The organism is Sedimenticola hydrogenitrophicus (assembly GCF_025175675.1).
GTDB classification, from domain to species: domain Bacteria; phylum Pseudomonadota; class Gammaproteobacteria; order Chromatiales; family Chromatiaceae; genus Sedimenticola; species Sedimenticola hydrogenitrophicus.
This window is the reverse complement of sequence record NZ_JANIOA010000008.1, coordinates 56,068-113,738: the sequence shown is the minus strand read 5'-3', so window position 1 is coordinate 113,738 and position 57,671 is coordinate 56,068. Positions and strand designations below refer to the sequence as shown.

General features: G+C 60.5%; 46 protein-coding genes (2 of these 46 only partly in view). 24 read left to right on the top strand and 22 right to left on the bottom strand.

The window, feature by feature from the left end; translation table 11 throughout:
- From NPX02_RS06660 to NPX02_RS06650, 3 genes are all read left to right on the top strand, one after another.
- Positions 1-437: the 3' portion of a PEP-CTERM sorting domain-containing protein gene (locus NPX02_RS06660; protein WP_260292671.1), read on the top strand. It extends 763 nt beyond the left edge of the window; the window shows 437 of its 1,200 coding nt (coding positions 764-1,200); its start codon lies beyond the left edge, outside the window; the stop codon is at positions 435-437.
- Positions 438-603: 166 nt separating this feature from the next.
- Positions 604-1,002 (top strand): hypothetical protein, encoded by a 399-nt coding sequence (locus tag NPX02_RS06655; RefSeq protein WP_260292670.1) that lies wholly within the window; start codon positions 604-606, stop codon positions 1,000-1,002.
- A 32-nt stretch (positions 1,003-1,034) separates the two neighbouring features.
- Complete coding sequence (locus NPX02_RS06650) at positions 1,035-2,879, top strand: tetratricopeptide repeat protein (protein WP_260292669.1); 1,845 nt, start codon at positions 1,035-1,037, stop codon at positions 2,877-2,879.
- A 203-nt stretch (positions 2,880-3,082) separates the two neighbouring features.
- Here NPX02_RS06650 and NPX02_RS06645 read toward each other — a convergent pair whose 3' ends face one another.
- Both NPX02_RS06645 and NPX02_RS06640 read right to left on the bottom strand, forming a co-directional pair.
- Entirely contained in the window at positions 3,083-4,519 is a 1,437-nt protein-coding gene (locus NPX02_RS06645) for a pyridoxal phosphate-dependent decarboxylase family protein (RefSeq protein WP_260292668.1), read from the bottom strand.
- Positions 4,520-4,646: 127 nt separating this feature from the next.
- Positions 4,647-7,190: an EAL domain-containing protein gene (locus tag NPX02_RS06640; protein WP_260292667.1), complete on the bottom strand. Its 2,544-nt coding sequence runs from the start codon at positions 7,188-7,190 to the stop codon at positions 4,647-4,649.
- A 436-nt stretch (positions 7,191-7,626) separates the two neighbouring features.
- Between NPX02_RS06640 and trhP the strand changes: the two genes are divergently transcribed.
- Together trhP and NPX02_RS06630 are read left to right on the top strand one after the other, a co-directional pair.
- Complete coding sequence (trhP, locus tag NPX02_RS06635) at positions 7,627-8,949, top strand: prephenate-dependent tRNA uridine(34) hydroxylase TrhP (RefSeq protein WP_260292666.1); 1,323 nt, start codon at positions 7,627-7,629, stop codon at positions 8,947-8,949.
- A 164-nt stretch (positions 8,950-9,113) separates the two neighbouring features.
- Entirely contained in the window at positions 9,114-9,299 is a 186-nt protein-coding gene (locus NPX02_RS06630) for a PA3496 family putative envelope integrity protein (RefSeq protein WP_260292665.1), read from the top strand.
- A 103-nt stretch (positions 9,300-9,402) separates the two neighbouring features.
- Here the strand turns inward: NPX02_RS06630 and NPX02_RS06625 are convergent, their stop codons facing one another.
- Together NPX02_RS06625 and NPX02_RS06620 are read right to left on the bottom strand one after the other, a co-directional pair.
- Complete coding sequence (locus NPX02_RS06625; protein WP_260292663.1) at positions 9,403-9,729, bottom strand: hypothetical protein; 327 nt, start codon at positions 9,727-9,729, stop codon at positions 9,403-9,405.
- A gap of 211 nt (positions 9,730-9,940) precedes the next feature.
- On the bottom strand, positions 9,941-10,792 hold the full coding sequence (locus tag NPX02_RS06620; RefSeq protein ID WP_260292662.1) for a LysR family transcriptional regulator: 852 nt from the start codon (positions 10,790-10,792) through the stop codon (positions 9,941-9,943).
- Positions 10,793-10,981: 189 nt separating this feature from the next.
- On the opposite strand from NPX02_RS06620, the gene msrB reads away from it, so the two are divergent.
- Positions 10,982-11,587 (top strand): peptide-methionine (R)-S-oxide reductase MsrB, encoded by a 606-nt coding sequence (gene msrB, locus NPX02_RS06615; RefSeq protein WP_418067320.1) that lies wholly within the window; start codon positions 10,982-10,984, stop codon positions 11,585-11,587.
- A 13-nt stretch (positions 11,588-11,600) separates the two neighbouring features.
- Here msrB and NPX02_RS06610 read toward each other — a convergent pair whose 3' ends face one another.
- The 3 genes from NPX02_RS06610 to NPX02_RS06600 form a co-directional block, all read right to left on the bottom strand.
- Positions 11,601-12,011, bottom strand: a complete 411-nt coding sequence (locus NPX02_RS06610; RefSeq protein ID WP_260292661.1) for a M67 family metallopeptidase — start codon at positions 12,009-12,011, stop codon at positions 11,601-11,603.
- Between the two features lie 281 nt (positions 12,012-12,292).
- Entirely contained in the window at positions 12,293-13,351 is a 1,059-nt protein-coding gene (locus tag NPX02_RS06605) for a DUF3549 family protein (protein WP_260292660.1), read from the bottom strand.
- A 21-nt stretch (positions 13,352-13,372) separates the two neighbouring features.
- Positions 13,373-13,816 (bottom strand): YcgN family cysteine cluster protein, encoded by a 444-nt coding sequence (locus tag NPX02_RS06600; RefSeq protein ID WP_260292659.1) that lies wholly within the window; start codon positions 13,814-13,816, stop codon positions 13,373-13,375.
- Between the two features lie 782 nt (positions 13,817-14,598).
- Here NPX02_RS06600 and NPX02_RS06595 point away from each other — a divergent pair.
- Positions 14,599-15,441: a tetratricopeptide repeat protein gene (locus NPX02_RS06595; RefSeq protein WP_260292658.1), complete on the top strand. Its 843-nt coding sequence runs from the start codon at positions 14,599-14,601 to the stop codon at positions 15,439-15,441.
- 228 nt (positions 15,442-15,669) lie between these two features.
- On the opposite strand, the gene sthA is transcribed toward NPX02_RS06595, so the two are convergent.
- Positions 15,670-17,067 carry a Si-specific NAD(P)(+) transhydrogenase gene (gene sthA, locus NPX02_RS06590; RefSeq protein WP_260292657.1) on the bottom strand — a complete coding sequence of 466 codons (1,398 nt, stop codon included), beginning with the start codon at positions 17,065-17,067 and terminating at the stop codon, positions 15,670-15,672.
- Positions 17,068-17,438: 371 nt separating this feature from the next.
- Between sthA and NPX02_RS06585 the strand changes: the two genes are divergently transcribed.
- On the top strand, positions 17,439-17,588 hold the full coding sequence (locus tag NPX02_RS06585; RefSeq protein WP_260292656.1) for a hypothetical protein: 150 nt from the start codon (positions 17,439-17,441) through the stop codon (positions 17,586-17,588).
- A 73-nt stretch (positions 17,589-17,661) separates the two neighbouring features.
- Here the strand turns inward: NPX02_RS06585 and NPX02_RS06580 are convergent, their stop codons facing one another.
- From NPX02_RS06580 to NPX02_RS06540, 9 genes are all read right to left on the bottom strand, one after another.
- Positions 17,662-18,096: a host attachment protein gene (locus NPX02_RS06580; protein WP_260292655.1), complete on the bottom strand. Its 435-nt coding sequence runs from the start codon at positions 18,094-18,096 to the stop codon at positions 17,662-17,664.
- 87 nt (positions 18,097-18,183) lie between these two features.
- A complete protein-coding gene (locus NPX02_RS06575; RefSeq protein ID WP_260292654.1) occupies positions 18,184-19,569 on the bottom strand; it encodes a sigma-54-dependent transcriptional regulator in 1,386 nt (461 codons plus the stop codon).
- Entirely contained in the window at positions 19,566-22,169 is a 2,604-nt protein-coding gene (locus NPX02_RS06570; protein WP_260292653.1) for a PAS domain S-box protein, read from the bottom strand. The genes NPX02_RS06575 and NPX02_RS06570 overlap by 4 nt, the downstream gene beginning before the upstream one ends.
- Positions 22,160-22,492 (bottom strand): hypothetical protein, encoded by a 333-nt coding sequence (locus tag NPX02_RS06565; RefSeq protein WP_260292652.1) that lies wholly within the window; start codon positions 22,490-22,492, stop codon positions 22,160-22,162. Before NPX02_RS06565 ends, NPX02_RS06570 begins: the two co-directional genes overlap by 10 nt.
- A gap of 225 nt (positions 22,493-22,717) precedes the next feature.
- Complete coding sequence (gene hemG / locus NPX02_RS06560) at positions 22,718-24,142, bottom strand: protoporphyrinogen oxidase (RefSeq protein ID WP_260292651.1); 1,425 nt, start codon at positions 24,140-24,142, stop codon at positions 22,718-22,720.
- Positions 24,143-24,150: 8 nt separating this feature from the next.
- Positions 24,151-26,274: a radical SAM/SPASM domain-containing protein gene (locus NPX02_RS06555; protein WP_260292650.1), complete on the bottom strand. Its 2,124-nt coding sequence runs from the start codon at positions 26,272-26,274 to the stop codon at positions 24,151-24,153.
- 257 nt (positions 26,275-26,531) lie between these two features.
- Complete coding sequence (locus tag NPX02_RS06550; protein ID WP_260292649.1) at positions 26,532-28,778, bottom strand: universal stress protein; 2,247 nt, start codon at positions 28,776-28,778, stop codon at positions 26,532-26,534.
- Positions 28,779-29,007: 229 nt separating this feature from the next.
- Complete coding sequence (locus tag NPX02_RS06545) at positions 29,008-29,751, bottom strand: carboxypeptidase-like regulatory domain-containing protein (RefSeq protein ID WP_260292648.1); 744 nt, start codon at positions 29,749-29,751, stop codon at positions 29,008-29,010.
- Between the two features lie 32 nt (positions 29,752-29,783).
- A complete protein-coding gene (locus tag NPX02_RS06540; RefSeq protein ID WP_260292647.1) occupies positions 29,784-32,324 on the bottom strand; it encodes a HEAT repeat domain-containing protein in 2,541 nt (846 codons plus the stop codon).
- A 498-nt stretch (positions 32,325-32,822) separates the two neighbouring features.
- Between NPX02_RS06540 and NPX02_RS06535 the strand changes: the two genes are divergently transcribed.
- The 11 genes from NPX02_RS06535 to NPX02_RS06485 all read left to right on the top strand — a co-directional run bounded on the left by NPX02_RS06535 (position 32,823) and on the right by NPX02_RS06485 (position 46,647).
- Complete coding sequence (locus NPX02_RS06535; RefSeq protein ID WP_260292646.1) at positions 32,823-32,978, top strand: hypothetical protein; 156 nt, start codon at positions 32,823-32,825, stop codon at positions 32,976-32,978.
- A 19-nt stretch (positions 32,979-32,997) separates the two neighbouring features.
- Positions 32,998-33,144: a hypothetical protein gene (locus NPX02_RS06530; RefSeq protein WP_260292645.1), complete on the top strand. Its 147-nt coding sequence runs from the start codon at positions 32,998-33,000 to the stop codon at positions 33,142-33,144.
- Between the two features lie 20 nt (positions 33,145-33,164).
- A complete protein-coding gene (locus NPX02_RS06525; RefSeq protein ID WP_260292644.1) occupies positions 33,165-35,078 on the top strand; it encodes a cytochrome ubiquinol oxidase subunit I in 1,914 nt (637 codons plus the stop codon).
- Positions 35,075-35,911: a c-type cytochrome gene (locus tag NPX02_RS06520; protein ID WP_260292643.1), complete on the top strand. Its 837-nt coding sequence runs from the start codon at positions 35,075-35,077 to the stop codon at positions 35,909-35,911. Before NPX02_RS06525 ends, NPX02_RS06520 begins: the two co-directional genes overlap by 4 nt.
- Entirely contained in the window at positions 35,908-38,340 is a 2,433-nt protein-coding gene (locus NPX02_RS06515) for a c-type cytochrome (RefSeq protein WP_260292641.1), read from the top strand. Before NPX02_RS06520 ends, NPX02_RS06515 begins: the two co-directional genes overlap by 4 nt.
- A 458-nt stretch (positions 38,341-38,798) precedes the next feature.
- A complete protein-coding gene (locus tag NPX02_RS06510) occupies positions 38,799-39,434 on the top strand; it encodes an SCO family protein (protein WP_260292640.1) in 636 nt (211 codons plus the stop codon).
- Positions 39,435-40,089: 655 nt separating this feature from the next.
- Positions 40,090-41,196 (top strand): cytochrome-c peroxidase, encoded by a 1,107-nt coding sequence (locus NPX02_RS06505; RefSeq protein WP_335342521.1) that lies wholly within the window; start codon positions 40,090-40,092, stop codon positions 41,194-41,196.
- Between the two features lie 15 nt (positions 41,197-41,211).
- Positions 41,212-42,450, top strand: a complete 1,239-nt coding sequence (locus NPX02_RS06500; protein ID WP_335342520.1) for a cytochrome-c peroxidase — start codon at positions 41,212-41,214, stop codon at positions 42,448-42,450.
- Positions 42,450-43,034, top strand: a complete 585-nt coding sequence (locus NPX02_RS06495; RefSeq protein WP_260292639.1) for an arsenate reductase (azurin) small subunit — start codon at positions 42,450-42,452, stop codon at positions 43,032-43,034. Before NPX02_RS06500 ends, NPX02_RS06495 begins: the two co-directional genes overlap by 1 nt.
- A 2-nt stretch (positions 43,035-43,036) precedes the next feature.
- Entirely contained in the window at positions 43,037-45,730 is a 2,694-nt protein-coding gene (locus tag NPX02_RS06490) for an arsenate reductase (azurin) large subunit (RefSeq protein ID WP_260292638.1), read from the top strand.
- 245 nt (positions 45,731-45,975) lie between these two features.
- Positions 45,976-46,647, top strand: coding sequence for a Crp/Fnr family transcriptional regulator (locus NPX02_RS06485; RefSeq protein WP_260292637.1), 672 nt, complete (start codon positions 45,976-45,978; stop codon positions 46,645-46,647).
- A 271-nt stretch (positions 46,648-46,918) separates the two neighbouring features.
- Here NPX02_RS06485 and NPX02_RS06480 read toward each other — a convergent pair whose 3' ends face one another.
- The 4 genes from NPX02_RS06480 to NPX02_RS06465 are packed head-to-tail and all read right to left on the bottom strand — an operon-like array spanning position 46,919 to position 50,265.
- Positions 46,919-47,521 carry a PqiC family protein gene (locus NPX02_RS06480; RefSeq protein WP_260292635.1) on the bottom strand — a complete coding sequence of 201 codons (603 nt, stop codon included), beginning with the start codon at positions 47,519-47,521 and terminating at the stop codon, positions 46,919-46,921.
- A complete protein-coding gene (locus tag NPX02_RS06475; protein ID WP_260292634.1) occupies positions 47,518-49,164 on the bottom strand; it encodes a PqiB family protein in 1,647 nt (548 codons plus the stop codon). Before NPX02_RS06475 ends, NPX02_RS06480 begins: the two co-directional genes overlap by 4 nt.
- Positions 49,157-49,780, bottom strand: a complete 624-nt coding sequence (locus NPX02_RS06470; RefSeq protein ID WP_260292633.1) for a paraquat-inducible protein A — start codon at positions 49,778-49,780, stop codon at positions 49,157-49,159. Before NPX02_RS06470 ends, NPX02_RS06475 begins: the two co-directional genes overlap by 8 nt.
- Entirely contained in the window at positions 49,777-50,265 is a 489-nt protein-coding gene (locus NPX02_RS06465) for a paraquat-inducible protein A (RefSeq protein WP_335342519.1), read from the bottom strand. The genes NPX02_RS06470 and NPX02_RS06465 overlap by 4 nt, the downstream gene beginning before the upstream one ends.
- Positions 50,266-50,502: 237 nt before the next feature.
- Between NPX02_RS06465 and NPX02_RS21590 the strand changes: the two genes are divergently transcribed.
- Complete coding sequence (locus NPX02_RS21590) at positions 50,503-50,814, top strand: thioredoxin family protein (protein ID WP_418067319.1); 312 nt, start codon at positions 50,503-50,505, stop codon at positions 50,812-50,814.
- Between the two features lie 488 nt (positions 50,815-51,302).
- On the opposite strand, the gene NPX02_RS06455 is transcribed toward NPX02_RS21590, so the two are convergent.
- Entirely contained in the window at positions 51,303-51,749 is a 447-nt protein-coding gene (locus tag NPX02_RS06455) for a MerR family transcriptional regulator (RefSeq protein ID WP_260292629.1), read from the bottom strand.
- An 859-nt stretch (positions 51,750-52,608) separates the two neighbouring features.
- Between NPX02_RS06455 and NPX02_RS06450 the strand changes: the two genes are divergently transcribed.
- The 4 genes in view from NPX02_RS06450 to NPX02_RS06435 are tightly spaced (at most 15 nt apart) and all read left to right on the top strand, a layout consistent with a single transcriptional unit that may run on beyond the window.
- Positions 52,609-53,715 (top strand): cytochrome-c peroxidase, encoded by a 1,107-nt coding sequence (locus NPX02_RS06450; protein ID WP_335342518.1) that lies wholly within the window; start codon positions 52,609-52,611, stop codon positions 53,713-53,715.
- Between the two features lie 15 nt (positions 53,716-53,730).
- Entirely contained in the window at positions 53,731-54,936 is a 1,206-nt protein-coding gene (locus tag NPX02_RS06445) for a cytochrome-c peroxidase (RefSeq protein WP_260292628.1), read from the top strand.
- Positions 54,936-55,520: an arsenate reductase (azurin) small subunit gene (locus NPX02_RS06440; RefSeq protein ID WP_260292627.1), complete on the top strand. Its 585-nt coding sequence runs from the start codon at positions 54,936-54,938 to the stop codon at positions 55,518-55,520. Before NPX02_RS06445 ends, NPX02_RS06440 begins: the two co-directional genes overlap by 1 nt.
- Positions 55,521-55,522: 2 nt before the next feature.
- Positions 55,523-57,671, top strand: partial view of an arsenate reductase (azurin) large subunit gene (locus NPX02_RS06435; RefSeq protein WP_260292626.1) — the 5' portion only. The gene runs 545 nt beyond the window's last position; the window shows 2,149 of its 2,694 coding nt (coding positions 1-2,149); it begins with the start codon at positions 55,523-55,525; its stop codon lies beyond the right edge, outside the window.

Sequence of the window (57,671 nt, the reverse complement as noted above, 5' to 3'; positions counted from 1 at the left end):
CCAACCAGGCACCGATGGTGGATGATATGGTGATCAATGCCCTGGTCGGTCCCGGACCCATTCTGCATACCTTCACCGCCACCGACCCGGAAGACGGCGCCCTGCTCGGCCCGCCGGGAACCTGGGATCCGGTGCTGGTGCTCGGCGCGGGCTTCATCAACGCGTTGCCGACCTTTAATACGGCGACTCAACTGCTGAGCTGGGATACCACCGGTTATGCGCCGGGACAGTACCTCATCCAGGCGCGCGCCTTTGATTCCGCCAGTGTGGGTGATTTCGGCCTGTTGACGATCAATCTCTGCAACAGTCTGAGTGATCCGCTCTGTAGCCAGACGCCGCCCCCGCCACCCGGTGTTCCGATTCCCGGTACGCTGTTCCTGTTGGGTATTGGCCTGGCCGGACTGGGTTGGCGATTCAATCAGCGTGGGCGGGATTGATCAGGCTGCATATCCGATGCCTGGTTGAGCAAACCCCGGGGACCCCATTTATGGGGTCCCTTTTTAATATCAGATACAGATGCTTCGCGGAAGCGCGGGATTTGGCTGGTCCAATAAAAATTCCCGACTATAATTTTTACACATGTCTCACAATAATAATAATCCAATGGCAGCTTGGCGTGGCAGTCAGGCGACGGTTTTCATGGCGGGAGCGCTGATCAGCCTGTTCGCCTATCCCGCCCAGCATTCAGCCATTGAGCGGGCGGGCGGGGAACTGGTTGAAAAAACCATAATGCCGGGAAAGATGCATGAAGAGTGTCTCCTGGTGAGAGCAAACCAGCAGTTACACTATGAATTCGATGCCAGCGTGGATGTCGAGTTCAATGTCCACTACCATGACGTGACGCTGGGTAGGATCATTTATCTTTTTGGTCCGTCTCTGGTCGGCAGCACGCCCGACATGAAGGGATACCGGGTCCAGGAGTCCCAGGTGCTCTGCCTGATGTGGAATAACACCCATGCGGAAGCCATTCGCCTGGAATATTCCCTTGGCGTCAGCCAGTAGGGATGAATCGAACCACACAAGAGGACGTCAACATGTTGCGGTTGTTTATGGGCGTAGTACTCATGTTATCCATGGCCCCGGTGAGCCATGCCATCACCATTGAACAATCGTCATCCCTGGAAACCCCCGCAATTGATTCGCTGAGCATCACTAATCCGGCGATTATCCGTGACAGTCAGTTGCAGGAGATTGTGCAGCTGATCCAGGCGGGCAAGCAACAGGAGGCAAATGTTCAGATAGCCAGAATTCTGGCACAACGGCCCAAGGATAAGGATGCCCTTGAGCTGGCGGGTATCTCCCTGATGATGATGAAAAATTTCAAGGCCGCCGAGGAGGCCTTCCGCCGGCTTATGGCACTTCCTCCGGTGAAGGCGGATGTGATCACCAAATATGGTGTAACCAAGATTCTCAACGGGGACGTTAAGATTGGCCGAACACTGTTGCAGCAGGTGGTGCGTGCAACCCCGGACGATAACCTGGCCAACCGCTATCTGGGCTGGTTGGCGCAGCAGTCGGGCGACACGCGGGAGGCCATTTTTTATCTGGAGAAGCTTCCTTCGGCCCAGATCGCCGGGCTGAAGGATTACCATATAGATCTGGCCCGCAACTATAAACAGGTACAGGCCTACCGGGCGATTATCGATCTGTTGTCGCCGGTGTTGTCCCCGGACAAGCTTGCAAACAAACGCTATCCCACTCAGGCGGCCCTGTATCTGACGCTGTCCTACGCGGCTCTGGGCGAAACGAAGAAATCCGCGCAGTGGGACGCGTCGCTGCGGCCGCTGGTTGCGGGCAATCCGTTGAACCTGTTTCAGCTGGAGATGGGTCTGGCGGAAGTGACAAAGGATACACAAGCGGCCCAGGCGGCGGCGCGAGGCTTGATGGAACGCGTACCGGATGCCGAGGCCCATGCCCGGTTCGGACTGGCCAGGGTCTTTTTGTTGGCCGGGCAGGTGATCAAGGCCATGGATGAATATGAGCTGGCGTTGAAAATCGTCGATGAAGCCGACACCGCACGTATCCTCCAGGTCATGATTCCGGTGTTGCTGAACGAACGCATGAATGACTATGCCATTGATGTGTTGGAACGGGCCACACGGAAATATCCGGATAATGATGATTTTTTATACGGGCTGGCTGATCTGCAGGCGTCAAGCGGACGGATCCAGGCGTCGCAGAAGACCCTGGCCGCCTTGATTGATCGACCGCAACCGCATGTGCCGGCCCTATTGCTCGGGGGGGAAGCGGCACGTGCAGAGAAGAACTACGCACTCGCCACTCGCTATCTGCGCCAGTATATCGACATAAATCCCAGCGGTGAAAAAGGTTGGATCGCCCTGGCCGGAGTCCAGTTTGATCAGGGTAAACTTTCCCAGGCCATAGAGATTCTGAAACAGGGTGCCGCAGTGAATCCGACTAAGGCGGTATTGGCCTACGAACTGGGTACGCTGTATCAGGCGGCCGGACAGCTGGATATGGCGAATCGGCAATATGAAGCGGCCCTTGCGTTGAATGCCAATTACCTGGCGGCCATGGATAACCTGGCCAGCAACCTGCTGGATATGAATCAGAATATCCAGAAAGCACGTGATCTGGCGGAGAAGGTGTATGCCGAACTGCCGGATGCCCCGTATATCCAGGACCTTTGGGGTTGGGCGTTGTATCGTAGTGGCGACCTCAAGAGTGCCCAGACCGCATTGAGCAAAGCGGCCGACGGGATAACCGATTCGGGACGCGCCGATTACCATCTGGCGCTGACCCTGCGGGATCTGGGTGATCACGAGAAGGCGAAAAAGCACTTCAGACTGGCCCTGGATAAGGGGCTGTCGGCGACGCTCCAATCGGAAGTTGAAGCGGCCATCAAGGCGACTAATTGAATTGGGACCGTCACACCTCACGGGGTGATTGGCCTGCCTTGTTGGCCGATTCGAGGAGACAAGCCGTCGTGTGAGGCCGGCAAGGCAGGCCAATCACTTATGAGACCGGTGAGTAGTTATTCGGCATCGGCAGCTCTCCTGGCGTAACCGGATAGGAGGACCGGCCACCCAGGTCGGCGCTATGCCACCGGTGCCGCTCGGTTTCAGTCGATCCGCGAGTGGATATCGGTTATCTCATCCAGCAGTGTCCGGATGTCGTTGAGGCTGGTTGCCGGATTCATGAACACCAGGCGCAGCCAGCGACGGCCCTTGTAGAGCGTGGAGGAGATGTAGAAGTCGCCCCGCTCCAGCAGCCGGCGGCGGATCTCCAGTTGGATGTGATCATCCCCGTCGATCCGGAAGCAGAGGATATTGGTCTCGGGGCGGATGGCCAGCTCGAACCCGGGCCGGCCCGTGATCAGTTCGGCCGCCTCCCGGGCACGCTGCACCAGCCCCTCCACATGTCCCGCCAGCCCCTGCTCGCCCATCGCCGCAATAGTCATGAACAGGCGCAGTCCCAGCCCCGCCTTGGTGCACTCCACGGTGCGCGAGATGAAGTCGAAGCCGGGCTGGTCCTTGGCGTGCAACAGGTAGCTCGCCTCCTGTTCGAAGGCGTGGTCCAGGTGGCGGTGATCGCGTACCAGCACGCCGGCGCAGACGGTGGGGGTGCACATCATCTTGTGGGCATCCCAGACCACCGAGTCGGCCTGGTCGATCCCGGCGAGCAGGTGGCGCAGCTTGTCCGACACCAGGGCGCCGCCGCCGTGGGCCGCGTCCACATGCAGCCAGATGGCGTGCCGGCGGCAGATGGCGGCGATCTCCGGCAGCGGATCGTACAGCCCGGCCGCGGTGCCGCAGGCGTTGGCGACGATGGCCATGATGCGCTTGCCCCGGGATTGCAGTTCGCTAATCTGCCGCTCCATCGCCGAGGGCAGCACCCGGCCGTCGGCATCGGCCGGCAGGGTCAGACAGTTGTCCTCGCCCAGGCCGAGGATGGCCACCGCCCGTTTCATCGAATAGTGCGACTGCTCCGGCACCAGCACCAGCAGATTGCCGGGGTTGCCGCTCTTCCAGAACGTCGGCACCCGGGCACTGCGTGCCGCCAGCAAGGCGGTGAGGTTGGCCAGCGATCCGCCATGGGTCAGGACGCCCCCGGCGTGGAGCGACTGCGGGTCGAGCTGGCGGTTGCTGGGCACCCCGCGCCAGCCGATTTTTTCCAGCATCCAGTTGACCATGAAGTATTCGATGCTGGCGGCCGCCGGACCCATCTCGTAAATGGCCATGGCATTGTTGGTGGCGCCGTCGATCAGCGAGCCGAGCGCGCCGGTGGGGTGGGGCACGGCCACCTGATGGGCCAGAAAGCCGGGATGGTGGAGGCGCGTGGTGGCCGCCAGGTAGTCGGTGACGAACCGTTTCAGGGATTCTCCGCTCAGGTCGCCCTGCGCTAGGTGTCGGCGCAGATCGAGTTGATCGATCAAGCGCTCCAGGGACTCCTGGTGGATCACCGGGGCCGCCTGCCCGGCCGACTCACGGATGTAGTCGGCCAGGGCCTGTACCACGATGGCGGCATCATCTGCAAAGGGGGTCTGTCGGCTGCTCATGGATCTGCCCGGTGCTACAAAGGTTGTGGGGTAGTCGTTGTTCTGAATGGGGAGAATACTGTAAACCCGGCGCCGAACAAAGCCGCGGCCCAATAACTTTACGCGCAATCCTAGACCGGAAGTCTGATCACCGATCCAGTGCGAAGGTGCCGGCAATCAGGAGCGGCTCGATGGACTTGGCCGGCAGGGGACGGGTAATGAAGTAGCCCTGCAGTTCGTCGCAGTGGTGCTGTTTGAGGAAATCGATCTGCTGCCGGTTCTCCACCCCCTCGGCGATCACCGACAGCCTCAGTTTGTGGGCCATGGCGATCATCGCCGCCACCAGTTCGGCGTCATCCCGGTTGGTCGGTACATCGCGGATGAACGAGAGATCGATCTTCAGCTTGTCGATCGGCAGCCGTTTCAGGTAGCCGAAGTTGGAGTAGCCGGTGCCGAAGTCGTCGATGGAGATATGGATGCCGTGGCTCTTCAGGGCCGTGAGCATGGGAATGACTTCGTGCGGACGCTCCATCACCGCGCTCTCGGTCAGTTCCAGCTCCAGGTAGCGGGGCTCCACCCGCGCCTGTTGTAGCATGCCGATCAGCCGCTCGCTGAATTCGGGCTGGATCAGCTGGCGTGCCGAGACATTGACCGCGATACGGAACTCCCCCAGGCCCTTGCCGATCCAGTCGCGGCACTGGTTGATGGCGGTCTCCAGCACCCAGTCGCCCAGTTCGGGGATGAGGCCGATATTCTCCGCCAGCGGGATGAACAGGGCGGGTGCGATATAGCCCAGTTCGGCGTGTTGCCAGCGGATCAACGCCTCAACGCCGGTGATCCGGCCGCTCTCCGCCAGCACCTTGGCCTGGTAGTGCAGGGTGAACTCCCGCTCCTTGATCGCCTTGCGCAGGTTGCTCTCCATCGCCAGGTGCTCCAGGGAGGTGGCGTTCATGGTGGCGGTGTAGAGCTGGTAGCTGTTTCTGCCGTCATCCTTGGCACGGTACATGGCGGTATCCGCGTTGCGGATCAGGGTCTCGCTGTTGTTGCCATCGTGGGGGTAGATGCTGATGCCGATACTGGCGGTGATGTAGAGCGTGTTGTTGGCCAGGGTAATCGGCTTGGCGATGGCGCCGATAATCCGATGCACCATGGCCACTGCGGCATCGGCGTCCTCGATCTCCTGCAGCAGCAGGGTGAATTCATCGCCCCCCATGCGGGCGGCGGTGTCGCCCTCGCGCATTTCCCTCTGGATCCGCCGGGCCACCTCCACCAGCAACTGGTCGCCGGCGCCGTGTCCCAGGGTATCGTTGATGCGCTTGAACAGGTCCAGGTCGATGAACACGATCCCCAGCAGGTGGTCGTGGCGGTGGGCGTTGGCGATGGCCACGGTGAGACGGTCATTGAACAGGCGCCGGTTGGGCAGGCCGGTGAGCACATCATAGAAGGCGAGGTTCTTGATCTGCTCCTCGCTCTTCTTGCGGTCGGTGATGTCCGACAGTATGGCCGCCAGCTTGGTGATCTCGCCTTCATGATTGCGGATGACGTTGATGCTCAGCCACTCCGGATAGATCTCGCCATTCTTGCGCCGGTTCCACACCTCGCCGGCCCAGTAGCCATCGCTGTGCACGGCGCTCCACATCTGCTGGTAGAAGGCGGCGTCGTGGCGGCCCGATTTGAGCAACGCCGGGGTGTTGCCGATACTCTCTTCCGCGCTGTAACCGGTGATCCGGGTGAATGCCGGATTGACCGACTGGATGAAGCCCCTGGCGTCGGTCACCATGATGCCGTCGCGGGAGGCCCTGATCACCTGCTGCGCCAGGTGCAGGTTCTCCTGCGAATGCTCCAGGGCAATGCGCCGCTCGCGCAGGGCGTTGCGCAGGTCGTCCACGTGCCGGTGATCGATACCGGTGAGAATCTCGGAAAAGGAGAGAATACCCACCAGTTTGCCCCCCGCGCCGGTAATGCCGAGGTGGCGGAAGCCCTGCTGATCGAAAATGGTTCGTGCCTGCATCAGCGACAGGTGGTCCGGTTGCATCACCAGCGGGCGGCTGGCCACCTCGCCGACACAGGCGCTGGTGCACTGGGTGGCGATGGTCTTGAGGAAATCGCGCTCGGTGAAGATGCCGTAGGGCGCATCGTCGGCATAGAAAACGGCCGCCGCATCGACCCCGACTTCGCGTAGCCTTTTGATCGCCTGGTTGAGTGACAGATGCGCCTCGAGGATGACCAGTGGCCGTTTCAACAGGGTGGAGATGTTGCGCAACAGCAGATCGTGCTCCACGCCCTGGGCGCGGATCAGGTCGCTCTGACTGAGCAGACCCACCGGCTGGGCATCCTGGTCGATGACCAGCAGGTGACGGATCTGTTCCAGTTGCAGCAGCCGTTCGGCCTTCTCCAGCGTGGCGTGCTGTTCAATACTCTTAACCGGTCGGCTCATGACGCTGGAGACCGCTTGATAGACCGCCTGCTGATCCTCCGTCAGGTCCAGCTTCAGAGCGTCCGCCTCGGTCCAGATCCCCAGCGGTAGTTGGTTGTAGGTGATGACAATGGCGCTGCAGCGTGCCTGCCACATCATGGCGGCGGCTTCAATAATCGGCGTCGATGGCGGACAGTTGAGAATCTTCCGGCTGATGATGTCGCCGACCGTGATACTCCTGGTGGATTCAGTGCTGATTTCTTGACTGCAGTTCATGCCATAACGCCGGGGCTGAAAGGGGTACAGGGCATTAGCGGCCGCGGGGGGCGAGACTTTAACCGGCGGTATCGGCTTAGGGTTCGCGAAAAAATAAGTTCCGGTATTCGGTCGCCACTGGACCCCGTCGGCGGCGTTTCGCTTTTTGGCAAGGGAACAGGTTTGTCCATGGATGGACTTATGCCGCGGAGGCCATGAGGAGTGGTACAGGGATGTACCGTTTACGGAGCCGAGGATGCGATGGCCGGGAGCGGCCATTGCCTGCAAAGCGTGCCTTGCCGACATGGCCCAGTGACGTCCTCGGTACTGCGAAATTATTCTTGCGCGAGCCCTTACCTCGTCAAATGCGGGGTCATGTTCCTTTGGTCCTGGGTCCGGCTCTGCGCTATAGTTCGCCCCACCGGCCCCACGAACGATGCTGATATTCCTCTAGCCCATGAAACGACCCGAACTGCTCTCCCCCGCGGGAACCCTGAAGAACATGCGCTACGCCTTCGCCTATGGCGCCGACGCGGTCTATGCCGGGATGCCCCGCTACAGCCTGCGGGTGCGCAATAACGATTTCATGGAGGAGAACCTGGCCATCGGCATCGCCGAGGCCCACGATCAGGACAAGCAGTTCTTCCTGGCCTGCAACCTGATGCCCCACGGCGCGAAACTGAAGACCTTCATGCAGGACATCGAGCCGGTGGTCGCCATGGGACCGGACGCCCTGATCATGTCCGATCCCGGCCTGATCATGCTGGTGCGCGAGCGCTGGCCGGAGCTGCCGGTGCATCTCTCGGTCCAGGAGAACACGGTGAATGCTGCCTCGGTCCGGTTCTGGCAGCAGGTGGGCCTGACCCGGGTGATCCTCTCCCGGGAACTCTCCCTGGATGAGGTGGAGGAGATCCGCCAGGCCTGCCCGGAGATGGAGCTGGAGGTGTTCGTGCATGGCGCGCTCTGCATCGCCTACTCCGGGCGCTGCCTGCTGTCGGGTTATTTCAACCATCGCGACGCCAACCAGGGCAGCTGCACCAACTCCTGCCGCTGGGAGTACAAGGTGGGGCAGACCGCCGCGGGGGAAGAGCTGACCGGGGTGGCGCAGTCGGGCCAGCCGCGCCACCCGGCGGCCGACAGTGTCTATCTGCTGGAAGAGAAGGAGCGGCCCGGGGAGTACATGCCGATCTTCGAGGATGAGCAGGGCACCTATATAATGAACTCCAAGGACCTTCGGGCGGTGGAGCATATTCACCGGCTGGTCCAGATCGGGGTCGACTGCCTGAAGATCGAGGGCCGCACCAAGTCCCACTACTACACCGCCCGTACCACCCAGATCTACCGGCAGGCGATCGATGACGCGGTCGCCGGGCGGCCGTTTCGTCCCGAGCTGATGGGCGAGCTGGAGAATCTCTCCAGTCGCGGCTATACCGACGGTTTCTATCAGCGCCATGAAAGCCAGGAGCTGCAATCCTACCGGGATAACTCCTCCCGTAGCGCCCGCCAGCAGTTCGTGGCCGAGGTGCTGGCCGAGGATGCCGGGGAGGGCAAGGTGTGGCTGGACGTGAAGAACAAGTTTGCCGTGGGTGACCGGCTGGAGTTGCTGACACCGGCCGGTAACCGGCAGTTCATCCTGGATGCGCTGGAGGACCAGCACGGCAATCCCATGACCGAGGCCCCCGGTGGTGGCTATGTGGTCAAGGCCCGGCTGCCCCGGGACGATGTGCGGATGGGGCTCATCACCCGCCTGCTTGAGGAGCAGGGTCACCCCATCGGCTAGATATTGCCCCAGTCATGGGACCTCCCCGGTCGCGGAAAGCAGGCCGCGATGGCGCGGCCATCGATCAATTATTTTCATCCTCACGACAAAAAATATTAACTTTACCTCTCCCGGTCACTGGGAGTAATTACTGTGCCTCTTTTATTTGCGTGAGTTAGGCATGAATGAATACGGTAGATGATGTTCTGGATGATGATGATCTGGAATCCGAGGAGGAGTCCGATCTGGAATATATCTCATCAAAGACGAAGAAGAGTTCGCCGGAGGCAAGGCGCCGGGTGGAGCAGCTAATGGAGCTGCGCCGGCTGCGACAGCTGTTGGGCGATCCCGACTTCAATGGCTTTGATTGACTGTTTTGCCGGCCCAACTGCCGGTCTGGCCGCCCGTCCGGCCTGGAATATAGAGGGTTAATTAGCCGGAGCAGGCCGCCACGTTGAATATGCCATAAAATTTTTAAGTTGTTATTTCGATCCATTTCGCAGTAAAAAATATCACCTGACCATCAATTTCTAGCCAATATTTGTTGGAGATCTGACAGTGAGTAGACGTTCCGATAGGGATGATTATGATGACGACCTCGGCGAATGGTCTGATAAAGTGCATCATAAGAACCGTAAACAGAGTGATGGGGGCAGAAGCAAGCGCTCTACGATGCGTGACAAAGAGGGTGCGCGCAAACCCAGCAGTCCCCGCAGGAATACCGATAAACAGTCGGATTTTTTCTGATTTCGGCGATGCCGGTACGCGCCTCGTCGTACCGGTATCTTCAACCCATCCCATCAGCCTTCCTGATGAGCCAGCCAGGGTCGAATATCGTTTATAAATCCGCGAAACCACACCGGGGTCGGAGTCAAGCCGCGCACCGGCGAAGCGAAATTCTTCTTGTTCGGGCGGCTTGACTCCGACCCCATTCCCTTGATGGGAAATTCTTCTTGCTCCGGGCAGCGTGACTCCGACCCCATTCCCCGGGATGGACCCGCTACCTGGAAAACTAACAGACCCCCGCCGCCTGCAGACAGGCAAGCGCGCTCCTGATCGGTTTGCGGTGTTCGCTCTCGGGGCGTACGACCCGATAAACCTGCCGCTCGATCACCGGTGCGTCCGCGACCCGGAACAGCTGGCCCTGTTCCAGTGCCCCGGCCACCATCTGTTCGGCAAGATAGGCGGTGCCGCCCTGTTGCCGGATCAGGTCATAGGCCAGCCCGCCCGATCCGGTGCGCATCATCGGCACCGCCGCATCGGGAAAGTATTCGGCGTGCAGGCTGGCAAAACTGTTGCCCCAGTCCACCAGGGTGTAGCCGGAGTGTACCGCATCGGCGGCGCAAAGCCCCTGTCGGGAGGAGACCATGACCAGCGGGACCTCCATCACCTTGCTGATGCTCAACTCGGACATCTGCGGCGGTTCAAACATGAACACCAGATCGAGCAGACCGGAGGTGAGTCGCTGCACCAGGGTCTCGCGGGTCAGGATCTCCACCTGCAGCAGCATCTCCGGGGCCTGATGGGCCAGCTGCAGGCATAGCCCCTTCAGCAGAATGTCCCAGAGGTCATTCATGCAGCCGATGGCAATGGAGTCGGAGAGTGAGGACTCCATGGCGATATCCTGGCGCGCCCGCGCCCACCCCTTGACGATGGTCTCGGCATGGCGCTGCAGCCGGTTGCCGGCGAGGGTCAACTGGATGTCGCCGCGTTTGCGGATGAACAGATCTACGCCCAGGGTCGACTCAAGCTGTTTGATGCGCGCGCTGACGGCGGACTGGGTGACGCAGAGCGTCTCCGCCGCCTTGCCGAAATGGCGCACCTTGGCCACCTCCAGAAAAGTTCTGAGCAGTGCGATATCCATGCCTAAGGCTCGGGAATAATGGGATTTTCCGGAGCATGACACTTCGCAGCATCGAATGCAATTCGGCCACCGGCGGTGGGATTCCTGCCGCTCGCAAGGTGAAATGTCACGGTTTTATAACGGCTGAAACAAACCCGGCGCGGCCGGGGTCTGTGTAAGCAGACGACCAATCCGCTAAGGAGCAGAGAGATGAGAGGATATCTGGTGGGCATAGCCCTGGCCGCGGTGGCCACAACCCTTTGGGTGAACGCGGGGAGCGACAGCTTCCCTGGCGACAACGCGGATCGCGACCCTTACCTGGAGAAGAGCCGGGGCGAAGAACCGAAGCGGGATCTGACCGCCGTCGCGGAAGCTGGCCGGCGTTATGCGAAGCCGTCGGATGTCCAGCTGCGCCGGCAGCTGACGCCGCTGCAGTACCGGGTCACCCAGGAGGAGGCCACCGAAAAACCATTCGATAATGCCTACTGGGATGAGAAGCGCGAGGGGATCTATGTCGATGTGGTGACCGGTGAGCCGCTGTTCTCCTCCCGCGACAAGTTCAGGTCGGGAACCGGCTGGCCCAGTTTTACCCGTCCGATCACCCCGGACGCCCTGGTGGAGAAGATCGACTTCAAACTGATCCTGCCGCGTACCGAGGTGCGCAGCCGTTACGGCGACTCCCATCTGGGCCACGTGTTCAACGATGGTCCGGAGCCGACCGGACTCAGATACTGCGTCAACTCGGCGGCCCTGCACTTCATTCCCCGCGAGGAGTTGGTCGCCGCCGGCTACCCGGCCTATCTGGGGGATCGGTAAGCCCAGGTGAAAGTCAGGAGACCAGGTCCTCCTCTTCGAACCGGTTGCTGCTGAGACGCCAGGAACGTAGCTCCGCGATTCCCCCCGGGGTGACGGAGGCGATCAGGTAGGAGTGGCCGGGGGTGACCAGGTGCCGTTCATTCTCTGAGGGGACATGGCTGTGGTCCGGCAGGGCGCGCCAGATGCCGACGATCTCCAGCCCCTGCTGTCGGGTTTTGCGGTCAAGCTGCTGCTGGTTGAGCAGTTCCAGGTGAAAGTCGCCTTCCATCTGGTTCGGGTAGGCCACCTGCTCCACTTTATGCACCGAGATATGTCCCTGTACCTGCTTGCCGAACAGGACGCCACAGGTCTCATGCGGATACGCGAGACTGGCCAGCAGTCCCAGCTGATCGCGCAGGTGTTGGGACAGATAAAGGTGTGACATACCTTAAGCATAGGACATGGTTTCCGCCGCGAAATTATTTTTTGCCAGAACTGACTGATTTAACTGGTTTTTGTTGTGGTTTTAGCCGGCGATTGGTGGCGGTGTGGCGGTGTGGCAGTGTGGCGGTGTGGCGGTGTGGCGGTGTGGCGGTGAGGTTGCGGGTTCCGTCGTTCAGCTAGAGGGTACTCTTTCCCGCCCTGCTGTCCCTACCCTTCAGCCACAGATACCGATGGGCACGCGTGTAGGATGCACTCCGTCCCACTTATGTGGACTTATGTGGGCTAGCCCGGCGTGACACCCTGGAACAGGGCGCCGATCGCGCACGAAAGCGGTGCCGAACGGCCGGGGTCGCGGACCGCGGCCAGGATCGGCTGGCGCATGCCCGGCAGGTAGAGCAGATCGGCCATGCAGAGGTTGAACGCCTCCTGACCGGCACTGTTCTCGGCCAGGCGCTCCAGAAACAGCCGGCGCAGCTCGGCGTCCAGCAGCTGTTCCCAGGCGCGCCCGGAGACGGCGCTCAGGATCTCTATATGGTTGCCGGCCGGGGCGGAGAGAATCCGCTTGATCAGGGTCCGTTGTGGCCCCGGCGCGGCGGAGCGGGCGCTGCCGCGGATGGCGGCCGCCAGCAGGCCGGGTTCGGGGTTGGTCTGCTGCAGCTCCTGCACGACCCGGTCGAGCAGGGCCTCGGTTATTCCCGGGGAGGTGGTCTCATTCTCCAGGCAGTGGCAGAGGGCGACCAGGGGCTGGATCGGCAGCTCGGGAATGGCCTTGACCAGGGCGGTCTCGTTGTCATCCTGATCCAGCCGGGCCGCCAGATCGGCGATGCCCTGATAGCCGACGAAGGACCACTGCTCCCAACCGGGCTGGCCGGAAATGTACTGCTGTGCATACGCATAAAAGCGGGAGGGCGGGGCGTTCAGCAGACGGGAGACCCGGGCATGGAACACCGCCATGCGCTCTTCCTTCGGCTTGAAGCTGTAGGGGTTGTCCTGCAGCGCGGCATCCAGTTGCTGATCTTCATTGTCCGCCTGCACCCTTTCGCCGATCCGCTCGATCAGGCGGTGCATGAAATCGTCGCGGGCCGCCTGCAGCAGTCGGCCCTGTTCGTCCAGCGGCAGGCGCAGGAACCAGATCAGCGGCTCCTGCCGAGCGCTTTTGTCGTGGAACAGCAGGGCAAACCAGGCCTGCCGCTGCAGCGGGTAGGGGTAGGGGATCTCGGTCTTTTCGAACTGCAGGAAGCGATCGCGGGGGAGCTTGTCCACTCGGCGCCCCATGTCAAAAAAGCGCAGTCGGGCGCCGCTGGTTTCCAGGAATTCGGTAATGGTGCTGATCGGTTCCACGGGAGTCTCGCCGCTCTGCGGTTATCTGATCCAGTCGATAATGTGGTGATCCAGGTCGTCGGCCTGCAGCTCACTGATCACCCGTCCGCCCACTGAATTGCCACTGTAGATGACCGTCTCCCCGGTTCCGGAGACCAGCGGATGCCATTCCGGCAGCGGTTTCCCTTCCGCCAGTAACCGGTAGGCGCAGCTCTCGGGGAGCCAGTAGGGGTCCTCCAACACCTCCAGGGTGATGCTGACGCAGTCGGGCACATTGATCGAGCGGTTGGGATAGTCGCTGCAGCGGCAAACGGACTGGTCCAGATAACGGCAGCAGACGTTGGTGAACTGAATCTCCCGGGTCTCTTCATCTTCAAAGCGGTGCAGGCAACATTTGGCGCAGCCGTCGCACAGCGACTCCCACTCTTCGGGGGTCATTTGTGAGAGGGACTTGTGGGCCCAGAATGGGATTGCGGACGGTGACATCCGGCTATTCTACCAGTGATTGGCCAGATGTGGCTTCCCCGGGTGAGGATTTCGTCCCGGGCCGGATCCGGGGAGTGATATTTGTCTGGATTAGTCGCTAAGTCATTGTCCGCTTGAGAGTTTGCTAACACCGTGCCGGATCGCTGAGAATTTTCAGGATGGTTTTCGGTCCGGCCTCCCGGTTGTCGGAGTGTTCGTTATAACTGTTTGATTTTAATATGGATTAAAAATTGTACAAAAACTACCCAAATTAATATTGTAGTTTGACGGACAGGCCGTCCGGGCGGATATCAGCAACTTTTCCACAGTCTTATCCACAGGAATTGTGGATAACTGGTACTCGCGTTCGGATCTTCAGCAACCGGCGGGTAAACGACGGCAATTCCAAGTAAGGCTTTCAATAGCCGTTTCGTTATCCCCGCCCCGGCTAGTGAGGAACCACGGATGGACACGGATTCACACAGATAGGGCTCAGAATTCTGAATCCGTGTTTATCTGTGTGAATCCGTGGTTCTCCAGGGTCCCGCCCATTATGCTCGGTATCAATTAATTTGCCCGCTATGCCTCACCGCTCTGGCGCCCATCAAACCACCGGAGGGGATCGTAGTAAATTTATTCGAGTTTATTTGCGTTCATTCGCGGCTAAAAATGAATCCCTGCCGAAAGATGCTGAGGCTAAGCCTCGGCAAATTTAGAATTGCTGGATAAATGATCCCGGGCGGGAAACGCGCCGCTTTTCGTGGGATACTACGCCGTTTTTTAATCTTCAAGGAGTTTCCGGGATGCTCTCTCCGCGGCGTTCCATATCACGGGATGAGGATGACCCTGCGGTTGTGCGGCAGGATGGACCCTCTTATGAGCAGGGGGTGGCCGCCTATGCGCGGCGCGCCTACGAGGAGGCCTGCCGTTGTTGGTCTCAGCTGGCCGAGGCGGGTGACGCCCAGGCGCAATATGGACTGGCGGTGCTGTTCGACCGGGGCGAAGGGATCGCCCGGGATCTCGCCAAGGCCGTCGCCTGGTATCAGCGGGCCGCCAACCAGGGACTGGCGGACGCCCAGTACAACCTGGCTGTGCTCTACAACGAGGGGATCGGCGTTCAGGGCAACCCCAGCCAGGCTGTGCACTGGTTCCGCAAGGCGGCCGAGCAGGGCGATACCGAGGCCCAGTACCGCCTGGCGCGCTGTTATGATCAGGGGCTGGGACTGGCGAGAAATCAGGCGCAGGCGGCAGAGTGGTACCGCCGGGCGGCCGAGCAGGGGCATGCCGCGGCGCGCAACTGCCTGGGGGATATGTATCGCACCGGTGACGGGGTGGCGCGCGATTATGCCCAGGCGCTGCACTGGCTGACCCTGGCGGCCCGGCAGGGTTACGGCTATGCCCAGGTCAACCTGGGGTATCTGTATGACCAGGGCCTGGGCGTGGAGGCGGATCCGCTGGAGGCGATCAACTGGTACCGCGAGGCGGCCCTGCACGGCGATCCCATGGCCCAGTACAATCTGGCGGAGATGTTCCGCATCGGGCGCGGCGGCCAGCAGGACCCGCGGCAGGCCATCCGCTGGTACCGCAAGGCGGCCGCCCAGGGGCACCCCGGCGCCGTCCGGCGGCTGCGGCGGATCGACGCCTGATCGAGCCGGTGGGGGATTAGAACTCAAGTTTCGGAGTTCAAAAGGCGTCGTTCAGGGCGGGCTACCCCCTTGCCGGGACCATCGGAGGCAGGAGGAGTGGTACAGGGATGTACCGTTTACGGAGCCGAGGATGCCATGCCGACGCCGAGCGTACAGGGACGTATTCACAGCGTGTCCCGGCAAGGGGGTGGCCCACCCGGTGTCTGGAACTGAACTCCGAAACTTGAGTTAGAAGATGCGGTTCAGGCCGTTCAGTGCCGCCACCCGATAGGCCTCGGCCATGGTCGGGTAGTTGAAGGTGGTCTCGGTAAAGTAGAGCAGGCTGTTGGCGCTCCCCTTCTGGGACATGATGGCCTGGCCGATGTGGATGATCTCCGCGGCGGTCTCGCCGAAACAGTGAATACCGAGGATCTCGAAGGTCTCGCGGTGAAACAGGATCTTCAGCATGCCCACGGTATGCCCGGTGATCTGTGCCCGGGCGATGCTCTTGAACATGGCGTGCCCCACCTCGTAGGGCACCTGCTGTTCCGTTAGTTCCCGCTCGCTTTTTCCCAGGGAGCTGATCTCCGGGTTGGTGTAGATGCCGGTGGGGAACTGTTCGATCAGGCTCCAATCGCACTTTCCGGCACTGATCTGGGCGCCGACGAAACGACCCTGGTCGTAACTGGCGCTGGCCAGTCCCGGCGGTCCCGCCACGTCGCCGGCGGCGAAGATATGTGCCTGGTCGGTCTGGTATTTTTCATTGACCTCGATCTGCCCCCGGTGGTTGATGCGGACGCCGATCTCCTCCAGTCCCATGCCGCTGGTGTTGCCGGAGCGGCCGTTGGCCCAGAGTAGGATGTCCGTCTTAAACTTTTTTCCGGATTTGCAGTGCAGCACCACGCCGTCGTCTAGCGCTTCCACCCGGGTGTACTCCTCGTTGTTGCGGATTACCACCCCCTGGTTGCGCAGATGGTAGCTGAGGGCGTCGGTGATCTCGTCATCCAGGAACGAGAGCAGGCGGTCGCGGGTGTCCACCAGGTTCACCTTGACGTCCAGATTGCAGAAGATGGAGGCGTATTCGCAGCCGATCACCCCCGCCCCATACACGGTCAGGGATTTCGGGGTGTGCTTCAGTGACAGGATGGTGTCGCTGTCATGCACCCGGGGGTGGGAGAAATCGACATCCTCCGGGTGATAGGGGGAGGAGCCGGTGGCGATCACGAAATGATCTGCCGTCACCCGTTCGGCGGAGCCGTCGAAGTGCAGGATGTTCAGGGTGTGCTCGTCAACAAATGTCGCGATTCCGTAGAAGATATCCACGTTGTTGCGGGAGTAGTAGCGATAGCGAGTGCTCACCTGCTCCTGGATGACCGAGTCCGCCACCCGCAGCATGCGCGGGTAGTCCACGTTAACTTGTTCCACGGTGTGCTGAAACAGCGGGTTGCGCTTGTAATCCACCATCATGGAGATGTTGTGGCGCAGCGCCTTGCTGGGGATGGTGCCCCAGTGGGTGCAGCCACCGCCGACCTTGTCGTGTTTCTCGACAATGGCGATCTTCTGGCCCGACTTGGTCAGTTTCATGGCGGCGCCTTCGCCGCCGGGACCGCTGCCGATAACCAGGGTGTCGTAGTGCTTTTGCGTCATATTGTCCGTTCTTCAGCGAGGCGTCTGGGTTGCCGGGAAGTGTCCGCGGCTGTACCGCATTGACCCGGTCCCGGATCTGTCATCTAATTTTTTAATAGAATCATCAGTATACTCTGTCGATACGGATCGAGCCAGATGCAGAACAGTTTTGACCGCAAAAAATAAGACGTTTGTACTATTACTTTTTCTTTTTTGCTTTGCCCTCCTGATGCGGTCCATGCGACTTCGGAGCGGTGCGTGAAACGGAATATTATGGCGCGCACAGGGTCGAAGCGGGGAAGATTGCATTAGGTAGTCCTGATGCACTTAACCGATTATTACCTGGCCCGGTCATTCCCGGGCCGATGGCCCCTTTAGGTAGCGCTACGCCCATGCAACCACCACCACCACTACATGCCACCGCCGGCATCACCCTGATGCGTGGCGCCCCGTTGCTGGTGACGGTGACCGGGGTGGAGGATGACAACCTGGTCAAGCAGGCGGTCGAGGACGCCGGTTTCACCTACGCCGGCGAGGCGTGACTCTTGATGACGGGATAATCGCGAATGGCCGTGGCGGGACAACCGGTGCGCCACGGCCGGTACGTGCGACTGCCTAGAGTCGGTGGGGCAGGTTCTTGCGGATGGTCTCAACGTCGTGGGCGGTGAGGTTCTTGGAGATTTCGGTAGCAACCATTTTCTGCAGCGGTTGCGGTTGCTGCTTTCTCAGCAGGCCGAGGAAGCTGGGTGCGGCGATGACATGGAGCTTGTTGAAATGGCCCTGGGCACGACCGGATTCCAGGGCGGCACAGACCTGGTGGGCGAAGCGTACCGCTTCGTCGTGTTTCGCCTCGTCCGCATCGCCGATGTCATGGCTGCGCGGACCGGAATTGCGATCGCGGCCCGGCTTGTCGGTCACCAGATCGCCGGCATGCAGCCGCGCCTCCGGGTGATCCAGGGTCTGGATCTCGACCAGGGGGCTGAAGGCATTTTCCACGGAGAAGATTCTTGCACGGCTTGTGTCAGCAACTACTACCCAGGCTGCATTCATAATCATTCCTCTCTCAAGTTGATGATCGGGTTGACGACCCCGGGTAATAAAGTATAGAGGATTCCCCGCCGAGAGATACCGGCCGGTTTACTCAAAATCCTCCTCTTCCCGCTCAATCACGATATGTTCCGGAGGGGTCAGTTGGTAGTGCCTTATCATCCTTCGCAAACGTGGACGGGAGATCCCGAGAATCTCACAGGCCCGACCCTTGTGCCATTGGGTTGCCTCCAGGACCCTGGCTATATGGGTTGCCTCCATCTCTTCAAGGCTTTGATCCGCCGGGGCTTTCGCATGGTTATTGTGGTCTTTTCGGGACAGGTTATCCAGCGGCGGAGGCAGCAGGTCGCGGGAAAGCGCATCGCCATGCGAGAGGGCGATACTCTTCATCAGCACATTCTCCAGTTCCCGCACATTGCCCGGCCAGTCATAGCGTTCCAGGCAATCCAGCACCTCTTGGGAAATGTGGGTCACATTCCGATGCAGTTCCTTGTTGATACGCCCAAGCAGCACCTGGATCAGGTCCATCAGGTCCTCTTTTCGTTCCCGCAAGGGTGGCAGATGGATGTTGACCACCTGTAGCCGGTAATAGAGGTCCTCCCTGAACTTACCGGCCTTCACGGCTTCCTCGAGATTGACATTGGTGGCGGTGATGACTCGCGCATCGGTTGTCTGGGCCTGTTTTGCTCCCAATGGGGTGTACTCCTTGTACTGCAGCACCCGCAGCAGCTTGGCCTGCATGGCGGGGGACATCTCACCCACCTCATCGAGAAAGATGGTACCGCCCCTGGCCAGGGAAAATTTACCTTCCTGCCGGCCGACCGCACCGGTAAAGGCCCCCTTCTCGTGGCCAAACATGTCGGATTCGAGCAGGGTTTCCACCAGTGCCGCGCAATTGACAGCGACAAAGGGACCACCCGGGTTCTCTCCCGAACGGTGAATGGCGCGTGCCACCAACTCTTTGCCTGTGCCGGATTCGCCGGTAATAAGTACCGTGGCCGGGCTTTTTGCCACCATGCCGATGGTCTTGAATACCTCTTTCATCCCCCGGCTGCGCCCGACCATGGAGAGGCTGCTGGTATCGCCTATATGAGCGGGCAACAGATTTTCACTCTCCTGGACCGGTACCATCAGCTTGGCGATGGCACTTTCCAGTTCGTCGATATCGATCGGTTTGTGAATATAATCATCCGCCCCGCTCTGCATCGCCTCGATGGTGCTCTCCATATCGTGGAAGGCGGTGATCATGATGATCTTGGCCTGGGGCAGGGCGGTTTTGAAATCGGGAATGCCCTCCAGTCCGGAACGGCCAGGCATGCGGATATCCAGAATGACCAGGTCGGGTTTGGTCTCCGCCGCCGCAAGACCCTGGTCGACACTGTGGGCGATCTCCACGTCATGTCCCTGGTTGCGCAGATGAACCTGCAGTGTCCGGCAGCTGGCTACGTCGTCATCGACAACAAGGATTTTGCTCATGCCGGGCTGTTCTCCGCTGATTGCTCTTCATCATGCTGAATGGAATTCGGTGAAATGGGTAATACCACGCTGACCCGGGTGCCCTGCGGTTCATTGGGCAGGAGTTCAATGGCGGCCTGATGTTGATCGAGGATGCGTTTGACAATGGCCAGACCGAGCCCCGTTCCCTTGGTTCGGGTGGTGAAGAATGGCTCAAACAGCCGTTCCCGTTCCTCGAGATCAATTCCATTGCCGTTGTCACAGATATCCACCCGGATACAGGTGCCGCTTACGCCCAATTCCACCATGACGTCAATGGCCACCCGGGGCCTGTGGATGCCATCGGTCGACTGGGCGGCGTTGGTAATGAGATTGCTGAATACCTGGCGGAGTTTGGTGGCATCACCATAAAGGGTCGGCAGGCCCGGATGATACTGGGTTGAAACCTGGACATCGTACTCCTCGATCTTGCGCTGTGACAGGCCGATCGCCATATCGATCACCCGATCGATGGTGATCCATTCCGGGTTCAGCGCATCGGGTTTTGAATAGGTGAGCATGTCGGAAAGGATCTCCTCCATGTAGCGGATCTGCTCCAGCGAGATCTGGCGCAATTCGTCCGTCTCCGCCAGTGCTTGGTCTCCGTTCTGTTTGCCCAGGATCTGCAGCGTCATCTTCACCGAGGAGAGGGGATTGCGCAGGTCATGGGCGATCATGCTGGCCATGCGCCCCATGGCGGCCAGCGCCTGGTTTTTGGACAGCTCACGATTGCGCTCCTCAACTTCCGCTTCGAGCCGCTTATGTTCGGTAATATCCTCTTTGACGGCAAGAAAGTGGGTGATTTCACCTTCGGGATTTCGAATAGCGGATATAGTGGCACTCTCCCAATAGAGCTCCCCCGATTTCCGGCGATTATGGAATTCGCCCCGCCACTCCTCGCCCCGGTAGACCGTTGCCCAAAGATTTTTATACTCGGCCTTGCTGGTTTCTCCGGACTTCAGAATCCGTGGGTTTCTGCCGACCACCTCTTCCCGGGTATAGCCGGACACCTCGGTAAACTTTGGATTGACATAGTCGATCAGCCCCTGCCTGTTGGTGATCATGACAACACTGGGACTCTGTTCCACCGCACGGTTCAGTTTGCGCAACTCTTCTTCGGAACGACGTTGCTCGGTGATGTCCTCACCTATACCGGTTACGCCGATCACCGCCCCGGCGGGGCTGTAGGAGAGGGTGTTGTTCCAGGCGATCAGCAGCAGACTGCCGTCACGGGCCAGCACCCGGCCCTCATAGCGGGGTGGGAATTGCTCGGGATGGCGCATCCGGTCGATGATGCCCAGCATCTCGGCTTTAAATTCGTCCGGGACAAAGGCCTCTATCCATGTCTTGCCAATGACATCCTTGCGTTTCCAGTCGGTAAGGCGCAGAAAATAGTCATTACAGAAGGTGATCAGGCCCTGGCGATCCAGTGCAACCGCCACCAATTCGATATTTTCAAGGGTATGGCGGAATCGTTGTTCATACTCACGTTGGGCATCGGTGCGCCGGTGGTGGTACTGTGAGTGGGCGAGAAACAACGCGCTGATGATGATCAGCCCGAGCATGCCGAGATAGAGCGCCAGATGCTGCTGGATGAAAAACGGCAGCGTCGCCGACAGTTCACGGGAAGAGACCTGGGCAATGATTTTCCAGTGGCCCGGGGGATTGCTCTGGACCACTGGACTGCCGGATTGGGATGTTTGCCTGGCCACGCTGAGCGGTGAAACGGTGTGGAAGGTAAAGAGTCCCGCGGATGTCTGGAACTGGCCGCTCTCGGATCGCTGGATGATATCCCAGGCGCGTGGCTGTTCGGTGGCGAATGTCTTGTCGCTGCCGAACATAAAGCCCCACTCATCTTTTCGGTTCAGGCTTTTCAGCCAATAGCCCTGCTCATTCACCAGTACGACATGATCGGCAATATTGGCCGCGGCCTGAGTGAAGTTGCCGATCAGCCGGTCACCAAAATAGTTGAGCATGATGGCGCCCTGTTTTACCCCCGCATCGTCAAATACCGGGGTGGCAAAACGGATCATCGGTTTTAACGGGTACTCTATTTTTCCATCTTCGATATTGAGATCCAGTGGCGAGAGGTAGAGTCCGCCGCGTGATTGGCTCATTACATCCCGAATATAGTAGCGGTCCGCCTTGTTCTGGAGCTCATCGCGGGGCACGGTGCGCAGCTGTCCGCCATTGTAGTTGACCCGCACAACCTCCCGGCCCTTCCTGTCCAGATAACGGATCTGATCGAACAGTCCCTTTTCTTCGGCAAAGACGGAGAACTCCAGGGCAACACGTTGTTCCAGGACGTGCCGCGGTGCCTGCAACAGCCCCTGCTGTTCGACATGCCGGGCCAGAAACATCAGATCGCTGGCCACGCTGGAGATATCGCTGACGATCATGCGTCGGGCCAGGTCCACATTGAGGTTTTCGCTGGCTTCACGATTGCTGCGCTCGGTGGTGTAGTAGGTGTAATAGTGCATCGAACCGACTATTCCCAGCATCAGCAAGAGCGACATGAAAATGCCTGCGAACCCTTTCAGCAGGCTCAGGCGTGACTGCGGCATGGGCGGGGTTATCGGCATTGTTGCTCCATATGCCTCTGCAGCCGGTTCAGGTAAGCGGTCAGCGGCTCATCATGGCCCCGTGGGATCAGAAAGGTAAGCCGCGCCGCGATGATGTAGGGTTTGCGGTCCCCTTCCCCCGCCGGTTGCGCCTCGGTCAGCAGCCGGTGTACCCGTTCCAGCACCGTGGCCGGATCCTCGCAATAGCGAGGCAGGGTGACGTTGCGGGAGTACCATTGGGCGGCGCCGGAGATGCCGAGCAGGATCAACAGCACCACCGCCACCAGCCGTAACGGCCGGAAGGGCGGTTGTTGTGCATTGTCTAAAACCTGTGGTGCGGTCATGATTTAAATTAATGTTCCGTCCGAAGCATCCGTGGGTGCGTAGGGAATACATTTTCTCTCGCCAAGACGCCAGGAACGCCAAGGAGAACCAATCATTCTCTGCAAACTTTGCGTGTTTTGCGCTCTTGGCGAGAGATATATCCATCCACGGATTGCGCGGAGGAGCCAAATTAATTGCTGTCGCCTGATTGGCGTCGTCAGTTTCATTATATGCCTGCCGGGTCGCTATGCCGTCAAGGCGTGGGTTGTCTGAATGGCCTGTTGCAGGGTGGCCCGCGGCAGGCTCTCCAGGATCGCCCGGGCCGTTCTGCTCCCCTGAAAAATCCGGTCCCGGACCGAGACGCCATCCAGGTAGTTGGCCGTCAAGTGGAGTCCCGGGTGGTTCGACAGGCGCGCGCGTATGGCCTCCACCCGGGCCTGATGTTGCCCATGATAGAGCGGCAGCCCCCGGGGATGACGGTCGACGCGGATGTAATCCGCTTCACCTTGCAGGTCGATCAGCGGCGACAGCTGGCCGAGCAGCAGGCTGACTATCCGCTCATCGCTCCAGCCGATGCTGTCGGCCTGGCGCGCTCCGCCCAGATAGCTGGTGAGCAGTGTCTTGCCCTCGGGGGCACGGCCGGGAAACAGGCGGCTCATCCACAGATTACCGTTAAAACCCAGTTTTTCCTTCCCCGGGACCAGGAAACCGGTGCCGTCCAGGGGGTGTCCCACCTGGCGTTCATCCATGCCGAGATGCACGATGGAGACCGGGGCATAGTGGATTTGCGACAGCAAGCCGCTCAATGGCCGGTCCAGATCGGATAGCAGCATCGAGGCGCTATCGGCGGGTATGGTGATCACCAGTTGGGAGACCTGGCGGGTGTGCGTGGCCCTGCCCGAACCCATACCCGAGCGGGCGGTGACCCGCCAGCCACGCCCGGCGGGTTCGATCCCGGTTACCCGCGTGTGATAGCGTATGCTGACCCCCGGCGCGCGGCTCAGCCGGTCGGTTAACTCGGACATGCCGCCCTGGAACGAGAAGGTGTCGGCGCTGTTGGTCCGGCGTTTTTTCCTTTTCAGCAGGCTGTTGATCAGCACGCCCAGGGTGATACTGCCGTAGCGTTGTTCCAGGGCGGTCAGGCGGGGCAGCACCGATCGGGCCTCGGCCAATGCCGGATCGGAGGCCAGGGTGCCGGCAATGAAAGGATCGAACGCCGTTTCCAATACCTCGCGGCCCAGGCGCCGGGTGATGAACCGGCTGGCGCTCTCGTCCGGCTGCTCGCCCCGGGGGATGAATCCCTCCGCCAGCAGGCGCAGCTTGGCCTGCCAACTCCACAGCGGTGAGTGGATCAGGCCGGCGATTTGCATCGGCACGGCGGTGAGGCGGCCCCGGTGCACCACATAGCGATTGAGGTCTTCCGGCCGGGTGCGTTTGGACCCGGCAAGACCACACTGATCGACCAGCCGGTCGATCTCCGGGCGGAAGTTGACCAGCAGCCCGGCGGCGCGTTCGGTGAGATAGCCCGCTTCATGGGTGCTGCGGATCTTGCCGCCGGGACGGCCGTCCGCTTCCCAGACTTCAACGGCGATGCCTTGCCGCGCCAGCCACCAGGCGGTCGAGAGTCCGGAGATGCCGGCGCCGATAATCAATACTTGGGGGTTCGCCATGATTTTCCTCAGCGTCTCAGCTCGGCCCGCATCCGCTCCAGCAGATCACGGTCCAGCAGCCCCAGGCCACCGCCATCGGGCGCCTGTTTCGATTCGACATAGGAGCGGATCTGTTGGAAGCGCTTCACGGCCTGTTCATTCCCCTTGAGCCGGGGTACCCGCTCCCGGGCGATGGCGAAGGCGTCAAAGTCGAGGTCGGCCATGCCGAAGCCCTTCATGCGGCGCACCGCGCGCATCATCGCGCGGTTGCGGAACCGGGTCAGATCCTCGGCGGTGATCCGGCTTAGCCCCTCGCGCCGGGCGCCGAACTCGGCCGCCTTCTTGATCCCGCCGCGGACGAAATCCGGTGCCGATTCGACCCGCGCCAGGGCATCCGCGTCCCACTCTACGCCGGCCATGTCGGTGGCGATCACCACGGCCACGTCGGCCTCGTTGACCACGATCGAATCGCGGCGTTTGGCCTCCCGCTCGGCGGCCGCCTCCATACTGGGTCGAACGAACAGCGCCACCTGCGGGGCGCGGCCGGCCAGCACCACCTCCAGCAGTTCCTCCGCCTGATCCTCCCAGAACAGCGTGCGCGCCGGATCGTCTTCCGCTTCCAGGCGCCGCAGCAGGTTGATGTTGACCTCAAGCCGGCCCTCCTGGCGGGCGACATCCTCCGCCACGGCAAACACCCCCTCGCGCAGAAAGGTGGGGGTTTGTTGCAGATACTCCGTCGCCTCGGCGGTCCAGGCCAACCGCCGTAACGGCGACTCCGGGGGGGTCTCCCCTGAGGCCTGATTCCCAGGAGTAGCCTGATCCCCGGAAGCGGTTGGCCGTGCGGGCATGTTGTCGCCAAACCGTTTGGCCGCCAGGGCGCTCATGTGCGCCACCGTGACCTGCGATTCCCCCTGTTCCACGGCATGGGCCTCGGCCCGCTTGCGCACCATCTTGCGCAAAAAACCGGGGACCCGGGCCAGGCGCTGTTCCGCCTCGGGAGACCAGCTTATGGTCGTAGGCCCGCTCTCGTTCAGGGGTTCTATCAACGCCTTGCCGGTCGGGTAGTGCCCGCACCAGGGATCGGCCCGCATCAAGGCCTCGCCATGCCCGAGCTGCTCGGTGGTGAGGAGTTGGTACTCTGTCGCATCGGACGGTAACGCCATCGGTTCCGCCGCGCGGGCGATACCCAGCGGCCGGGCGCGGCAGCCGCCGCAGAGTTTGCGGTATTCGCATTTGCCGCATTTGCCGGTCAGCGCGGGCTGGCGCAGCGATTGCATTTGCGGTGCGTGATCCCAGATCCGCCAGAAACTCTCCTGGCGGATATTGCCCTGCTCATCCGGGATATAGGGGCAGGCGGTCACCGCGCCCTCCGGGGTGATGCGGCAGTAGTGAATGCCGGCCAGACAGCCCCCCCCCTCGTAGCCCTGGGCCCGGGTCAAGGGGGAGTCCGGGTTGTGCTCATAGGCCACGCGCTTGAAATGCGGGGCGCAACGGGCGCGGATCAGCAGTTCGGGGGTGTTGGCCTGGGCCTCGACCAGTTCGTTCAGCACCGCTTCGTAGCGGGCCGGCGAGATATCGGACATGGACTCGCCGCGCCCGGTGCAGACCAGGAAGAAGATGTTCAGCACATGGGCGCCGGCCGCCCGGGTGAAATCGATCATCGACCGCACCTCGTGGGCATTCTGGTCGGTGACCGAGAAATGGACCTGAAACGGCACCTCATGCCGGCGGCAGAAGTCCATGCCAGCCAGGGTCTTTTCCCAACTGCCGTTACAGCCGCGGAAGCGGTCGTGGCTGTCGGGCTCCAGTGAATCGAGACTGATGCCGATGCCCATGACGCCGGCCTGTTTCAGTGATACCACCCGGGATTCGTTCAACAACACCCCATTGGTGCCCACCACCATGGCCAGTCCCAGTCGGCTTCCATAGGTCACCAGCCGTTCCAGGTCGCGTCTTAGCAGCGGTTCGCCGCCGGTCAGCACCACCATGGTCTCGGTGCCGCGCGCGGCAATCTCGTCGAGCAGTTGCGTCACCTCGGCGGTGCCGAGCTCGCCGGCATCGCTGGCGCGGCCATCGGCATTCATATAGCAATGCTCACAGGCCAGGTTGCAACGCCGGGTCAGGTTGATGGCGATCAGGTAAAGATCATGCATGCGCGTTTAACCCAACGTACGCGACAAGGTGCAACTACTCACCCGGCCTGTAAGTGATTGGCCTGGCTTGTTGGCCGATCTTGATGGCGCCTTGAATCCGGCCCCTTTTTCAGATTCAAGCCTGCCCTTGTCTGAGCGAAGCGAGTTTGGGCAGGCGCTGAAAATGGGGCCGGATTCGAGGAGATAAGCCATCACGCGAGGCCGGCAAGTTAGGCCAATCAGCCCGTGAGTAGTTACGATGCGGTTATACAAGATAATCACCCACTGTTGCGCGGGTCGGCCGGGTCGAGATGGAAGGCGCCGCGCTCCTGCCACTGTGCCCTGACCACATCCACTGCCTCCCGATCGATGGTGGTCTTGCCTTGGCGCCCGGCCCAATCCTCGATTTCGCGTACCAGCATGCCGCGTACGAAATCCGGCACCCGGCTGAGGCGCTGTTCGGCCTCCGCGCTCCAGGCCATGCTGGTACCGGCCGATTCCGAGCCGTTCTTGATCGTCTCCAGCACCTGGGAGATGAAGGCGGCATCGATGACCCGCACCCCGTTATGCCGGGCGATGGATTCGGCGGCGTTGACCGACATGTCCCGGCAGAATCCCACCGGTACGCCGCCGAGCATGGCGCGTGCCTCCGCGGTCCACTCCAGGACGTTCGGTTTGGCGGTCTCCGCCGGAGCAGCGGCCTGGCCAGGCTGGGTATTGGCGCCGGCGCCGGCGAAGGGGCAGGTGCTTGGCTTATCCCCCTGTGGTTTCTCCCCATGTGGTCTCTCATCAGCCACGTTCATCTCCATCATCGCGGAACGCGCCTCGGCCAGTCCCGCCTCAGCCACGGCCAGGGTGATCCCATCCGCACCTTGCTGGCGGGCATACGCCTCGATACGCTGCTTCGAGCTGTCGCGCATGAAACCCTCGGGCACGCGCATCAGGCGTGCCAGGGCGGCGGTTTGCCAGGTCAGGTCGCCGGCGGGTGAATGATCCGGGGCGACAACGGCTTCATCCAAGGGGGGCTGGATTGGGTCGTGTGCCGCTCCGGAAACGGGTTGATTCTCAACAAAGTGGCGGATATGGGCGGCCTCGACCTGGCGCGTGCCCTCGCCGCGGGCGCGCTTCTCCGCCCGCATACTGAGATTGCCGCGCAGACTGAGATCCTTGACCGTGAGCAACAGGCGGGTGGCCTCGTCGCTCCAGCGCATGGCCTGTTCCGCGGTCGGATTTTGCTTGAGTTTGCCGCTGTCATAGGCCTCGACAATCTCCTCCATCGCCTGCTCGGCGTGGTTGGGCATCAGTTGCGCGGTGGCCTCTTCGACAATGCTTTCGGTAATGACGGTATGCCCCTGCTCCTGGGCATAACGCAGAATGGCCATCCTCGCCATGGGCCGGACAAAGGAGGGGACCCGCTCCATGCGCTGTTCGGCCTCATGGGTCCAGGAGGTGGTGACCTCGGCCAGCCGGTCGAGCCGGGGTGTGTAGGTCTGCTGGCTGAGCAGTACCGCGCAGGGGGCGTCATTGAGCAGATATTCGGTATTGCCGCCGATGTCCAGTTCGTCGTCGGCATGAATGCCGGTGGTGCCGAGAATCAGCAGCGAGGGGTTGGTCTCCTGCAGATAGCGCAGCATCACCTCGTGGGGTTTGCCATCCAGCAGCACGGTCTCAATCTCCATGCCGTAATCCTTGGCGATACCCTGGGCCACGGCCAGATGACCTTGATAGATTTTGGCCAGGCCGGAGTCGATGATCTCCTCGTGCAGCTTCTCCTGCTCCTGAAAGCGGAATACTTTTCCCGCCTCTTCCGAGAGCACTCCGGCAATGCGGTTAAAGGCGACGTAGTGATAATAGGGGTCAAAAGCGGAAATCACCTTGACCGGAACATGCCAGGTGCCGGCAAGCGAAAGCGCGGTCAACAGGCCGCCATAGGATTTGGGCGAGCCGTCGATGCCCACCACAATGGGACCGTCGCCGAGGGCGCGTTCCGGTTGCTTGACAATCAATGTGTCAATCTGGCTGCGCCGCGTCACCCGCTGGCAGACCGTGCCCAGGCGACTGCCCTTGACCGCACCCAGACCAAGGGCGCCCATCACCAGCAGGTCGTAACGGCCGCTGTTGGTCTCCCGGGACAACTCGCGGTAGTTTTTCCCTTCCAGCGAGCGCCGTTGAATGGTCAGTTGTGAAGCTGCCGCCTGTCGGTCCACCTGATCCAGGTAGGAGTCGGTGATGATGGAGAGTCCCTTGGTGATCAGCGAGTCGTGCACGTCGCGCTGCCGTTCCAGCTCCTGCTCTTCCCGGAACTGGTCCGGGAGACCACCCTCCATCTGCCGAAAGCGCAGGTCATGCAGTTTGGCGGCGTAGACGTGTGCGGAAGTCAGCCGGCTGCCGAACCGGCAGGCCAGATCCACCGCCTCCCGGGTGGCGCGATTACTGTGATCCGATGAGTCCACGGCCAGCAGAATGGCTTTGTAAGCCGTCAGCGGTTGGGTGGCGTCATCACGTGGCTGTGGCTGTGCGTTCATCGGGATCGCTCCGGGATTCAGGTAAGGCGGATTCATGTACTTGCAGGTCCCGCGGACTTTCTCGTTCCCAAGCTCCGCGTGGGAATGCATACCAAACTACAAACTGTGGTTATTGCAGAAGCCAGTAACCGAGGATGACGGCAATCACCAGGGCGTTGATGGCGCCCCCCACCATGGCCAGATAATCCAGCGGGGTGGGCTGCCATTTCTGTTTCCGCGCTGCACTCATTTATTTGAACGTGAAGTCAACGGTCGCGGTGCCATTGGCCGCCACTTCGACGGAGCCTTTCTGGTTTTTCAGCAGGCCGTGCCACGCCTTGATGGTGTATTTACCGGGCGGTACGTTGTCGATGGTGAACGAGCCATCCTCCTGGACCACGGCGAAGTAGGGGTTCTGGGCGACAAACACAAAGCCGTGCATGAAATCATGCGCATCGCACTCGATCTTCATCGCCGGTCCCTTTTTCAGGTCCACCTGCTTGGTTACGGTGTTGGGTTCGGGCTGGCTGACATTGCTCTGGGTCTTTTTCGGGCCGGTGTAGGAGCCGGTGAGCAACTCATAGGTATGGATGTTGTGCAGTACCGGGTCCTTATTCACCGCCGCCAGATTATTTTCGTTACGCATCACCTGAAGAAACGGGCTGAATTCACACCCCTTCTGGGTGACCGTGGCGTCGGCAACCTCCGCCGGGAAGGCCTTACCCTCTTTCACTTTATCCAGGTAGACCACGCTGTCCAACAGATGGCCATCCTTTACCCGCACGAAATCGATTTCGCGGCTGCCGTTGCCGCAGACATCGTTATCCTTGGATATGGTGTAGCTCTTGGCCGACTCATCCTTGCCGGCAAACTTGACCTTGCCGGTGATGCTGCCGCCGCCGCTGACCGCAGCCTCCTTGTAGGCCGCGGACTGGGCCGCCAGCGGGAGTGTGCAGAGGGTGGCGACACTGAGGGAAAGTAATAACTTCTTCATACGGATTCTCCTGATCGTAATGACCGTTAGCGTCAGGCAGCCTGCTGGGGCTGCTGAGGGTTTGTATTCAATAATGTTTCCAGTATTTCGATGTAGACGCTGCGCTTGAGGCTGCTGTCGGCACATTTCAGCTGGCACAGGAGCCGGTCGGCACAAAAATCAAAGTCGAATAGCTGCAGCGCCTGGCCGATGGGCCGCGCCTCCTCGCCGGACCAGTTGGCCACGCTGTCGATTATTTTGGCCGCCGCTGTTTTAGAAAAGGTCTTGTCAGACGCTTTGTCGACAAGCGGTCCCAGCGCGCGTGATGCCGCCACACGAACCGCCATTTCCGGACTGTCCAGTTTTTCCAATAACTTCCTGGCCACGGCGAGGGGTGGAATGTTGCGGATGACCATATGATCCGCCTCGTCCGGGTCGGCTCCATGCACAGCCAGTTGTGCCAAGGCGCCGATCGCCTGAACCTGTACATTGGCATTTTCATCATGCAAGGTTTCGATCAACGGAGCGAGCGCGACGCGGTTGCCCAGGTTTCCCAGGGCACGGGCACAGGTGACCCTTTGTTCCATATCACCGACGGTTAATTGGGTGATCAAGATGCCCACCGCATCCATCAATCCCGGCGTGGCGGGATTGCGTCTGCCGATCAGGCCGATGGCATCGGCCGCTTCGCGTCGCAGCAGACTATCGTCGTCACTCAAAGCCTGTACAAGTGCGGAGACCGCATCGCTGCTATGGCTGTCCGCGAGAATGCGTGCCCCCAGGCGACGTACATCCTGCTCCGGTGTAATGTTCCGCTGTGAGCGAAGGCGTTTCATGGTATTGATGTTTTCATCCACCACCGCCAGAAATTCCTGCGTCTCTTCATCCGCTTCAGTTTCCGTCGCGGGCTCGGATATCCCCAGGGTGACCTCCACATTGTCCATGGCAATGGCATCCAGGGTGGAGATCGCCTGCCTCACTTCCCCGGCCTGGACAATACGGCCAGCCTTTTCCGGCAGCTGCAGATCGACTGTCGGTGGGGGCGGCTGAATATAATCGGCCAGCACTTCAGGGAGCGGCTCCGGTGTTACCTCCTGCGTCACCTCCAGAGCTGCCGAGTCTTCTGTCGAAATTTCGGTTGCATAGGCATCCGGATTGTAATCCGCGGGCACTCGCAGTGGATCGGCGTCCACCGCCTCGTCGTCGTTGTGTGGATTCTCAATGGCGGGGCTGTCGGCATCCGCGGTGGCTGTCTGTTGCAGTTTCTCAAGGATCTCCTGGCGATCCGGAGCGAGCGTGATCTCGCCCCTGACGGCGGAGATGATGATTTCCAGGGGACGGGGATGCGCTTCCGCTTCAGCAGAGGATAATACGCTGTTTTTATCCAGCTCCATCAGGGCGGCGAGCGCCGCCAGCCGAACGGGTTGCTGCCGGTCGCCGATGCACTGGGTGAGGATTTCAACGGTCTCCCCGGTCAGGCATCCCATGCGGCCGAGTGCCAGGGCCGCCTCGCGGCGTACCATCGGATGGCCCGCGCGATTCTGCAATATGACCAGCAGTGTCGGCTCGGCCGCCGTGTCGCCATTGTGTCCCAGCAGTGAAGCGGCCGCGGAGGCCGTCTCCACGCTGCCATCCATCAGGCTGTCGCTGACTGCCTCCAGGTTCCGTGCGGACAACGGATTGACACCGGCCACTGGAATCAATGCGTTCATCAGGGTGCGCCGCACCTGACTGCTGGGATCACGCAGCAGGGGAAGCAGGGCCTCCTGGAGCCCGTCGACGGCGGAGCCCGTTCCACTCAATTGCAAGACTGACCTGATCGCGGCATCCCGGACCCGTTCCTCGGGGTCACGCAGCATCAGCAGCAGTGCCCGCAGGTAGTGGGTAGCATGGAGCGCCGCCAGGGATTCGGCCGCCTCGGCCCTTACCTCAGGTTCACTGTCCTGCAGCGCCCGGCCCAACGCCTTGACCGCCTGATCGGGCTCGGCATATCGCAGTGCCCGGGCGGCGCGATAACGGGATTGTGGGCGGCGTTCGCTGTTCTGCAGGCGGGCGATCAGCGTTTCGACCCCGCGATTTGGGATCTGTGCCAGGGCGCGCAGGATTTCATTCTCGATATCCTGCTCGTTCTCGTCGTCAAGAATTCTTTCCAGGTCATCGACGACGGACTCCGCCCGCAATCTGCCCAGTGCCTTTACCGCTTCCAGTTGCACATTCCACCAGGGATCCCAGTCACTCTCCCACTCCATCCCCTCCGGGCGCTGGTTCATGACTCGATGTAACGCCTGGATGGCAGCTTCTCCACCGATATGGCCGACCGCCTCCGCTATCGACGCACAGATTTCGCCGTCCGTCTCGTTGTTCAGGGCTTCAACCAAGTCGGGAACCGCGACCGCTGAGCCGATCTTGCCCAGGGCGTCCGCCGCATCGACACAGACATCGATATCCTCGTTCCGCAGATAGGGGATGAGCTGCGTGACGGCGCTCTCCGCCTTCAGTGCGCCCAGTGCGCGTATGGCATGGCAGCGGTCTGCTTCATCGCCCGTTTGAATGAGTTCACACAGTGCTTCGACAGTTTGGTTGCATGAAGGCATGGGAATGCAAATGTCCTGGTGTTTGAGTTGCCCAGTGAGAATGCACTAATCGTACCAGTTGAAAAATGTTGATTGATTCCGCGGTCGCGGCCTGTGGTGGGTATTTTCAATCCTTTTCGGGTGGCACGAATTGTTCAATCGCGGCCGGAAATCCGGCATGGCGTGAACAAAGTGTTCACCTGTTCCGCTATCCAAAACACAATAGTCACCATCCCCGCGTGCGGTTGAATAAAAAATGCCATTGAAAAGTGCCGTGTGAATAGTTCGTTCTGTACTCCTGCGCCTGAAACCGGTTGATCCGGTGTTATACCCGTCTGCCGGGCGCTCTTTCCGGTTGCGCGCTAGTTGCAGTGTTATCAAGGGTTAGCCGTGGGATCAGCTGTTTTCTTCGGTTTGGTTGTCTGGCGTCTGTTTTGTTGGCCTGCATTTTGCTCTGGCCTTGGGAGCTTCACATAAACAGATATTCGAAAACACCTTTGTGGTGTGGCTGGGGAAAAAATGAATCGTGCACCTGATGAGCATAGTGAAACCGTCCGGGATCCAGGAAAAAAAGCCTGGGGGCCAAAACTGTTTCTCGCCACGCTGCTGGCCTTGTTGGTTTTCTTCTACTGGCTGCTGATCTACTCCGGCGGTGTGGTTGTTCAGCACGGTTAGGCACAGTTAAGGAGGTTGCGTGGATAAAAATATGCAGAGAGGGATGGTCGTTGCGGCGACTGTCATGGCTTTTGTGGTGGTCCTGGCCGCGTTCTATGGACTTGACCATTTTGTGATGAGTATTCAGGGGCTGCCGCTGAATATGGACTTGAGTCCAGCGCAGTGAAGAGAACCGGGGTTTTTTCAATGATGTATAGAAATGATTTTGCTTCCGGCAGGTCGTGCTGGAAGCCGTCGCTGGTTGCCATGCTGCTGACCCTGTTGCTTGGGTTCTCGCTGAGTGCAATGGTGCAGGCGGCCCAGGACACGGGCGGCGAGAGCGTCGCGCAACGGATCGCTCCGGTGGGTCAGGTGTGGGTCGAGGGCGAGCCCGCGCCGGAAACCGAACCGGTTGCGGAGGTGGCGACCGAGGAGGCGCCGGTCTACGTGGCGCCGCGTCCGACGCGCAAGGATTATCCCGATATCGGCGTCAGCAGTCGCGCCGTGGTGTGGATTCTGGCCCAGATGCATCTCTTCTTCGGTGCCCTGGTGCTGGCGGTGCCGCTGTTTGTGTTGATTATCGAACTGGTGGGGCAGTCCACGGGTGACGAGCGCTATGACGACATGGCGCATGAGTTCATGAAGATCAGCCTTACCGGCTTCTCCATTACCGCGATTTTTGGCGGCACCCTGGCGCTGGCCCTGTTTGTGCTCTATCCCGATTTCATGGGCTACATGATGCGGGTGTTCGGCGCCCAGTGGATCGTCTACGCCGGGCTCTTTTTCCTGGAGAGCTTTTTCCTCTACACCTATTACTACGGCTGGAACGCCATGCGTTATGGCAACCTGAAATGGTTGCACCTGACCCTGGGTCTGCTGCTCAATGGTGCCGGTATGACCATCATGGTGATGGCCAACTCCTGGGCCACCTTTATGATGGCGCCCTCCGGCGTGAATGAAGTGGGGGCGATTGTCGGTAATATCTGGGAGGTGATGAAGGGGCCGTTGTGGAACCCGATCAACCTGCACCGGTTTATCGCCAATATCGCCTTTGGCGGCGCGGTCGTGGGTGCCTACGCGGCCTTCAAATTCCTCAGCACCCGGGATCCGGCAAAACGGGCGCATTATGACTGGATGGGTTATACCTCCAATTTCATTGCCCTGCTGGCTTTCCTGCCGCTGCCGTTTGCCGGCTACTGGCTGATGGCGGAGATCTACGCCTACTCACAGCAGATGGGCATCACCGCCATGGGCGGTATCCTGGCCTGGCTGTTTATCGTTCAGGCGGTGCTGATCGGCACCATCCTGCTGGCGGCCAACTACTACCTCTGGGCCGGTATGTCGCGCACCGAGGGCTCGTCTCGCTATCAGTGGTTGATCAAGTATATCGCCCTGATCCTGGTGGTCTGTTTCCTCATCTGGGTAACGCCCCATACGCTGCTGCTGTCGGCATCGGAGATCGCCGCGCTGGGCGGCAGCCATCATCACTACCTCGGTCCTCTCGGCATCATGCCGGCGAAGAACATCGCGGTGAACCTGATGCTGATCGTCACCTTCCTCTCGTTCCAGCTCTACCGGCGGTCGGATAAGGTGGCGACCGTCTCCTGGGCGCCCGTCGGCAATGCGCTGCTGGTGGCGATCTATGTGGTGGCGATCCTGAATGTCATCTTCCTCGGGATCTATTTCGGTTACTTCACCAATACGGTCTACAAGGTGGGCTCCTCGGTGGCGCAGGTCGCCTCCACACTGGTGGTCATCATCTCCGGTATCGTGATCGACAGCCTGATGTTCCGCGGCGCCAGGACCCTGCCGTCACACTGGGGTCGGATTCCCGATCGCGCCCAGTACGCCCTGTTTGCGCTGCCCATCGCCTTTACCTGGTTGATGGGGCTGATGGGCTATGTGCGCTCCTCGGTCAAGACCCACTGGCATGTCTATACGGTGATGCAGGATAACTCGCCAGATAACTTCATCCCGACCATCGGTTATGCCGGCAATATGATCACCATCGTGACCGTGCTGTTCCTGCTGTTCGTCCTGTTCATGTTCTGGATCGCCAATCTCGGCAGCAGCAGACAGCCGGTGCCTGTTCGCGCGGCGGCGATGGAGGGAGTGGCATGAGTGTATTGATCAAGACAGTGGGTTTCAGCCTTGGGCTGACCCTGGTGTTTACCGGCGTGGCCAATATGCTGCCCCAGGTAGAGGGCGACGCACCGGTGGATGTCAAGGTGGATCTCAGTGCGTTGACCATGGATGACTTTGTCGCCATGGGCGAGGATCTGTTCAACAACAAGGGCACTTGCACACTCTGCCACAAACCGGCACCCCTGGGTCGGGCACCGGATGTGCAGGGCACAAACATGGTCGCCATTACGACGGAACGGCTGGCCGATGAGCGCTACCAGGGCAAGGCGACCGATGCGGCTTCCTATATCCTGGAGTCGATGCTCGAACCAAGCGCCTACGTGGTAGCCGGCTGGGGCAAGAAGGGAAGTGATGACGCCGAGTCGCCCATGCCGGCCGTCGATAAGGCACCGATCCAGCTGAGCGACATCGAGGTGGACGCCATTATCGCCTATCTGCAGGCGAAGGACGGAAACGAGGTCACGGTAGTGCTGCCCTCACCCGATGCGGCGGCGGAAGTGGCGAAAAGTGACGCCGCTCCGGGAGGGGCTGGCGCCGCACCGGCGCCGGCAGCCAGCGGGGAAGAGGCAGTGGCCAAGTATACCTGCACGGCATGCCATGCCCTGGACAATGACGATACCCTGGTGGGGCCGGGTCTGGGCCACGTGGGTGCCCGTCTGAACGAAGGAGAGATCCGGCAGAGTATTATCGATCCCAATGCGGTGATCGCGGAGGGCTTCCCCGCTGCCATGCCGGGTGATTTTGCGGAAAAGATGACGGTCAGGGAGTTGGAGATGATCGTGAAGTTGTTGGCGGAGAAGAAACAGTGAATGCAATCAGAATCCCTGCCTTTTGGCAGGCCGTGCTGGTCATGATCGGCGCCTATCTACTGTTCGATAATATTTTTGTCCTGATCAATCTGCTGACCGGCGAAGCGCACTCGGCACTGATGCCGAAGACGCTGATGGTGCAGTACATGGTGATCACCGTGATTGCCGTGCTGCTCTATTTCGCCTTTGATGACAGTCGCTGGGTTGAATTCAAGGCGCCGATACTTTCCACCTTGCGTGATGACGGCAAGGCGCTGGTGCGCTGGTCGTTGCTGTTGCTGGTCCCGGCCATTGTCGGCTATACCGTATATGGAATGGTGTTGCCCACCAGTGATGCCCCCGTGGAGTTGCGCCAGGTGCATCCGGCGCCGCCGGCGTCGGTCAAGGTGTTCAACAAGACCTTTGACCTGGGGACACTGGAAAACCCGGTGAGGGAAGAGATCCTCCAGACCCTGGCCCGGGATGAAGAGGCGGGATGGGAGAAATATCAGGCGGCGGTCACCGCCGGCCGGGATGTCTATTACCAGAACTGCTTCTACTGTCATGGCGATCTGCTGGATGGCAAGGGACACTATGCGGCCGGATTCAATCCGCAGCCGATCAATTTCCAGGACGCCACCATTATTCCCCAGTTGCAGGAGTCCTTCCTGTTCTGGCGTATCACCACGGGTGGACCGGGCCTGCCGAAAGAGGGTACGCCATGGAACTCGGCCATGCCGGTATGGCATGAGATGCTCAAGGAGCAGGATGTCTGGAACGTCATCACCTTCCTGTTTGATTACAACGGCCAGGTGCCGCGTATCTGGGATCCGGCGGTTTCAAAGACCGTTACCGGGATGAAGGACAAGGTGCTGGCAAAGCGGGCGGGCATAAAGGGCAAGGAGCTCTACCAATTCCGCTGCGAGGTGTGCCATGGCGAGCAGGGCATGGGTGATGGTATCGCGGCGGAGCGTATGTACCCCAAGCCCCGCGACTTCAGTCTGGCCCTGTTCAAGTACAAGACGACGCCCGGCACCACCCTGCCCAGGGATGAGGATCTGTTTGACACGATCAAATACGGCCTGCCCGGAACCGGCATGCCCGGCTGGGGCTCGATGATGACGGATGATCAGATCCGCAGCCTGTTGCCGGTGATCAAGGGCTTTGATTTCACCTCGGCCTGGCCGCCGGAGGGCGCCGATGAAGCAGCGTTCGATGACGAGGGCCGCTATACGAAAAGCGATTTCCGGGTGATCACCGACCAGGAACCGCAGGAGGGACAGATCACCTATTCCGAAGAGTCCCTGGCCAAGGGCAAGGTTGCCTTCGAAAAGTCCTGTTCCGAGTGCCACGGCAATACTGGGCGGGGTAACATCATGTCCGGCAAGCAGTTGCAGGATGACTGGGGCAACCGCATCTGGCCGCGTGACCTGACCAAGCCCTGGACCTGGCGGGCTACCGAGGCACGGGTGAAAGGCGAGAAGTCACGCGAGACCACCATCCGCAATATCTACACCCGGCTCTCCATTGGTATTCCCGGCACCCCGATGCCTGCGCATCGCGCGGTGGAAGAGGGCAACAAGGACCCGGTGAGCCTGGAGGACCGCTGGCATATCGCCAACTATGTCTACAGTCTGCGTGAAACCACGGTACAGCCGAAGGATGGTCCGGTGGTGGCGGGCATGAAGGTGGCAGGTGGCGTGCCGGCCACGCTGGACGATCAGCGCTGGTCGGAGGCGCCGGCGGTCACGCTGCAGCTGGTGCCCAATATCATCAAAGCCGATCGTCTGTTCACCCCACTGAATGATGCGGTGACAGTGCGGGCGCTCTACGACGACAAGGAGATCGCCTTCCTGCTGGAGATGGATGACCGCACCGAGAGCCGTCCGGGTATCGAGTATTTCACCGAGCTGCAGGACGAGAATCTTGAAATGCACCCGGATGCCTTCGCCATCCAGTTCCCCCGTGAGGATGGGTACCTCTCCGCGCCCATGGTGGAGAAACCGCTCTATCGGCACGGCGACGCCAAGCGCAATACCACCATCTGGTACTGGAACGCGGGCAGCGTGGAACCGGCGCGGGATGCCGTGGGCATGCTCCTGGAGGGCAGTGGGCCGGATAAAAAGCTGAAACCGCGTGATGCCGATGGTTCGTTCACGGCGCAAGGTGCCTGGCAGGACGGCAAGTGGCGTGTGCTGATGAAGCGGCCCAGGGATGCGGGGAATGGCGACATGGTATTCCAGGAAGGGCAGTTCATGCCGGTCTCGTTCGCCAACTGGGATGGCAGCAACGGGGAGGTGGGGTCAAAGCACACCCTGAGTACCTGGTACTGGCTGTTCCTGCCGCCGGAGATGGATGTCTACAAGGTTTATGGACTGCCCATCGGTATTGCCCTGTTGATTTTTCTCGCCGGACTTTGGTTGGTATCGGTACAGCGCAAGAAGCGCTGAGAGCCCGCGCGGGGTGGGCACGTTTGTTGTGCCTGACCCGTGACTGGTTACTGTATCCAGATGTAGGATGCCGGTGAGGCACGAACCGCATCAATTTCGATGCCCACAACCGATGCGGTTCGCAAGCTCACCAGCATCCTACGGAACGGAACGGTTTTTGAGCCCAGTTGGTAGGGTGGATAAGCCGGTAGGCGCATCCACCGTAGCACTGATATATCTCGCAGAGACGCCAAGAGCGCAAAGAAAACTCGCTATCAATCTTGGCGCTCTTGGCGTCTCTGCGAGAGTATTCTTTAATAATCCGGGGAACTGATTTTATTCCACGGACGCAGGTCGGATTAGTTGGTGGATGCGCCTACCGGCTTATCCATCCTACATTTGCTGGCTATTGCACCCGTAACGGTCCCGTTGTATCGACACGGCACACGGATGACCGCATCAATGACAGGAGATGAATCATGTGGGGGTTGAATGAACCGCGTGGGCAGAAAAAGCGTGCTCGCCCTACACTGCCGTTGATCGTGCTTTTTATCTCGTTCTGGAGCGCCACGGTAATGGCGGAGGGTTTCCCCTCGGCCCAAGACGCACCGCAGATCAGCGAGGCTCCCGTCGGCGGTGATTTCCAGCTCGACTCCAGTCGCGGACCCATCGCCCTGAAGGATTTCCGCGACCAGGTGGTGCTGCTCTACTTCGGCTACACCAAGTGCCCGGATGTCTGCCCCACCTCGCTCTCTATCATGACCCAGGTGCTGAATGGTCTGGACGAGGCCGAATTGTCCCAGGTGCAGGGACTGTTTGTCAGTGTCGATCCGGAGCGTGACACCTTTGCCGTGCTGGATGAGTATGCCGACTATTTCCATGAGAAAATTACCGGCATCACCGGAAGTCCGGAGGCAGTGGCGCAGGTTGCGGCACAATACGGTGCCCGCTATTACCAGGTGGAGCTGGAGGGCTCATCCTTCGGCTATGCGGTAAACCACTCGTCGGTGATCTATCTGGTCTCCCGGCAGGGCATCCTGCGATTTATCTTTCCCCACGCCACCCCGTCCCCGGTGATCCTCGAAGCGGTCCGTTATCTGCTCGCCAACGAGTGACGCTGTTCGTGCTCCATCCTGAAAACCGATCATAGGGCGCCCCGTGGGCGCCGTCGGCGGGCACGGCCCGCCCTATGGGTGGTACCGGTAACGGGGGAACAGCGCGGCCGCCTCTTTCCGAACCACTGATCCACACGGATGAACACAGATTGTATTAAGGGCTCGCATCGACGCAGCAGGTGGGCACAAAAATTGTGCTGTTCTGTAGGATGCTGGTGAGCTTGCGAACCGCATCGGTCGCAGGCACTGAAATTGATGCGGTTCGTGCCTCACCAGCATCCTACCTCAGCCCCGTGGCCTGGATGAAGCCTTGTAGGGTGGGCGCGGTTTTGTGCCCACGCGGATGACCGCCTCTTCCAGAACACCAGCGCTGTATTCCACGATTCCCGTTGTTTGAACAAAATGAACTTTCCGGTTTTTACATCCCTGCACATGGAACAGTTCATTCAATCCCACACCCAAAAAATATTGATCAGAATCATCGCGTAGCATATAACAACTTGATTAATAACAAAAATAATTACCACAAAAAATGTGGCCTGAAAACTGCAAAACACTAAGCGCGTTTCAGACCGTCGGTTTATTAAAAAGTTCAGGTGCGATGGTTCGCAGCTGAAATAACCGGCAAAGCAATAATTGACCTGGAGGAATTCCAATGGGTGTACGAGTCACGAACGGGCGTGCTCTCCTGGCCGCGGTGATGGGGCTGGGTGTGGCAGTGAGCGCGCAAGCGGGCGAGTATCCGGATATCGGTCCCCTGCCTGCATTGAAAGTGGATGCGGCCAAGGCCGAACTGGGTAAGCGGCTGTTCTTCGACAAGCGGCTTTCCGGTGATGCCGGTATCGCCTGTTCCACCTGCCACGCGCCGGAAAACGGCTTTGGCAGCAAGGAGGCGCTGTCGCCGGGCTATCCCGGTAACGGCAACTTCCGTAACGCGCCGAGCGTGATCAACACGGCCTACAAGAAGGTGTGGCTGCATGACGGCCGCATCGGCACCGACCTGAATGATGTGACCCGTGAGATGATCACCGAGGATTACATCATGAACATGGACATGCGCATCATGCAGGAGCGGTTGAAGCAGGATCCGGTCTATGTGGAGATGTTCAAGGCGGCCGGAAAGAACGAGCCGAGCAACGGCGGCGCCCGCAGCATGATCCCCGAGTACCTGAAGAGCCTGACCTCGCGGAATGCGCCCTTCGACAGCGGCAAGCTGTCCGCTTCCGCCAAGAGTGGCATGGCCCTGTTCAAGGACAAGGCGGGCTGTATCCAGTGCCACAATGGCCCGCTGCTCAGCGACCAGAAACCGCACAACACCGGCGTGCCGGAGAACCTCGACGTGTTCCTGGACCCGATGAACCACCAGGCCTTTGTCGCCTTCACCATGTTCCAGGGCATTCCCAACTATATGGCGCTCAAGCGCGATCCGGGCTACCTCAACATCACCCTGGATCCGAAGGACATGGGCAAGTTCATCACCCCCAGCCTGCGTGAACTGAAGTACACCGCGCCCTACATGCACAACGGCACCCTCAACACCCTGGCCGAGGTGGTGGAGTTTTACAACCAGGGCGGCGGCAAGGACCGCAACAAGAGCCCGCTGCTGAAACCGTTGCAGCTGAGCAAGGCGGAAAAGAAGGACCTGGTGGCCTTCCTGGAGGCCCTCTCCGGCGATCAGCTCACCAGCGACCAGTATGTCTGGAAGGGTGAGTATCCGGCTGAGTATCCGGCCATCGACAACTGGACCCAGGTCCGTAACTGAGTTGAGGAGAGAGTCATGAGAAAGATGAAATTTGCTCCTACCTTGGTGGCCGCCGCTGTATCGACCGTGCTATTGGCCGGTTGTAATGCCCAGGCCAGCAAGCAGGAGGCCGCTACGATGGCGCCGGTGGGCAAGGCGATGCTCGCCAAGAGTGAACAGGCGGCCTTCGCGCCCCTGGCGCCGCTCGGCCCGCCGCCCCAGGCAGCGGATAACCTGACCACGCCGGACAAGGCTGAGTTGGGCAAACTGCTGTTCTTCGATCCCCGGGTGGGCGGTGACGCCTCCACCGGTTGTTCCACCTGTCATGAACCGGAGCAGGGCTGGGCCTGGGCGGAAGACTTCTCCCGCGGCTATCCCGGCACCGTGCACTGGCGCAACAGCCAGACCATTATCAACAGCGCCTACTATCCCCGCCTGTTCTGGGCCGGTTCCGCCAGTTCTCTGGAGAAACAGGCCAAGTCCGCCGCCACTGGTGGCGTGGCCGGCAACGGCGAGAGCGACATCATGGAGGCGCGTCTGGCGTTGATTCCCGAGTACCGCAAACGCTTCAAGGATGTGTTCGGTGACGAATGGCCGCTGATCGAGAACGTCTGGCGGGCCATCGCGGCCTACGAGACCACCCTGGTACAGCGCGACACCCCGCTGGACAAATACCTGCAGGGCGACAAGGCGGCATTGAGCGCGGAGCAGGTGCGTGGCAAGGCGCTGTTCGAGGGCAAAGCGGGTTGTATCCAGTGCCATAACGGTGCCATGGCATCGGATATGGATTATCACAACATCGGCGTGCCGGCCAACAAACGTTGGGAAGAGGATGGGTTGGCGCAGATCACCTTCCGTTACGAGCAGTACGCCAAGGGCCAGACCGAGGAGGGGTACCGCACCGCCAAGTCGGATTGGGGCTTCTACTACCGCAGCAAGAACAAGTGGGACAAGGGCAAGTTCCGTACGCCCTCCCTGCGTTATACCGCCCATACCGCGCCCTACATGCACAACGGTATCCTCTACACGCTGGAGGATGTGGTCGAGTTCTATAACCGGGGCGGCTTCGATGAAGAGGGTCGCACCACCCAGTTCGCCGAGAACAAGTCCAAGTTGATCAAGCCCCTGGGTCTGACCGATCAGGAGAAGGCGGATCTGGTGGCATTCCTGGAGTCCTTCTCGGGTGATCCTATCACCACCGAGAAGCCCGCGCTGCCCGAATACGCGCCACTGTTTACGCGTGCCGAGCTCGAAGCGGCACAGGAGGCAAAGTAATGTCTGAATTAATCAAAAAAGACGAGACAGCCGCCGGGCACGCCCAGTGCATGCTCAACCGCCGTCAGTTTCTGATGTACACCGGCACCACGGCGGCCGCGGTCAGTACCATCTCACTCAACCTGTTTCCGGGCGAGGCCCATGCCAAGGCCCGGGTGGTGGGTTATCCGCGTCAGCACATCGGCAAACTGAGCCAGCTGAAGGAGAACACGCCGCTGGATTTCAACTATCCCGACAAGAACCAGAACTCCCAGTGCTTCGTGGTCAAGATGGATGGGGCCAAAGCGGGCGGCGGTATCGGTCCGCAGCGCGATGTGGTGGCGTTCAGTTATCTCTGTACCCATCAGGGCGGATTCATGAATGGCAAGTATCAGGCGGTCGGTGAGCACCGTGTACTGGGCCAGTGCCCGCTGCACCTCTCCACCTACGACCTGACCCGCCACGGCATCATCGTCTCGGGCCAGGCCTACCAGAGCATTCCCCAGGTACTGCTGGAACTGGATGGCGATGACATCTACGCCGTCGGTGTCATGGGTCTGCTGTTTGGCCGTAATCAAAACCTGATGGAATCCCAGGAGTCATAATCATGTCTAGCAAGTACTATCTTCCCGAGGACAAGACGCCTCTGCCTCCGGTGAACGCGGAGGTGCTGACCACCTGCTGCGACTACTGCATCGTGGCCTGCGGCTACAAGGTCTACCGCTGGCCGGTGGGTACCCCGGATGGCGGTGACCAGGCGCATGAGAACGCCCTGAAGGTGAGCTTCCCGTCCGGCCCGCTGCAGGCCTGGGTAGCCCCCACCCAGCACAACGTGGTGATGCATGACGGTCGTCCGCACAATGTGGTGATCATTCCGGACAAGGATGCCAAGGCGGTCAACCTGGCCGGTGACTCCTCCATTCGCGGCGGTTGCCTGGCCGAGAAGGTCTACAACCCGGATAAACCGACCAAGGATCGGTTGATGTCGCCGATGATTCGCATCAACGGCACCCTGCAGCCGGTCTCCTGGGACATGGCCCTGGATGTGGCCACCGAGGTGATGAAGCATGTGGTGAACAAGCATGGTGTCAATGCCTACGGCATGAAGACCTATTCCTACCAGTACATCGAGAACACCTATGCCATCAAGAAGTTTGCGCTTCGCCACATGAAGACGCCCAACTTCACCTACCACGACACGCCGGCTGATGTAACCTCCACGCCGGGATTCCGTGACGCCGGTTTCGATAACTTCGGTCCCTCCTACCAGGATTGGAGTTCGGCCGAGTCGCTGATGATCTGTGGTACCGATCCCTACGAGACCAAGACCATCCTGTTCACCCAATATATCAAACCGGCGATCGATGCCGGGCAGAAGACGGTCTGGATCAACGTGCGTGAAACCGCCGGCATCGCCTATGCCAAGAGCCGCGGCAACGCCCTGTTCCTGCAGATCGACCCCGGCACCGACGTGCCGGTTATGGGGGCCATCGCCCGGGTCATCCTGGAGAACGGCTGGGAGGACAAGGCGTGGATCGAGAAATGGGTCAACAACAAGTGGGAGTCCGACTCCGGCTTTGGCCAGGGCACCCGCAATACCCCCTGGCAGTGGCGTACGACCTGGGGCAAATTCCAGACCAAGGGCTTCGAGGACTACAAGAAGTGGAACCTGGCGCAGAAAGAGTATGATCCCAAGGTCGCGGCCCAGATCGCCAATATCGATCCCGCCGATATCTACAAGGCGGCGGAGATGTTGGCCAAGCCGAAGGCGGACGGCAGCCGGATGAAGACCTCGTTCGCTATCGAGAAGGGATTCTACTGGTCCAACAATACCGGCAATACCAATGTAGTGAGTTCATTGGCGACCATTTGTGGCGCAGGTGGCCGGCCGGGTCAGGTTGTCGGTCGTCTGGGTGGCCACCAGCGTGGCGGTACCGGCGGTGGTAGCTATCCGCGCAACAAGTCGGCCCAGAAGCGTCCGGGCCGTCGGCGTCAGGCGCTGGACTGTGACCGCTACTTCTACTCCGGTCATACCCGCTTTGCCCATGTCATCGGCACCACCTGGATCCAGTCCATGTGCGGATCGGGCGGTCTCAACGCCAAGTTCGAGGAACTGGTCACCAACAATCCGAACCAGGTCCGATCCTTCGACAAGCAGGAGATCATCGATACCCTGAAGGCGCGTGCCGATTCCGGTGGTACCGTGGTGCTCAACCAGGAGATCTACCTGCGTGATCCGATCGGCTCCCGCTTCGCGGATATCGTGCTGCCGGCGGCCACCTGGGGCGAGTCGGACTTCATCCGCGCCAACGGTGAGCGTCGCCTGCGGCTCTACTCCAAGTTCTACGACGCCCCGGGCGATGCCAAGCCGGACTGGTGGATCATGGCGGAACTCGGCAAACGCATGGGCTTCGACGGTTTTGACTGGAAGGACGCCAATCAGGTGTGCGAGGAGTCTTCCCGTTACAGCCGCGGCAACCGCAAGGCCTACCACATGATCAAGGTGGCCGCCCATGCGGAGGGCAAGACCCTGCATGAGAAGTTGCGTGAGTTGGGCACCACCGGTATCCAGGGACCGACCTTCTACAACTACAAAACCGGCGAGCTGCTGGGTACCAAACGTCTGCACGATACCACTGTGACAGAAGATCAGATGGTAGCCGAGGGGCGGACAACCGGTGCCAACATGGTGAACAAGAAGGGCACGCACTTCAATTCACAGACCGGCAAGGTGAACATCCAGAAACATCCGTGGGATCTGTTCTCCGATTACTGGGAGTGGATGAAACCGAAAGAGGACGAACTTTGGCACACTAATGGCCGCATCAACGAAGTCTGGCAGTCCGGCTTTGATGACGTGGACCGGCGGGCCTATATTGCCCAGCGCTGGCCGGAGAACTGGACCGAGATCCACCCGGATGATGCCGCCGCACGCGGTATCGAGTCGGGCGATCAACTGCTCCTGTTTTCCGACCGGGTGCCGAACTTCCGCCAGACCATCAAGGGCGTGCACGGCGCTGACTTCAACTTCGCCGAGCTGCTGAAAAACGGCTGGATCGAGCTGAACAAAGCGGCGGTAACCGCGGTTGCCATTGTGACGCCGCATGTGAAGAAGGGGACCATGTACTCTTACTTCATCAATACCAGCCAGCCCAGTAATGCGTTGCAGGGTCGCGTGCCTGACCAGATCAGCGGCAACTACAACTACAAGATGGGTGTGGCCCGGGTGAAGAAGATCGGCGAGTCGAAGTACAAGAGCGAGTTCCGCTCCATGTCCTTCGCGCCTCGCAATATCGTCTGATCCGGCGTGTTATCAACCTAGGATACAGGGGCGGCCTTTGGGTCGCCCCTTGTACTCTGTCAAGATGATATTGACATCAATATCATCTTGACAGAGTACCTGTACATGGCGTCGTTGTTCCGCTTGTCATGGTGAAGTCCGCCGTGAAAAGAGGAACCAAAAAGGAGGTGAAACCGATGCTGCCAAGTCCCTGTTTAACCCTGTGCAGGTCAAGTGATGCCGGTTGTGCCGACATCGGAAGCGGTATGATACAGGCGGAATCCTGTCCGCTGAATGCCATCTGTCCCTACGGTGGGCGTGCTTCCGAAGGCGAGGCGCTGCACGTGGTGCGCCAGGGCCTGCAATTTTCTCCCGACACGGTTTATGTGGTTCGCAGCGGCTGTATCCGGATCAGCGAGCGGTCCGGCGATCTGGAGTGGGCCAGCTTCCGCCTGCCTGGCGAGCTGTTCGGTACCCGCAGCCTGTTCAATAACGACATGAAACGCGCACGCGCCATGGCGACGATGGACTGCCAGTTGTGCCGACTGCCCCGCCGCCTGCTGCTTGGCCGCTCGCAGGACAACCTGCAGGCGATCCAATCCATCGGTCAGGCATTTGCCTCCGAGCAGGCGCTGCTCCAGGCGTCGTTATACCGCCACCGGATGCACAGTGACGCCCGGGTGGCCGATTTTCTGCTGGAGATGTGCCGGCGGCTGCCGGAGATGGACAAAGGCGCGGCGCCGCGAGTTGAGCTGAGAATGAGCCGCAGCGATATCGCCTGTCATCTCGGCATGGCCCAGGAGACCCTCAGCCGGGTGTTGAAGCGCCTGATCGATGCGCGGCTGATCGAGGTTAAGGGACGCGGGATAGCCCTGCTGGATATGGCCGAACTGCGCTATCTTGCCGTTTCCGGCAAGGAGTATGTGTCCCGGTTGTGATGTCAGGGACCAGGGAACAGGTTGGAGACAATGCCCCCGGATTCCGCCCCTATGGGTCGGTGCGCTTGCCTGGCTCCCGTGGATCGGGCTCCATCCAGGCGACCAGTTAATCCGACCTGCATCCGAGGAATAAAATCGGTACCCAGGATTAAAGTTCAGGGCTACAAAGAATACGCTCGCAATGACGCCAAGATGCATGGTTTATTTTCTTCGTGCCCTTTGCTCCCAAAGGCGACATTTGAAAATCTATTCCGAAGAGGCTACTAACGACCTACTCCGGGCAGCTCGGCGTCCGGTCGGCGTGGACGGCGCGGGCCACGTCGGCCACCTCGTCGGCCAGCCGGGCAATCGCCTGCTGGTGGCCCTGCACCAGCGCGTCGTAGCCCGGCCCGACCGGTTCGCTCAACCGGCTGGTGCAGGTCACCGCTGCGCCGCCCTTGAGCGAGCGCACGCTCCATACCGCATCGATCAGCGCAGCCTGGCCAGCGATCGAATCGAAACGGCGCAGGTCCAGCTTGATCCGCAACCGTGACTGGTCGCTGCCCGGCAGGCCGCTGAGGTCCTGCGAGCCCAACGCATCGGCTAGGTGCGCGGCCAGTGCGGCGTGCACCTCGTTGGCCAGTGGTGCGATCCAGCGTTCGCCGTTGAGCACGACCACATCCTGGCCGCCCTGCCGGATCACCAGTTGTGGCACGTCGACCTGGGCCGGCACGCCGACCGGCAGCAGTTCGAACGGCACCGGCACGGCCACGTCCGACGCCGATCCAGTCGCTACCGGCACCAGCGTGTAGTAGTTTATCGGTGGCGAGGCGCAGGCCGCCAGGCCAAGAGTCAGTGCGCCAATCACAAGAAACGATTGCCAACGCGGAATCATGGCTTGCTCCTTGGTGAGGCTGCCGGCGGGATCGGCGCGGGATCGTCGCGGCGGCCGCGGATCAGCGCCTCCGGGTGGCCGCTGAGGTAGTCGGACAAGGCCCGCAGCGACCGTGCCATGCGCTCGAGTTCCTGCAGGGTACCGCCCAGGTTATGCCGTAGCGGCGAATCGGCGGATAGCGCGTTTCCGGCCGTGCCCAGGGTCTGCTTGAACTCCGGCAGCACCTCTTCGTTGAGCTGTTTCAGCGTCTGATCCAGATCGGCCAGCGAGTGGTCCAGGTTCTGTCCGATGCTGTCGAACGGTACCTTCTGCAGCTTGGTGACGATGTCGGCCAACTGCTCCTGCAGCTTGTCGAAGCTGCCCGGCGCGGTCGGTATCTCCAGTGGCGTGGCGCTGGTGTTGAAGTCCACCTTGTCCGCCTTCGGGATGAAGTCCATGGCGATGTACAGCTGCCCGGTAAGCAGGTTGCCGGTGCGTGCCTGCGCGCGCAGGCCGTCACTGACCAGGGTCCGCATTATCTGCCCGAGGTCGGCATCACCGCCCTGGGCGCGCGCCAGTTCGACCAGCTTGTCGTAGGCATGCCCCAGCCGCTGCGGATAGATCACCGCGCCCACCGTCACCGGAAAGCGCTCGGCCTGCTCGTCATAATCCAGATTGATCGAGACCACTTTGCCGATGTCGATACCGAAAAATTCCACCGGTGCGTCCACCGCCAACCCGCGCAGCGATTGGTTGAATCGCATGCGGATGTAGCGTGGCGGACCGTCCGGCGGCGCCAGGGCGGCGACCTGGTCGTTAAACAGCCGGTAGCTGGCATCTTCGGGCGCCGGCGTGCTCGGGTGCGGGCCGGGCGGTTCCTGGAACGCCACGCCACCGGCGAACACCGTCGCCAGCGATTGCGAATTGAGCTTGAGCCCGTTGGCGCCGAGCGACAGGTCGACCCCGCTGGCGTTCCAGAAGCGCGACACGGTGGTTACGTAGCGGTCATGGGGTCCGTCCACGAAGATCCGCAGCGAGACGCTCTTGCCGTCCGGATTCAACTGGTAGGACACCACGCGGCCCACCTGGATTCGCCGGTAGTACACCGGCGAGCCAATATCCAGCGAGCCGAGGTCGCCGCTGTGCAGCACGAAACTCTTGCCCGGCGCCCCATGCAGCACCGCCGGCGGGGTCTCCAGGCCCTGGAACTGGTATTTCTCCTGGTTGGAGTTGCCCACGTCGGCACCGATGAAGGTGCCCGACAACAGGGTATCCACGCCGGAGATGCCACCCAGACCGATGCGCGGACGGACCACCCAATAGCGTGCGTCGTAGGTGGCGAAGCCGGCGGCACTCTTTTCCAGCGCCACCTCCACCCGCACCTTGCGGCGGTCTTCGCTCAGGCTGATCCGGGTGACCTTGCCGATCACCACGCTCTTGTACTTCACCGGGGTTTTGCCCGCCTCCAGCCCCTCGGCGGTAGTGAAGGTGATGCTGATTTGCGGCCCGGCCTGCAGCCAGTTGTTGACCACCAGCGACAGCCCGACCAGCGCGGCGAGCACCGGCACCACCCAGATCAGCGAGACGTTGATGTGCCGGTGCTGCACGACCGGCTCAGGAAGATCCTCCGCCGGCGGCGGGTTCGAATTCGGTGGATCAGTCATGATTCTTCCTGGCGTCCCACAGCAGACGCGGGTCGAAGCTCATCGAAGCAAACATGGTTAGTATCACGGTGAGCCCGAAAAATACCACGCCGGGCAGCGGCTCGACCCGGCTCAACACGTCGAAGCGCACCAGTGCGGTCAGCAGCGCTACCACGAACACATCCAGCATCGACCAGTAGCCGATCAAGTCGACCAGGCGATACAGCGCGGCGCGCTGGTGCATCGCCCAGTCACTGTCGCGGCGGGTGCTGACCAGCAGCAGCGCCAGCACGAAGAATTTCAGCACCGGCACAACGATGCTGGCGGCGAACACGATCAACGCGAGGCTGGGAGAGCCCTGCATCCACAGCTCCACCACACCGCTGATGATGGTGTTGTCGTCCACGTCGCCGACATTGACGGTACGCATGATCGGCAACACGTTGGCCGGTATGTAGAGGATGAAGGCGGCAATCAACAGCGCCCAGGTGCGCATGAAGCTGGCTGTCTTGCGCCGACGCAGACCCGACCCGCATCGTGGACACGCTGCGGGCGAGAAGTTCGGCTCGCGGCACACCAGGCCGCAGACGTGGCAGGCGATCAGGCCCAGCTCATGCGCGCGCGGCAAAGCACTCATTGCGCACTCCCTTCCGCGGTGTCGTCCCACAGCCGCCGCAGGTCGATGCCGGAGAACGCGGTGATCAGCAGGGTGAGCGCGCCATAGGCATAGATGCCCGGCTCCGGCATCACGTCGAAATAGGTGCGCGCCTTGACGATCGCCACCAATGCGCCCAGCACGAACACCTCGCTCATGGTCCAGGGTTGCAGATAATGTAATGCCACCATCATCCGGCCAAAGCCGGGCGCTCGGCGACCCCTGCGCGCGAACGCCAGCAGCCAGCCAAGCATCAGCATCTTGTTCAGTGGAAAGAAGAACAGCGTGGCGGCTACCACCATCGCCACTAGCTGGGCGCCGTGCTGCCACATCGCGATAATCATGCCCCATAGCGTTGCGCTGTTCTGCTCGGCGCCGAGCCCCAAGGTGACGATCGGCCACACGTTGGCGATCAGAAAGAGGATCAGCGCGGCGACCGCCAGCGCCAGCATGCCGTCGATGTCCACAGCGTGGTGTCGCGCCTGCACCGCGTCGCAACACGGGCAGCGGATTACCTGGTTGAGCCGCGGCTCCCGCTGCCGGTAGACCGTATCGCAGTACTCGCAGATACCGATCCCCTGCGCTCCAGGCGCAGGCCCAGGCCCAGGCGGGGCAGGCTTGCATCGGGCCGACGTACTCATCGGTGGATTCTCGCAAGTCCGGGACCCTCGCGCTGGAAATTGTTCCGATCACACGTTGTTTGCATGGTCTTGATGCCCGCCCTTGATAGGCTCGGCGGTGTTCCAAATCTGGATTCCAGCCCCATGGAGAAACGCGTGAACGCCGTCACCAGCCAAGCGCATGTATTCGAGGCCGACCCGGCCACCTTCGACACCGGGGTGCTGCAAGCTTCGCTGAGCACGCCGGTACTGCTCGACTTCTCGGCCAGCTGGTGCGGATCGTGCAAGACACTGGGTCCGCTGCTTAAAAATTGGCGACCGGGTATAGCGGCGCGTTCCGCATGGGCAGGGTCGAGGTGGACAAGTACCAGGAGCTGGTCGGGATGTTCGGGCTGAAGTCCCACCGGCCTGAATGGCCCGGCATCGTAGGAGCGACCACGGGAAGTTCGCGCTGCGTGTCGTAAGGAATGGGTTCCGCCAGACTTACCATACGCTACCACAACCTGCCCCTGGACCTGTCCGATGCGCACCTCTACCTTTTGCCGCTTGCTGAACCTGTGGACGTCTTGAATATAGGTCAGGCTGGTAATAAAGGCAATTGACGGCCGTCCATTCGAACAGGGGATGATCGTCGGATATCGGAGGGATATAGCCTTTTTTGTATTTCTGGGCAGGGTATCTTTCAGGGGTATCGACGCGAAATACAAGCCACCGAAATTACAAGCCTTTTCAGGCTTGTTTGCCATCGAGTCGGAGTAGGGATCGTCTTTGTCTCCAGCATGCGATCACCCATGATTGGCTGGTAGCAAGGAAAGGTACTGTACGTGAACTGACGACGGACTGTGGGGGCGACCATCCAGCGAGAGACTGCAGGTCTGTACAAATCAGCTTTCAGGGTTAAATTCCGTGGTCTTGCTCAGCGTGGCGATGATCGCGCACTGTTCCTGACCGGAGCCGTTTTTCCTGCAGGCGTTGATCAGTCTGGACAGTTCACGCTGGATGGCGTTCAGATCGTCGATGCGTTGTTGTATGACCGCGTGTTTGTGTTCCGCAATTGCGCGCGCCTCGTCGCAATTCCTGGCGTTCAGGGACAACAGGTCGGTGATTTCGTTGAGGCTGAAGCCGAGTTCCTGGGCCCGTTTGACGAAGCGAATGGTCTCCGCCAGGGAAGCCGGGTAACGCCGGTAGCCTTGGGCGGGTTTAAGCGGCTCCCTGATCAGGCCGATACGTTGGTAGTAACGGACGGTTTCGACGTTGACGCCGGCGGCCTTTGCCAGATGACCGATGGTCAGACCCGGATCGGTCCGGCCGGTTGTGCTGTTCGTGTTCAAAGTGTCATCTCCTTCGGGTTAGGGCCTGTCACCATATAACCTGATTATCCATCCTACTCAGCTATGGTCGGATACCGTTAGATCGTAGGTCGGATTAGCGCAGCGTAATCCGACGATCAAGCCCGATCTGTCGGGTTACGCCTTGGGCTAACGCTACCTACAACTATAAACCTTATTTCAACCGCCAAGAACGCAAAGAACACGAAGGAAAGCACCAACGTGTATTCTCCCGGCCCTTCACCTGTCGAGTGGCCAGGACCTGCAGGTAAGTCATTGTATCTCTTTGCGTTATTCGCGGTTGAATCGAGGAATTCAGGTTTACCTGATACCCGCCCAGCTCAGCCATCAGATCGCAGCTCGGATTAGGACGTAGGATGGGTGGAGCGCCTCCATGAACTCTCCGCCGGCTCCTTCTCCGGCGCGCAACCCATCGCACACCCGCATCCGCATCCGAAGATGGGTTACGGCGCGCCCGACCACCGCGAACAGCCGTCAACAAGGGTGCCGCGCCTCCACCCATCCTACATGCGTGGTCACCGGTATGTGTGGGTAAAGGGTAGGGCAAGGCAGGCCAATCACTCCGTGAGTAGTTACGTTTGAACAAAACATACACTCCTGCTTTTTGCTTCCCGGAGCATGGAACAGTTCATTCAGATCGGTGTTTTAAAAAGCTTGATCGAGATCACGTATGGAAATTTGCTCAACAAACCAACCCCGCTATCAATACGATTATTAAAGCTGGCATGGAAACTGCCTGCGCGCCCTCCCGAATTCAGACCGTCGGTTAGTAAAAAGTTCAACCGCGATGTTTCGCAGCTGAAATAACCGGCAAAGCAATAATTGACCTGGAGGAATTCCAATGGGTGTACGAGTCACGAACGGGCGTGCTCTCCTGGCCGCGGTGATGGGGCTGGGTGTGGCAGTGAGCGCGCAAGCGGGCGAGTATCCGGATATCGGTCCCCTGCCTGCATTGAAAGTGGATGCGGCCAAGGCCGAACTGGGTAAGCGGCTGTTCTTCGATAAGCGGCTTTCCGGCGATGCCGGTATCGCCTGTTCCACCTGCCACGTGCCGGAAAACGGCTTTGGCAGCAAGGAGGCGCTGTCGCCAGGCTATCCCGGTAACGGCAACTTCCGTAACGCGCAGAGCGTGATCAACACGGCCTACAAGAAGGTGTGGCTGCATGACGGCCGCATCGGCACCGACCTGAATGATGTGACCCGTGAGATGATCACCGAGGATTACATCATGAACATGGACATGCGCATCATGCAGGAGCGGTTGAAGCAGGATCCGGTCTATGTGGAGATGTTCAAGGCGGCCGGCAAGAACGAGCCGAGCAACGGCGGTGCCCGCAGCATCATCCCCGAGTACCTGAAGAGTCTGACCTCGCGGAATGCGCCCTTCGACAGCGGCAAGATGTCCGCTTCCGCGAAGAGTGGCATGGCCCTGTTCAAGGGCAAGGCGGGCTGCATCCAGTGCCACAATGGCCCGCTGCTCAGCGACCAGAAACCGCACAACACCGGCGTGCCGGAGAACTTCGACGTGTTCCTGGACCCGATGAACCACCAGGCCTTTATCGCCTTCGCCATGTTCCAGGGTATCCCCAACTACATGAACCTGAAGCGCGATCCGGGCTACCTCAACATCACCCTGGATCCGAAGGACATGGGCAAGTTCATCACCCCCAGCCTGCGTGAACTGAAGTACACCGCGCCCTACATGCACAACGGCACCATCAAGATGCTGGCCGAGGTGGTGGAGTTTTACAACCAGGGCGGCGGTAAGGACAGCAACAAGAGCCCGCTGCTGAAACCGTTGCAGCTGAGCAAGGCGGAAAAGAAGGACCTGGTGGCCTTCCTGGAGGCGCTCTCCGGCGATCAGCTCACCAGCGACCAGTATGTCTGGAAGGGTGAGTATCCGGCTGAGTATCCGGCCATCGACAACTGGACCCAGGTCCGTAACTGAGTTGAGGAGAGAGTCATGAGAAAGATGAAATTTGCTCCTACCTTGGTGGCCGCCGCTGTATCGACCGTGCTGCTGGTCGGTAATACTGCCCTGGCCGGCAAGCAGGACGCCACAAAAAGTGAACAGGCGGGACCCGCGCCATTGGCACCGCTCGGCCCGCCACCGATTCCGCCGGATAACCTGCAGTCGGACGCCAAGGCCGAACTGGGAAAGATCCTGTTCTTTGATCCCCGGATCGGCGGCGACGCCTCAACCGCCTGTTCCAGTTGCCATGAGCCGGAGCAGGGCTGGGCCTGGTCCGAGGACCTCTCCCGCGGTTATCCCGGCACCGTGCACTGGCGCAATAGCCAGACCATCGTCAACAGCGCTTACTACGGCCGTGGCTTCTGGGCCGGCTCCGTGCCGTCGCTGGAGAAGCAGGCACCGGCCGCCGCCAAGGGCGGTGTCGCGGGCAACGGCGAGGACGACATCATGGAGGCGCGCCTGGCGTTGATTCCCGAGTACCGCAAACGCTTCAAAGAGGTATTCGGTACCCAGTGGCCGCTGATCCAGGACGTCTGGCGCGCCATGGCAGCCTACGAACGCACCCTGGTGCAGCGCGACACCCCGCTGGACAAATACCTGCAGGGTGACCAGGCGGCACTGAGTGAAGAGCAGGTGCGCGGCAAGGCGCTGTTCGAGGGCAAGGCGGGTTGTATCCAGTGCCACAACGGCGCCCTTGCCTCGGATCAGGACTACCACAACATCGGCGTGCCGGCCAACAAACGTTGGGAAGAGGACGGGCTGGCGCAGATCACCTTCCGCTTCGAGCAGTACGCCAAGGGCCAGACCGAGGAGGGGTACCGCACCGCCAAGTCGGACTGGGGCTTCTACTACCGCAGCAAGAACAAGTGGGACAAGGGCAAGTTCCGTACCCCGTCGCTACGTTATACCGCCCATACCGCGCCCTACATGCACAACGGCATCCTCTACACGCTGGAGGATGTGGTCGAGTTCTATGACCGGGGCGGCTTCGATGAAGAGGGTCGCACCACCCAGTTCGCCGAGAACAAGTCCAAGCTGATCAAGCCCCTGGGCCTGACCGATGAAGAGAAAGCGGATCTGGTGGCATTCCTGGAGTCCTTCTCGGGTGATCCGATCACCACCGAGAAGCCCGTGCTGCCCGAATACGCGCCACTGTTTACGCGTGCCGAGCTCGAAGCCGCACAGGAGGCAAAGTAATGTCTGAATTAATCAAAAAAGACGAGTCAGCCGCCGGGCACGCCCAGTGCATGCTCAACCGCCGTCAGTTTCTGATGTACTCCGGTACCACGGCGGTCGCTGTCAGTACCATCTCACTCAACCTGTTTCCGGGCGAGGCCCAGGCCAAGGCCCGGGTGGTGGGTTATCCCCGTCAGCACATCGGCAAACTGAGCCAGCTGAAGGAGAACACCCCGCTGGATTTCAACTATCCCGACAAGAACCAGAACTCCCAGTGCTTCGTGGTCAAGATGGATGGGGCCAAGGCCGGCGGCGGCATCGGTCCGCAGCGCGATGTGGTGGCGTTCAGCTACCTCTGCACCCATCAGGGAGGTTTCATGAACGGCAAGTATCAGGCGGTGGGCGAGCACCGGGTGCTGGGCCAGTGCCCGCTGCACCTCTCCACCTATGACCTGACCCGTCACGGCATTATCGTCTCGGGCCAGGCCTACCAGAGCATTCCCCAGGTACTGCTGGAGCTGGATGGCGATGACATCTACGCCGTCGGCGTCATGGGTCTGCTGTTTGGCCGTAATCAAAACCTGATGGAATCCCAGGAGTCATAATCATGTCAACCAAGTACTATCTTCCCGAGGACAAGGCGCCGCTGCCTCCCGTGAACGCGGAGGTGCTGACCACCTGCTGCGATTACTGCATCGTGGCCTGCGGCTACAAGGTCTACCGCTGGCCGGTGGGTGCCCCGGATGGCGGACCCCAGGCCCATGAGAACGCCTTCAAAGTCTCGTTCCCGACCGGACCGATGCAGGCCTGGGTGGCCCCCACCCAGCACAACGTGGTGATGCATGACGGTCGTCCGCACAATGTGGTGATCATACCGGACAAGGAGGCCCAGGCGGTCAACCTCACGGGCGACTCTTCCATTCGCGGCGGTTGCATCGCCCAGAAGGTCTACAACCCCAACAAACCGACCCGGGATCGGCTGATGTCGCCGATGATCCGCATCAACGGCACCCTGCAACCGGTCTCCTGGGACATGGCCCTGGATGTGGCCACCGAGGTGATGAAGCACGTGGTGGAGAAGCACGGCGCCAATGCCTACGGCATGAAGACCTATCTCTATCAGTACATCGAGAACACCTACGCGATCAGCAAGTTTGCGCTGCGGCATATGAATACTGCCAACTTTGCCTTCCATGACACACCTTCCGATGTCACCTCGACGCCAGGGTTCCGTGATGCCGGGTTTGAAAACTTTGCCCCCTCCTACCAGGACTGGGCCGCTGCCGAGACGCTATTGATCGCCGGTACCGATCCCTACGAAACCAAGACCATCCTGTTTAACCAATTTATCAAGCCGGCGATCGATGCCGGTCAGAAGACGGTCTGGCTCAACGTGCGCGAAACGGCGGGTATCGCCTATGCCAAGAGCCGCGGCAACGCCCTGTTCCTGCAGATCGACCCCGGAACCGATACACCGGTGCTGGGCGCCATCCTGCGGGTCATCCTGGAGAACGGCTGGGAAGACAAGGAGTGGATCGAGAAGTGGGTCAACAACCAGTGGGCGTCCGACTCCGGCTTTGGCCAAGGCACCCGCAACACCCCGTGGCAGTGGCGCACCACCTGGGGCCAGTTCCAGACCAAGGGCTTCGAGGACTACAAGCAGTGGAACCTGGCGCAGAAGGAGTATGACCCCAAGGAAGCCGCAAAAATCGCCAATATCGACCCCGCCGACATCTACAAGGCGGCCGAGTGGTTGGCCAAGCCGAAGGCGGACGGCCGCCGGGTGAAGGCCTCCTTCGCCATCGAGAAGGGCTTCTACTGGTCCAACAATACCGGCAACACCAATGCCGTTGCCACGCTGGCTACGGTCTGCGGGGCGGGTGGCCGGCCGGGCCAGATGGTGGGCCGTCTGGGAGGCCATCAGCGTGGTTACCAGAGCGGCGGCGCTTATCCCCGTAATAAATCTCCCCAGAAACACGCGGGACGGCGGCGTCAGTCGATGGATTGTGACCGCTATTTCTACGCCGGGCACACCCGCTTTGCCCATGTCATCGGTACCACCTGGATTCAGGCGATGTGCGGCTCCGCCGGCCTCAATGCCAAGTTCGAGGAGCAGGTGACCAATAATCCGCACCAGGTGCGCTCCTTCGACAAGCAGGAGATCATCGACACCCTGAAGGCGCGCGCCGACTCCGGCGGTACCGTGGTGCTCAATCAGGAGATCTACCTGCGCGATCCGATCGGCTCGCGCTTTGCGGACATCGTGCTGCCGGCGGCCACCTGGGGCGAGTCGGACTTCATCCGCGCCAACGGCGAGCGGCGCCTGCGGCTCTACTCCAAGTTCTACGACGCCCCGGGGGACGCCAAGCCGGACTGGTGGATCATGGCGGAACTGGGCAAGCGCATGGGCTTCGACGGTTTCGACTGGAAGGATGCCAACCAGGTATGCGAGGAGTCCTCGCGCTTCAGCCGTACCGGACCCAAGGCCTACCACATGATCAAGGTGGCGGCGCATGCCGAGGGCAAGACCCTGCACGAAAAATTGCGTGAATTGGGTACCTCCGGTATCCAGGGGCCGACCTTCTACAACTACAAGACGGGCGAACTGCTGGGCAGCAAGCGGCTGCACGACACCACCCTTACCCCGGAACAGATGGAGGCAGAGGGTCGCAGCATGGCCACCAACATGGTGAACAAGAAGGGTACCCACTTCAACACCCAGTCCGGCAAGGTGAACATCCAGAAACACCCCTGGA

What these genes read in the sequence shown, in the direction of transcription:
- NPX02_RS06475 (WP_260292634.1), bottom strand. Translation starts at nt 49,164, where the DNA reads ATGACTGATCCACCGAATTCGAACCCGCCGCCGGCGGAGGATCTTCCT.
- NPX02_RS06550 (WP_260292649.1), bottom strand. Translation starts at nt 28,778, where the DNA reads ATGAACGCACAGCCACAGCCACGTGATGACGCCACCCAACCGCTGACG.
- NPX02_RS06620 (WP_260292662.1), bottom strand. Translation starts at nt 10,792, where the DNA reads ATGGATATCGCACTGCTCAGAACTTTTCTGGAGGTGGCCAAGGTGCGC.
- trhP (WP_260292666.1), top strand. Translation starts at nt 7,627, where the DNA reads ATGAAACGACCCGAACTGCTCTCCCCCGCGGGAACCCTGAAGAACATG.
- NPX02_RS06535 (WP_260292646.1), top strand. Translation starts at nt 32,823, where the DNA reads ATGAATCGTGCACCTGATGAGCATAGTGAAACCGTCCGGGATCCAGGA.
- NPX02_RS06610 (WP_260292661.1), bottom strand. Translation starts at nt 12,011, where the DNA reads ATGTCACACCTTTATCTGTCCCAACACCTGCGCGATCAGCTGGGACTG.
- NPX02_RS06545 (WP_260292648.1), bottom strand. Translation starts at nt 29,751, where the DNA reads ATGAAGAAGTTATTACTTTCCCTCAGTGTCGCCACCCTCTGCACACTC.
- NPX02_RS06520 (WP_260292643.1), top strand. Translation starts at nt 35,075, where the DNA reads ATGAGTGTATTGATCAAGACAGTGGGTTTCAGCCTTGGGCTGACCCTG.
- NPX02_RS21590 (WP_418067319.1), top strand. Translation starts at nt 50,503, where the DNA reads ATGGTCTTGATGCCCGCCCTTGATAGGCTCGGCGGTGTTCCAAATCTG.
- NPX02_RS06625 (WP_260292663.1), bottom strand. Translation starts at nt 9,729, where the DNA reads ATGGGATGGGTTGAAGATACCGGTACGACGAGGCGCGTACCGGCATCG.
- NPX02_RS06470 (WP_260292633.1), bottom strand. Translation starts at nt 49,780, where the DNA reads ATGAGTGCTTTGCCGCGCGCGCATGAGCTGGGCCTGATCGCCTGCCAC.
- NPX02_RS06565 (WP_260292652.1), bottom strand. Translation starts at nt 22,492, where the DNA reads ATGACCGCACCACAGGTTTTAGACAATGCACAACAACCGCCCTTCCGG.
- NPX02_RS06440 (WP_260292627.1), top strand. Translation starts at nt 54,936, where the DNA reads ATGTCTGAATTAATCAAAAAAGACGAGTCAGCCGCCGGGCACGCCCAG.
- NPX02_RS06575 (WP_260292654.1), bottom strand. Translation starts at nt 19,569, where the DNA reads ATGAGCAAAATCCTTGTTGTCGATGACGACGTAGCCAGCTGCCGGACA.
- NPX02_RS06595 (WP_260292658.1), top strand. Translation starts at nt 14,599, where the DNA reads ATGCTCTCTCCGCGGCGTTCCATATCACGGGATGAGGATGACCCTGCG.
- NPX02_RS06525 (WP_260292644.1), top strand. Translation starts at nt 33,165, where the DNA reads ATGATGTATAGAAATGATTTTGCTTCCGGCAGGTCGTGCTGGAAGCCG.
- NPX02_RS06580 (WP_260292655.1), bottom strand. Translation starts at nt 18,096, where the DNA reads ATGAATGCAGCCTGGGTAGTAGTTGCTGACACAAGCCGTGCAAGAATC.
- NPX02_RS06650 (WP_260292669.1), top strand. Translation starts at nt 1,035, where the DNA reads ATGTTGCGGTTGTTTATGGGCGTAGTACTCATGTTATCCATGGCCCCG.
- NPX02_RS06500 (WP_335342520.1), top strand. Translation starts at nt 41,212, where the DNA reads ATGAGAAAGATGAAATTTGCTCCTACCTTGGTGGCCGCCGCTGTATCG.
- NPX02_RS06585 (WP_260292656.1), top strand. Translation starts at nt 17,439, where the DNA reads ATGCAACCACCACCACCACTACATGCCACCGCCGGCATCACCCTGATG.
- hemG (WP_260292651.1), bottom strand. Translation starts at nt 24,142, where the DNA reads ATGGCGAACCCCCAAGTATTGATTATCGGCGCCGGCATCTCCGGACTC.
- NPX02_RS06640 (WP_260292667.1), bottom strand. Translation starts at nt 7,190, where the DNA reads ATGAACTGCAGTCAAGAAATCAGCACTGAATCCACCAGGAGTATCACG.
- NPX02_RS06570 (WP_260292653.1), bottom strand. Translation starts at nt 22,169, where the DNA reads ATGCCGATAACCCCGCCCATGCCGCAGTCACGCCTGAGCCTGCTGAAA.
- NPX02_RS06540 (WP_260292647.1), bottom strand. Translation starts at nt 32,324, where the DNA reads ATGCCTTCATGCAACCAAACTGTCGAAGCACTGTGTGAACTCATTCAA.
- NPX02_RS06485 (WP_260292637.1), top strand. Translation starts at nt 45,976, where the DNA reads ATGATACAGGCGGAATCCTGTCCGCTGAATGCCATCTGTCCCTACGGT.
- NPX02_RS06630 (WP_260292665.1), top strand. Translation starts at nt 9,114, where the DNA reads ATGAATACGGTAGATGATGTTCTGGATGATGATGATCTGGAATCCGAG.
- NPX02_RS06450 (WP_335342518.1), top strand. Translation starts at nt 52,609, where the DNA reads ATGGGTGTACGAGTCACGAACGGGCGTGCTCTCCTGGCCGCGGTGATG.
- NPX02_RS06555 (WP_260292650.1), bottom strand. Translation starts at nt 26,274, where the DNA reads ATGCATGATCTTTACCTGATCGCCATCAACCTGACCCGGCGTTGCAAC.
- sthA (WP_260292657.1), bottom strand. Translation starts at nt 17,067, where the DNA reads ATGACGCAAAAGCACTACGACACCCTGGTTATCGGCAGCGGTCCCGGC.
- NPX02_RS06645 (WP_260292668.1), bottom strand. Translation starts at nt 4,519, where the DNA reads ATGAGCAGCCGACAGACCCCCTTTGCAGATGATGCCGCCATCGTGGTA.
- NPX02_RS06480 (WP_260292635.1), bottom strand. Translation starts at nt 47,521, where the DNA reads ATGATTCCGCGTTGGCAATCGTTTCTTGTGATTGGCGCACTGACTCTT.
- NPX02_RS06445 (WP_260292628.1), top strand. Translation starts at nt 53,731, where the DNA reads ATGAGAAAGATGAAATTTGCTCCTACCTTGGTGGCCGCCGCTGTATCG.
- NPX02_RS06505 (WP_335342521.1), top strand. Translation starts at nt 40,090, where the DNA reads ATGGGTGTACGAGTCACGAACGGGCGTGCTCTCCTGGCCGCGGTGATG.
- NPX02_RS06655 (WP_260292670.1), top strand. Translation starts at nt 604, where the DNA reads ATGGCAGCTTGGCGTGGCAGTCAGGCGACGGTTTTCATGGCGGGAGCG.
- msrB (WP_418067320.1), top strand. Translation starts at nt 10,982, where the DNA reads ATGAGAGGATATCTGGTGGGCATAGCCCTGGCCGCGGTGGCCACAACC.
- NPX02_RS06510 (WP_260292640.1), top strand. Translation starts at nt 38,799, where the DNA reads ATGTGGGGGTTGAATGAACCGCGTGGGCAGAAAAAGCGTGCTCGCCCT.
- NPX02_RS06600 (WP_260292659.1), bottom strand. Translation starts at nt 13,816, where the DNA reads ATGTCACCGTCCGCAATCCCATTCTGGGCCCACAAGTCCCTCTCACAA.
- NPX02_RS06495 (WP_260292639.1), top strand. Translation starts at nt 42,450, where the DNA reads ATGTCTGAATTAATCAAAAAAGACGAGACAGCCGCCGGGCACGCCCAG.
- NPX02_RS06490 (WP_260292638.1), top strand. Translation starts at nt 43,037, where the DNA reads ATGTCTAGCAAGTACTATCTTCCCGAGGACAAGACGCCTCTGCCTCCG.